Raw genomic sequence first — 57,081 nt, 5'->3', positions numbered from 1 at the left:
CGACTTCGCGCACCTTGGCATCGGCCAGCGCGCTGGCGCGGGCCGAGCGTTCGTCCTCGGTCAGCGTGCGCAGCACCACGCCGGAGCCGGCGTTGCGCGGCGGCGCCGGGCGTACTGGTGCGGGCGCGGGCGCAGCCGGCGCGGGCTTCGGCGCCTCGGCAGTCTGTGGCTCAGGGGTGCCGTCGATGCGGCGCTTGCCGCGCTTCTCGACCACGACCTGCTTGCTGCGGCCATGGCTGAAGCTCTGGCGCACAGTGCCCGTTTCGACGCGCGGCTTGAGCGATAGCGTCTTGCTCGGAACGCTCAGCTTCTTGTCGCCAGGGGTCTTGGTATCAACCATTCAGCAGTCCTAATCCTGATCTTGTTAGTGTTGTGCGTTCCCGCACAGTCCCATCGGGTCGTCGTTGTCTCTCAGAAATCCTGGCCGGGCTTTTCGGCAGTCTTGTCAGCGTCCGCCATCCGGTATCGGACCAGCATCTGGCTACGCGACAGGAATGACTTGCTCGCCGGGCCCGCGAGCAGGGCAGCATGTATCACATTTGACCGGGTTAGTGCCAAATCCAATTCTACCGATTTCAGTGTGGTGACGACGGGAATCTGCGGCTTGGCGCCGCGATTCCCGGCATTTTGACGCGCCAGCATGTCCAATTTGCGGATTCCGTCCGCGGCCCCGTCGCTGGCGTGGATCAGGACCTCGACCGTGCCTTCCCGAAGCGCGCTTTCGACCTTGCCGAAGCCGGCTACGACCTGGCCCGCCTTGGCGGCGATCCCAAGGGCTTCCGTCACGCTCCGAACCAGGAGCGCCTCAATATCGGCGGAAAGCGTCTGAGGGGTGCGCAGCTCGCGCTTGAAGGCTTTGCTAAATTGGTGACGCCGGACGGCTTCCGCAACCGCCTCGCGCGAGGCGGTGATCCACATGCCGCGCCCGGGCAGCTTGCGCTTGAGATCGGGAACTATCTGCCCGTCAGGCGATATGACGAAGCGGATCAGCTCGTCGATCGGCCGGACCTCGCGACTGACCGCGCACATGCGCATGGTCGCGGACCTTTCGGTCCGCGGTCCATGGTCAAGTTCGTGAGCAGTGTCTGCGAGCATCCGGGCGACATTCTCCTTCGTCCTTAAGCCGGCTGACCTTCGGTCGCCTCGGCCTCTTCAGCGGGCTTGGCGAGATCGGCCTCGGTGATCCAGCCGGCCTTGACGCGGGCCTGCATGATCATGGCTTCCGCCTCGTCGCGGGAGATGCCGAGGCCGTCGAGCGCACCGGCGAACTTGGTCTGCTCGCCGCCTTCCTTGCGCTCGGTCCAGCCGACCAGATCGTCGGTGGCGCAGCCGGCGAGGTCGTCGACCGTCTTGATGTCATTCTCGCCGAACTTCACCAGCATCTTCGAGGTCACGCCGGGGACGTCCTTGACAGCGTCCTCGACACCCAGCTCCTTGCGGCGGGCTTCGATCTCGGCTTCCTGCTGCTCGAGATATTCGCGGGCACGGCTCTGGAGCTCCTGCGCGGTCTCCTCGTCGAAGCCTTCGATGCTGGCGAGTTCCTTGAGGTCCACCATCGCGAGTTCCTCAACCGAGGTGAAGCCTTCGGACGCCAGGAGCTGGCCGACCACTTCGTCGACGTTGAGCGATTCCATGAAGACGCGGGTGGAGTTCTCGAAGTCGGCCTGACGGCGCTCCGATTCCTCCTGCTCGGTCAGGATGTCGATGTCCCAACCGGTGAGCTGCGAGGCCAGACGCACGTTCTGGCCGCGGCGGCCGATCGCCAGCGAGAGCTGGTTGTTGGTGTCAGGCACCACGACCTCGATGCGCTCGCGGTCTTCGTCGATGACGACCTTGGAGACTTCGGCCGGCGCCAGCGCGTTGACCACGAAGGTCGCGATGTCGGGCGACCACGGGATGATGTCGATCTTCTCGCCCTGCAATTCGTTCACCACGGCCTGCACGCGCGAGCCGCGCATACCGACGCAGGCGCCGACCGGGTCGACCGAGGAATCGCGGGAAATCACGCCGATTTTCGCGCGCGAGCCCGGATCGCGGGCGACCGCCTTGATCTCAACGATGCCGTCATAGATCTCAGGCACTTCCTGCGCGAACAGCTTCGCCATGAACTGCGGATGGGTGCGGGAGAGGAAGATCTGCGGGCCGCGCGTCTCGCGGCGGACGTCGAAGATATAGGCACGGACGCGGTCGCCGTTGCGGAAGACTTCGCGCGGCAGCATCTCGTCGCGGCGGATGATGGCTTCGCCACGGCCGAGATCGACGATCACGCTGCCATATTCGACGCGCTTGACGACGCCGTTGACGATGTCGCCGATGCGGTCCTTGAATTCCTGATACTGACGGTCGCGCTCGGCCTCGCGCACCTTCTGCACGATCACCTGCTTGGCCGACTGAGCGGCGATGCGGCCGTATTCCAGCGGCGGCAGGGTGTCGGCGATGGTGTCGCCGACCTGGGCGCCCGGATTGGCGCGCTGCGCATCGACCAGCGAGATCTGGTTGGAGTGGTTCTCGACCTTGTCGACCACCAGCATGTGGCGCGACAGCCGCAGCTCGCCCTTCTTCGGGTCGATCTCGGCATGAACGTCAGTCTCGCTGCCGTAACGGGCGCGCGCGGCCTTGGCGATGGCGTCCTCCATCGCGGCGATGACGATGCCGCGGTCGATCGATTTCTCGCGCGCAACGGCGTCGGCGATCTGGAGCAATTCAAGTCGATTGGCGCTGACTGCCATGGCTAGTCTCCTTCGTCAGGCTCGATCTCGCCACGCCGCGCGCGTTCGGCGGCCAGGCGATGCTTCTTGGTATTGGTCGGGGCCGGCTTCTTCTTCGGCTTGGTGTTCTTGGTGGTCTTTTCGCTGATCTTGGCGTGCGGTGCTTGCGGCGGTTCCAGGCCGAGATCCCGGCGCATCTGCCGCTCCTCGGCCTTGCCGCGGCGCATGGATTCGGCGATCAGCTCGTCGGTCAGCACCAGCCGTGCCTCGCCGATGTCTTCCATCGTCAGGAGCACGTCGGGATTATCGCCCGCCTTGACGTCATCGCGATGCAGATGCACGCGGTCGCCTTCCACAGCCCCGATCATGCCACGGAACCGCTTCCGCCCCTCATGGGCAACCGCCATCTCGATCTTGACGAGATGCCCGGAATAGCGCTCGAAATCGGAACGGCGCACAAGCGGACGATCGATCCCCGGCGATGAGATTTCCAGCCGGTAGGCGCGGTCGATGGGATCGGCGACGTCGAGCACGGGCGACAGCGCCCGCGAGATCGCCTCGCAATCCTCGAGCTGCATCGAGCCATCCGGCCGCTCGGCCATGATCTGCACGGTGCAGCCGGCCTCGCCAGAGATGCGGATCCGCACCAGGCGGTAACCCATGCCTTCCAGCACAGGCGTTGCGACCGCAGATACCCGTGCCGCCACGCCCGGCTCGACCACGAGCCTCGGCTCGGCCAGCAACTCGGCATCGGTGGAACCAGTGGTCGGTTCGGTCATCGCAGGGATCAAGGCGCTCGTTGATTAATGCTTGGGTTAAGGCTTGGTTAACAAAGCCCGCTTTGGAACTTTCCCGACAGCGCGTCGGGCCGCATCTTCCGCCGAGCCGCGCTCAGGTAATAAAAAAGAGCGGGTCCTTTCGGGCCCACTCTCACTACGCGGATCGTATGAGAAGATGAATTGGCGCTGATATAGCCCTTTCCGTCCTCCCGGACAAGGCCCATCGCGGGGGCAAGGAGGCTTTTTGGGCCCCCATTCGCGGTCCCCAGCGGCAACGCTTCTTTCATCAAGCAGGCCTAAATTCCCTGATTGTGGGGCGGCTTGGACCAAGGGCGCACCCGCGGCGTGCCCTGTACGAGTTTGCGTTTTCATGACCGTTGCCACGTCGCTCATTCCCGGACTGGACGATATCGTCAAACGCGGCGACCCCAGGCGTCGTGGCGAGATCGCGCGCGCCATCTCCGACCTGTTCTTCCAGGATCCCGAAAGGCTCCGTCCCGAGCTGATCGATCTCTTCGACAATCTCCTGACCGATCTCGTCCCCCATGCCGAGCTCGCCTCGCGGATCGATCTCGCCGAGCGCTTCTCGCGCCTGAACAATGCGCCTCCGCATCTGGTCAACCAGCTCGCGCACGAAAACGACATCATGGTGGCGGGCCCCGTGCTGCGCCGCTCGCCCGTGCTCGACGACGCCGCTCTGGTCGAGATCGCGCGGCTGAAGGGCCAGGGCCATCTGCTGGCGATGACCGAGCGTCCCGTTCTGTCTTCTGTCATCACCGACGTGCTGGTCGAGCGCGGCGATCGCGACGTGGTGCGTCGCGCCGCGGGCAATGCCGGCGCCGTGTTCTCGCCCGGCAGCTATTCCGAGCTGATCAAGCGCGCGGCGCAGGACGGCGTGCTCACGCTGAAGATTGGTCAGCGCAGCGATCTCTCGGGTGAGAATCTGAAGGAGCTGCTCGACGGCACGCTCGACGTCATCCGCCGACGTCTCTCCACCGTGGTCAATCCCGTGCGTCAGGTCGAGATCAAGCGGGCCATGGCGGCGATCGAGGAGGCCGCGCTGCCGCCGGGGCCACGCCGCGATTACTCGGGCGCGCAGCGCACCGTGCTCGCACTGCACCGCGAGGGTCATCTCGGTGAGAGCGCGCTGCTCGGCTTCGCCAAGGCGCACAAATACGAGGAATCGATCGCTTCGCTGTCGGCGATGTCCGGCGTCCGCCTCTCGATCCTCGACCGCCTGATCGCGGGCGACCGTTACGATCCGATCCTGGTGCTGGGCCGCATGCTGAATCTCGGCTGGCCCACGGTGCGCGCGCTGGTGCTGATGTGGTACGGGCCGCATCGCACGCCGGCCGATGCCGACATCGAGCAGGCTCGCGTGAACTTCACGCGCCTGATGCCCGCGACGGCCGAACGCGTCGTCAATTTCTGGCGCAACCGGCAAGCGATCTGAGTTTTCTTTGCTGGTCGTTCCGGGTTCGATGCTGCGCATCGCCCCGGAACGACAATCATTTCCGCCTGAACCGCAAGTACGCCGCCTTGCGGCCCTCACGCGCAGCCTTCCGGCCGTAGCGCGTCATGGTGTAGCCGGCCCATGGCTGGCGGAAATCGTCGGCGCGTTCGGCAAGCCAGACGAAATCGGAAGAGCGCGCCAGATGCGACAGCGTCCAGGCGCAATAATCGTCGATGTCGCAGACGAAGCGGAATTCGCCGCCGCTCTTCAGCACACGCGCCATCGCGGCGATCGTCCTGTCCTGGACGAAGCGCCGCTTCCAGTGCCGCCGCTTCGGCCAGGGATCGGGATGGATCAGGTCGATCCGCGACAGCGACGCCGGCGGCAGCCACGCCACGAGCTCGGCGGCATCGCCGGCGAACAGGCGGATGTTGCCGATATTGGCAGCCTCGATCTGCGCGAGGATTTTTGCCATGCCGTTGACATAGGGCTCGCAGCCGATGAAGCCGGTCGTCGTGAAGTGCTGTGCTTCCGCCGCAAGATGCTCGCCGCCGCCGAATCCGATCTCGAGCCGCACATCGTCTGCTGCGGGATCGAAGATCTCCGCAGCATTCGCCGGCGCCTCACTCTCAATGTCGAGCGCGAGATGCGGCAGCAGCTGATCGATCAGCTCGGCCTGGTGCTGCCGCAGCTTGTGGCCCTTGCGGCGTCCGAAGAAGGCGCGCTCGCTGTCGTCGCGATCTGGATCTGATTTGCGGTCGATCATCGCAGCGTCTGATACAGGCGATGCAGCAGCCGCGCGCGCGGCGCGAGCGAGGAGACGTAGAGCTGCTCATAATGAGTATGCGCGCCCTTGCCGTCGACGCCGAGGCCGTCGAGCGTTGCGGTGTGCGCGGCAGTGAAATTGCCGTCCGAGCCGCCGCCGGTGTGGGTGTCGATCAGCTCGAAGCCGATTTCGGTGGCGAGCGCCTTGGCATGCTCGTACAGCGAGGCGCCGGCATTGCTCTTCTCGTAAGGCGGACGATTGAGTTCGCCCGTGACCGTGACGGTGACGCCTTCGGTCTTCGAGGTCAGTCCGAGAATCTTGCCGACGAATTCTTCTGCGTCGGCAAAGCTCGGCACGCGCAGATCGACCTCGGCATAGGCCTCCTCCGGCGTGACGTTGGGGCGGGTGCCGCCGCGCGCCACGCCGACATTCACGGTGACGCCGCGATTCAGATCGTTCATGCCTTCGAGCGCCAGGATCACGTTGGCGAGCTCGCGGACGGCGCTGCGGCCGTCCTGAGGCCGCGTGCCGGCATGCGCAGGCACGCCCTTGATGAATACGCGGAAGCGTCCGACGCCTTTGCGCCCGGTGACGATCTTGCCGCCCTCGCGCGCTGGCTCCGTCACCAGCACGTATTTCGCCTTGCGTCCCTCCTTCTCAATCAGCGCACGCGAGGTGGGGCTGCCGATCTCCTCGTCGGAGGTGAAGACATGGGTGATGCCGAGCGGCGAGCGATTGCCATCGGCGCAAAGCGCGCGAAGGGCGTGATGGGCGATGTAGGCGCCGCCCTTCATGTCGTAGATGCCGGGACCGAACGCGCTGTCGCCTTCGACCTTGAACGGCAGGCGCTCGATGAAGCCCATGGGGTGAACGGTGTCGAGATGACTGAGGACCAGGATGCCCGGCTGGTCCTGTCCCCACGTCGAACGCGCGATGAGATGATCGCCGCAGCCATCGATGCCGGCGACGCGTTCGAGCGTGACAGGCAGATCGCGATGTTGCTCCGCGACCAGCGACATCAGTCTGTTGACCTGTTCGGGTGTGTCCGTCGGTGTCTCGATCTCCACCCAGCGGCGGATGCCATCGAGAATAGTTTGGGTATCGAACCAATTGGCGCTGGTCATGAACGCATCTGTGCCTTCGAACTGCATCATCGGAAAGGGCGCGCAACAAAACGCGGCCGCAAATGACGACATAGGCCAGATTTCGCGCAGTCTCAAATCGGATCGAGGCGGCGCCTCAGCGCTTGTCGGGGCCTTCGCGCGCGGCGATCTGCTCGACGAGATCGACGATCGAGCGACGCATCTTCGAATCAGTGATTCGGGTGAACGCCTTGGTCAGCGCGAGACCTTCGGAGGTCGCGAGGAAGTCGGAGACGTAAGAGGGCGAGGCGCCTTCGCTGAAGCCATCCGGCCCCGGCACGCCGCTCGGTCCGCCCTCGAACAGGAACGATACCGGCACCTGGAGAATCTCGGCGATCTGCTGGATGCGGCTCGCGCCGACGCGGTTGGTGCCCTTCTCGTACTTCTGAATCTGCTGGAAAGTCAGGCCCAAAGCTTCACCGAGCTTTTCCTGGCTCATGCCCAACATGATGCGGCGCATACGCACGCGACTGCCGACATATTTGTCAACAGGGTTGGGCGCTTTCGACATTTCCTCAGCCTCCAAACACCACCCTCAGCGCAATCAGCAAGTTGCCTCAGGTGCCAGCATCGTCAAAATCAAACCCTGTTATTGGGTCACATTGCGGAGAAATTTAGCAATGCACAGCTGTCTTTCGCAGCCCGTGCAGAATGGGGAACCCGCGTGCAGTCTGTCAACCGTGGGACTACGGTTGTCAAAGGATTCCGGCCCGGCCGGCGGCAACGGTGCGATCAGGGGTGCCGCTTCGCAACACGGCGGCGGAGCGCCAGAAATACCGCCAGCGCGACGAGCATCGCTGCCGGCGCATCGCCGACGCGCGCATAAACGGTCGGCGGGATCGCGGCGGGCAGGCTTGCATCCAAAATGCCTTCGATGCCGAGACCGAGGCTGGCAATCGTTCGTCCGACCGGATCGATCACCGCGGAGACGCCGGTATTGGCGGAGCGCACCAGCGGCAATCCGAGCTCGATCGCGCGCATGCGCGCTTGCTCGAGATGCTGATAAGGGCCGGTCGAGATGCCGAACCAGCCGTCATTGGTGAGATTCACGATCCAGCCTGGACGCTCGTTGCGTCCGGCAACTTCACCGGGAAAGATGGCCTCGTAGCAGATCAGAGGCAGCGCGCTCGGCGCGCCCGGTACCGAAAGGGCATGTCGCACGGTTCCGGGAATGAAGCCGCCGCGCACGCGCGTGAGTTGCTCGAAGCCGAGCTTCTCCATCAAATTCTGATAGGGCAGGAATTCGCCGAACGGCACGAGGTGCAGTTTGTCGTAGACCGAGAGCACGCTGCCGTCGTGATCGATCACATAGATCGAATTGTAGGCGCGTGTGATCGGCACGCCGCGCGGCAAATCGGGCGCGCGCACCGAACCCGTGATCAGCGTCGTGCCCTTCGGCAGCAGCTCGGCGATCTGCGCCATCGCGTCCGCTTCGCGGGTCAGGAAGAACGGAAAGGCGGATTCCGGCCAGATCAGGATGGTGGCATCGCGCACGCCGGTCGATTGCGGCCCGGAGGCGCGGTCCGACAGCGCGAGGTATTTCTTCATCACCTCCGCCTTGGCGGCGTAGTTGAATTTCGCGTCCTGCTGCAGGTCGGGCTGCATCAGCCGCAGCTTGGTGCCCGCGACCATCGTGGTCGGATGCAGCGACAGCCGGACTGCGCCGAAGATGGCCATGACGATCAGGAGCGCGATCGCAGCCGCCGGCACGCGCCATTGCAGGCGGCGATCGGGCGTGCGGTCGATCAGCGTCGCAGGGCTCGCAAAGATCGCAACCGTCAGGAACGTCATGCCCCACAGCCCGATTAGCGACGCCGTCTGCGCCAGCGGCAGCGGCTCGGACAGCGCGTAGCCGAACGCGTTCCAGGGAAAGCCGGTCAGCGCGTGACCGCGCAGCCATTCGCTGATGGTGAGGCTAGCCGCGAGAGCAAGCACGCGCGTGGCGTTCTTGGACCAGAGCAGGCGCGCGAGCGCAAAGCCGATCGCCGTGAAGATGGACAGATAGGCCGGCAGGCCCAGCACCGCGAACGGCGTCAGCCAGGCGAACACATCGGCGTCGACGAAGAAGGCGTAGCCGATCCAGTAGAGGCCGGGAACGAAATAGCCGAGCCCGAACCAGTAGCCGGTCAGCGCCGCAGCGGGCACGCCGCGATAGCGTCCCGCGCCGGCGCCGTCGATCAGCCAGACCAGCACCGGAAAAGTAATGAACAGTACCGGGAAGAGATTGAACGGCGCCAATGCCAGCACCGACAATGCGCCGGCCGCCATCGCGATGAGCGCACGCTTCCAGCCCCAGGTGAGGATGATGGCAAGCGCGATCTGCCGAAGTCGCTGGAGCGCGCTCACTGCTGGCCGGTCCCCTCGCTCGGCGGCGGGGTGGGCGTGTCGCCGGCCGGCGGCTGACTGCTATCCGGCGCAGCCTCGCGGCGGCGGCTCTCGCGCTGGGTGCGCGGGGCGGGGCGTTCCTTGCGTGTCGAGATGCGCAGCCGCTTGACGCGGCGCGGATCGGCATCGAGCACCTCGACCTCGTAATTGCCGGGGCCCGAGATCACCTCGCCGCGCACCGGCAGGCGCCCGACGAAGCTGACGAGATAGCCGCCGAGCGTCTCCACCTCTTCGCCGGCCTCGCCGGTGACGAAGTCCTCGCCGATCACGGTGCGGACGTCGTCGAGGCTGGCGCGGGCGTCGGCGATGAAAGCGTTGTCAGGCAGGCGCACAATCGACGGCGGCTCGTCGCTGTCGTGCTCGTCGTCGATCTCGCCGACGATCTGCTCGACGATGTCTTCCAGCGAAACGAGGCCATCGCTGCCGCCATATTCGTCGACGACCAGCGCCAGATGGATGCGCGTCGCCTGCATCTGCGCGAGCAAATCGATCGCCCGCATCGACGGCGGCACGTAGAGCAGCTTGCGGATGATGCGCGCATCCTCGAGCGGCAATGCGAGATCGACCGTCCGCAGGTCGAGCCCGGCCGGCAGCGGCTTCTTGCGCTTGGTCTTGGCGGCTTCCGACACGCGCGCACGCACGGTCATGAATGCGAGCAGGTCGCGGATGTGGACGATGCCGACGGGATCGTCGAGCGTCTCGTTGTAGACGACAAGGCGCGAATGCCCGGCACTCTCAAAGCGGTCCATCAGCTCGCCGAGCGGGATGTCGCGCTTCACCGCGATGATGTCGGCGCGATGCACCATGACGTCGGCGATGCGGCGCTCGTGCAGGCCGAGGATGTTGCGCAGCATGGTGCGCTCGACCGCGGAGAAGCCGGTGTCGTCGGGCGTAGTCGCGTCGAGCACGACCTGGAGGTCGTCGCGCACCGATCCGGCCTTCCAGCCGAACAGCGTGCGGATGGCGCGCAGCAACCAGCCTTCCGCGGTCGGGCGCAGAACTTCGCCGGGCGTCACCACGGCCGGCAGATTGGCCGTGTTGCGCGGATTGTCGTGAATAGGCTCTGAATCCGGCATCTCAGTGCGTCCCCGGGCGCTCGGCATAGGGATCGGGGATGCCGAGGTGAGCGAGGATCTGCGTCTCCAGCGCTTCCATTTCCTCGGCGTCGTCGTCGTTCTCGTGGTCGTAGCCGATCAAATGCAGGAAACCGTGCACGGCGAGATGGCTCAAATGATGGTCGAACGGCTTGTGTTCCTCGTCCGCCTCGCGCCGCATGGTCTCGTAGGCGATCGCGATGTCGCCGAGCATGCGCGGCGCATCGCCTTCCTTCCACTCGCCCTCAGGCTGGAGCGCGGGGAACGACAGCACGTTGGTCGGCTTGTCGATGCCGCGCCAGTTGCTGTTGAGGGTGCGGATGCCGGCGTCATCGGTCAGCATCACAGCCACTTCCGCGTCGGCGACGTCTTCATCGACGCCCTCGGCGGCGGCGGCAACTGCGCGCTGGATCACGGCTTCGGAATCGGGCTCGCGCTGCCAGCAATCGGCAACGACGAGGACCTCGGTCATGGGAAGGTTCGGATGTGACATTGTGTTTGTTCGGAACGATGAGGCGCTGTGTCCGCGCCCGCTTGGTCCGGCTGTTGTCCCGTCAGGATTTATCGGCTGCCGGCCGCTGCGGCGAGCCTTCGTAAGCGGCGACGATCCGCGCCACGAGCTCGTGGCGGATCACGTCCTCGGCCTTGAAATGAACTTGTGCGATGCCTTCGACGCCGCTCAAGAGCTTGGTCGCTTCCGCGAGACCCGAGGTCTGGCCGTTCGGCAGGTCGATCTGCGAGGGATCGCCGGTCACGATCATGCGGCTGTTCTCGCCCAAACGAGTGAGGAACATCTTCATCTGCATCGACGTGGTGTTCTGCGCCTCGTCCAGGATGATGGCGGCATTGGTCAGCGTGCGGCCGCGCATGAAGGCGAGCGGCGCGATCTCGATCTCGCCGGTCTGCAGCGCGCGTTCGACGATGCGCGCATCCATGAGGTCATAAAGCGCGTCGTAGATCGGGCGCAGATAAGGATCGACCTTCTCGCGGAGATCGCCGGGCAGGAAGCCGAGCCGCTCGCCGGCTTCCACCGCCGGACGCGACAGGATGATCTTGTCGACTTCCTTGCGCTCGAACAGCTGCGCGGCATGCGCCACCGCGAGCCAGGTCTTGCCGGTGCCGGCGGGGCCGATGCCGAACACCAGCTCGTGCCGCTTTAGCGCGCGGATGTAGGAATCCTGTGCAGGGGTGCGCGCGCGCACCGGACGCTTGCGCAAGTTGATGCTGTCGAAGGTCGCCTTGGCCGATTTGGCGTCGAATTCGAACAGCGACCCCTGCGCGATCACGGCGCGGATCGCGCCCTCGACCTCGCCCTGGTCGAGGTCCTGTCCCTTCACGGCTTGCGCGTAGAGCGTCTCCAGCACGCGGCGCGCGGCATCGCAGCCGTCGCGCGTGCCGCCGATGGTGATATGGTTGCCCTTGGAGTCGACGACGACACCGAGCCGCCGCTCGATCTGCGCGAGGTGCTGGCCATAAGGGCCCACCAGCGCGGATGCGGCGCGGTTGTCGTCGAAGTCGATGACGACCTGGGTCTCGGGCGGAACTTGCATGTCGCGGTCAAATTTGCGGCTGGGAGCGATAGAAGACGAATCCGATGCGCTTTTGGGCAAGGGTTCAGGCTCCAGTGGCTTGCGATAAAGCGGGCTCGCGCGCGCTGCGCGGTGTGGCGAGCTCGCCGAGGAAACTGTAGCGCTCGAGGCTGTCGATCCTGACCGGCAGGATCTGTCCGATGATGTCGGGCGAGGCCATCACATGCGCGGGCTGGAGGAAGGCGGTGCGGCCGACGATCTGGCCGTCCTTGCGCGCCGGACGTTCGAACAGCACGTCGACCGTTGAGCCAATCGCAGCCTTGTTGAAGGCCGCTTGCTGGCTGTCGATCAGTTCCTGGAGCCGCTCCAATCGCTGGTCCATCTCGGCGGGGGACACCGTCTCCTGCATATCCGCGGCCGGCGTTCCCGGCCGGGCGGAGTATTTGAACGAATATGCTGCAGCGTAGCCGATTTGCGTGACAAGCGCGAGAGTGGCGAGAAAATCTTGCTCGCTTTCGCCGGGGAAGCCGACGATAAAATCTGATGAAAAAGCAATGTCTTGGCGTGCGGTACGGAAACGGTCGATGACACGCCGATAATCATCGGCGGTATGTTTCCGGTTCATGGCAGCGAGAATCCGGTCGGAGCCCGATTGTACCGGCAGGTGCACGAACGGCATCAAGGCATCGAGATCGCGATGGGCCGCAATCAAACTGTCATCGACGTCGCGGGGATGGCTGGTCGAATAGCGCAGCCGTGCGATGCCGGGAATCGTCGCGAGATGCTCGAGCAGGCGGCCGAGCGGCCAGGTTTTCCCGTCAGGGCCCTCGCCATGATAGGCGTTGACGTTCTGGCCGATCAGCGTGAGCTCGCGCACGCCGTTGTCGGCAAGCCGCTTGACGTCGTCGACGATCTTCGCGACCGGTCGCGAAACTTCCGAGCCTCGCGTGTACGGCACGACGCAGAACGTACAAAACTTGTCGCAGCCTTCCTGCACCGTGACGAAGGCGGCGATGCCGCGCGCGCGGATCGCGTCGGGCTTGGGCTGGGCCAGGAAGCCGAACTTGTCCGCGGCCGGAAACTCGGTCTCGATCGCGCGGCCTTCATTGCCGGCGCGCTTCAAGAGATCCGGCAGGTGATGATAGCTCTGCGGCCCGACCACGACGTCGACGACAGGCGCACGGCGCACGATCTCCTCGCCCTCGGCCTGCGCCACGCAGCCGGCGACCGCGATCTGCATCGCGCGGCCAGAGCGCGCGGCCTCGTCCTTGGCGACGCGTAAGCGCCCGAGCTCGGAATAGACCTTTTCCGAGGCCTTCTCGCGGATATGGCAGGTGTTGAGGATGACGAGGTCGGCGTCCTCGGCGCTCGCCGTCTCCACGAATCCTTCCGGAGCCAGCGTGTCCACCATGCGCTGGGCATCGTAGACATTCATCTGGCAGCCATATGATTTGATGTGCAGCTTGCGCGGCGGCGTCATGGAACCCGAAAATTGAGGTGGAGGACGGCCCTCAGATATAGGCTGGAGGGCCGAAAATCCAGCGAAGGAGGCCATTTCGGCCGTCATTCCGGGGCGCGCGCCAGCGCGAACCCGGAATCTCGCGCCAAAACCTCTGGATTCCGCACTTCACGCGCGCCGCGCGTGCCCCGGAATGACCGGGAGGCGCGAAATCAGCCTGTCAGGGCGTCGGCCTCGACCCGCCGGACCAGCTCCGGCAGCTGGTGCATGTCGGCAAAGGTCAGGTCGGCCCCGGCCTGGCGCAGGATTTCGGCATGGCCGGCGCCGCAATGACTGCCACCGTAAAAGCCGAATACTTTCATCCCGGCCGCCCGTGCGCCGGTAATGCCGGCCAGACTGTCCTCGATGACGACGCAGCGTTCCGGCGGCACGCCCATTTCCTTGGCCGCGAACAGGAACAGATCCGGTGCGGGTTTGCCATTCGTCACTTGCGAGGACGAGAAGATGTTCGGCGCGAGGCGTTCATAGAGCCCCGTGCTCCCTAAGCTCACTTGCATGCGCGGATGCGAACCGCTCGAGGCAACGCAGATACGTTGCGTCAGGACGTCGAGCACGTCGTGGATGCCGCGGATCGCTTCGAGGTCGGCTTCGAAGGCGCGAAACAGCTCGTCCTGCAGATCGCCGTGATAGGCGTCGGGCAATTTACGGCCGAGCTCGGCTTCGATCTCGAGATTGGCCTGTTTTGTCGAGCGGCCGAGGAAGCGTTCGGACACCTGTGCCGACGTGATCGGATAACCGTGGCGGGTGAGCACATCAGCATGCGCGCGACAGGAGATCGCCTCGCTGTCCACGAGCACGCCGTCGCAATCGAAGATGATGAGATCGATGGACACTAGACTTACTTAAGACGTGGGCTTGTCGTCGTCGAGCGGGACGCAATAGAGCTCGAGCCGGTGATCGACCAGGCGATAGCCGAGCTTGCGGGCGATCTCCGCCTGCAGCTTCTCGATCTCTTCGGAGGTGAACTCGATCACCTTGCCGTCGCGCAGATTGATGAGGTGGTCGTGATGGCTGTCGCGCATCGTCTCGTAGCGCGCGCGGCCCTCGCGGAAATCATGGCGCTCGATGATGCCGGCATCCTCGAACAGTTTCACGGTGCGATACACCGTCGAGATCGAGATCTTGTCGTCGACGGCGACACAGCGCCGGTACAATTCCTCGACATCGGGATGATCGACCGCCTCGGCCAGCACGCGGGCGATGACACGGCGCTGCTCGGTCATGCGCATGCCGGTGGCGGCACAGCGCGCCTCGATGCCGGACGCCTTGGATGCGGAAGAAGGTTTCAGTGCGGTCATGATGTGTCTGCCTGGCGGGGCGCTTTCTGCCATCGATGTTACGACAAGTCACGTCGCATCAGAAGGGCGTTCAATTGTTCCCCGTTCGGCTGCTTATAGTAGCGTTCGCGGCGGCCCACCACCATGAATCCGGCCCCATCGTAGAGCCGCCGCGCCGGCTGGTTATTTTCCTCGACTTCGAGAAATATTGTGCGCACCCCGCGCCCGGCGAGGTGGCCGAGATGGGTCATCAGCAGTGTCCGCGAAAGACCGCGGCCGCGATGGGCCCGGTCGACTGCAATCGAGAGGATTTCCGCCTCGTCGGCGCCGATCCGCGACACCGCAAAGCCGATCGTGTTGCGGCCGAGGCGCAAGCGATGCACCAGCGTGTTGCGCTCGATCATCATGCTTTCGAATTCGCCTTCGCCCCAGCCGCGCGCAAACGACGCGCCGTGCAGCTGCGCGAGCCGCGCGGCGTCGCGCGCGGAGGCGGGCTCGACGGCGGCCGTGCCGCCGCGCCACCATTCCGACAACCAGCTCATCATGAGGTTGCGGCTTGTGCGAGCGGCGGCAATGCGGCCGGCTTTGCGTCGGGCGCCTTCAGATAGAACGGCCGCGCCGGATTCGTCTCGGGATCGGCCGCAGCGCCAAGCCACGCGATCCAGCCGATGTCGGGTGCGGGCTGCGCGTCCACCGCAACGGGCTGCGTTGCGTCCGTCGGCCAGCGCTCGGCGAGGATGCTTGCGGCATTGCCGACCAGATGCGGAGCGCCGAACTGCGAGGCCGCGATGGCCTCGGCGATCGGAGCGACGCCCGGCCGCACCAGCTGGCTGCCGTCGCCGGCGACGATCTGGAAATAAACGTGGTCATGCCGCGCGTCGATCGCCGAGATCACGGGCACCGTCTCGTTCCGGCTGACGATGGCCGCGGCATAGGCCGACAGCGTGGTCACTCCGACCGCCGGCTTGCCGGCGGCGAGCGCAAGCCCGCGTGCCGCCGAGATGCCGACGCGCAGGCCGGTGAAGCTGCCGGGCCCGGTCGTGACCGCGATGCGGTCGAGCGCAGTGAACGCGAGGCCTGCCGATTGCATCACGCGTGCGATCAGCGGCATCAGCGCCTCGGCATGACCGCGCTTCATGAGCAACGATTCTTGCGCGAGCAGCTCGCCGGCGTCGGTGTCGAGAACGGCAGCCGCGCACGCCTCCAGCGCGGTATCGATGGCAAGGATCAGCATGGCTGCAATCTAGTCGGTCCTGTACCGACAGAACCAGAACCAAGTTTGAGGATTGCACAACCGGCCAGCGGCGCGGCAAGTCGACCTCTCCCGTAATTCTACGTCTTCGGGAAAAGCATGCAATTCTCGGCCCTGATCGGCTCTCCCGATTTGATGCAATCGCATTATTTACAACCTAAAAGATGTGTAAGTGCTTGAAATTGTTTCAAATTAATAGTGCATTAGCAATCACGTGAGACCCTTCGGTTGCGGAAAAGCGAGTCAACGACGACTCGGGCGATGCATTTTTGGCAGATCGAGCCACGCGCGTTCCGGGCAATTGGAAGGATTTTATTAATGTCTTTTTGGCGAAGCGGCTCTTCAGCGCGCGAGGCTATGGCCCAGGTCACCGCACTTTCGAGATCGCAGGCAGTCATCGAATTCAACCTCGACGGCACCATCATCACCGCGAACCAGAATTTCCTGCACGCGATGGGCTACCGGCTCGACGAGATCGCAGGCAAGCACCACTCGATGTTCGTGACGCCGGAGGAGCGGGGCAGCGCGGCCTATCGCGAATTCTGGGCACGGCTCGCCCGCGGCGAATATCAGTCCGCGGAGTACAAGCGGCTCGGCAAGGGCGGCCGTGAGATCTGGATCCAGGCGTCCTACAATCCGATCATCGACGAGGGCGGCAAGCCGGTGAAGGTCGTCAAGTTCGCGACCGACATCACCGCGCGCAAGATCCGCAGCCTGGAAGATGCCGGCAAGATCTCCGCGATCGGCCGCGCGCAGGCGGTGATCGAATTCAATCTCGACGGCACCATCATCACCGCCAACGAGAACTTTCTGGCGACGGTCGGCTACCGGCTCGACGAGATCCAGGGCCGTCACCACAGCATGTTCGTCGGCGCCGGCGAGTGCGACAGCGCAGCCTATCGCGAGTTCTGGGCGAAGCTCGGCCGCGGCGAATTCCAGTCCGGCGAGTACAAACGCTTTGGCAAGGGTGGGAAGGAGGTCTGGATCCTCGCCTCCTACAATCCGATCCTCGATGACGCCGGCAAGCCGTTCAAGGTGGTGAAATTCGCCACCGACGTCAGCGCGCAGAAGCTGTCGAACGCGAATTTCGCCGGCCAGATCGAGGCGATCGGCAAGTCGCAGGCGGTGATCGAGTTCAGCATGGACGGCAAGATTCTGACCGCCAATGCGAACTTCCTCAGTGCGCTCGGCTATACGCTGTCCGAGATATCAGGCAAGCATCACAGCATGTTCGTCGGCGCCGACGAGCGCGACAGCGAAGCCTATCGCGCCTTCTGGGCCAGGCTCAACGCCGGCGAATTCCAGTCCGGCGAATATCAGCGCGTCGGCAAGGGCGGCCGCCAGGTCTTCATCCAGGCGTCCTACAATCCGATCCGCGACCTCAACGGCAATCCGTTCAAGGTCGTGAAATACGCCTCTGACACCACCGCGCAGGTGATCGCGCGCAAGCGCAGCGAGAAGGTGCGCGACATGATGGAATCGGTCGCCGCCGGCGCCGAGGAGCTCAACGCATCGGTGCGCGAGATCGCCGAAGCGATGACGCGCTCGCGCGAGACCGCATCGACCGCGGTCGATCGGGTCGAGGCGGCGGACCAGCAGGCGCATCGGCTGACGCAGGCGGCGGAATCGATGAGCACGATCGTGCAGCTCATCGGCAACATCACCGGCCAGATCAATCTGCTGGCGCTGAATGCCACCATCGAATCCGCCCGCGCCGGCGAGGCCGGTCGCGGCTTTGCGGTGGTCGCATCGGAAGTGAAGAACCTCGCCAATCAGGCCAAGCAGGCCGCCGACCGGATCGAGCAGGAGATCGGCAATCTCAATGGCATCTCGGTCGACGTCGTCGGCGCGCTGGAATCCATCAAGAGCGCGATCCAGGGCGTCAGCGAGTACGTGTCGTCAACGGCCGCGGCCGTCGAGGAGCAGAGCACGGTCACCAGCGAGATGTCGGCAAACATGCGCAGGGCGGCGGAAGAGGCCGCAAGCATCGGCCAGGCGGCGTAAGCGAGGTCTCTTACGAAGAGATCCCGTAGGGTGGGCAAAGGCGCTCTTGCGCCGTGCCCACCACCTTTATCTTATGGCAGAGAAGGTGGGCACGCTTCGCTTTGCCCACCCTACGGCACCCAGGATGCCGAGCTCACATCGGCCGGACTTCGACCACGTCGGGCACGAAGTGCTTGAGCAAATTCTGAATGCCGTGCTGAAGCGTCGCGGTCGATGACGGGCAGCCGGAGCAGGCGCCCTTCATGTTGAGATAGACGATGCCGTCCTTGAAGCCGCGGAAGGTGATGTCGCCGCCGTCATTGGCGACCGCCGGTCGCACGCGGGTCTCGATCAGGTCCTTGATCATGTCGACCGTCTCGGCATCGGCCTCGTCGAAGAACTCGTCCTCGTCGTCGAGATCGGCATCGCTGGTCACGGTGCCGTCGGCGAGCAGCGGCGCGCCGGACATGTAGTGCTCCATGATGGCACCGAGGATCGCGGGCTTGAGCTGCTGCCACTCACCGCTCGCCTTGGTCACGGTGATGAAATCCGATCCGTAGAACACGCCGGTGACGCCGGGCACGTCGAACAGCTTTTCGGCCAGCGGCGAGCGCGCGGCCGATTCGCGGCTCGAAAATTCCATTGGGCTGCCGTCGACGACGACGCGGCCGGGAATGAATTTCAGCGTGGCGGGATTGGGGGTGGCTTCGGTTTGAATGAACATGGCTTTCTCCAGACGTCGCCGGTTCAAGGCCGGCGCGTGCTCCATCCAGTAGCAGATGGCGACGGCGAACGCACGATCAAGGGGCGGGAAGGGCGTTTTGCTGTTATATCAGGGGGTTAGGTGCCTTCCTCCCCTCCCCCTCCAGGGGAGGGTAAGAGGCAGCGCCGCTACGACAGCGAATCCACGCTCTGGTCGCTCAGCGCGCCCGAGATGATCGTCACCGGCACCGGGAACGTGCCGAGCTCATGCGCGAGCAGCGCGACCAGCGGCCCGGGGCCTTCGGCGCCGGGATTGGCGGCGAGCACCAGCATGGCGATGTCGGGATCCTCGTCGATCACCGCGAGCAGCTGTTCCATCGCCGCGCCTTCGCGGATCACCCGCTCCGGCGTGATCGCGGCGATGCCATTGGCCCTGCCCGCGGCGCGGTCGAGCGCGGCTTCCGCCGCTTCATGCGCCTCGGCGCGCATGATCTCGGCCACCCCAAGCCATTCCTGGCTCTGCTGCTCAGGCTCGATGATGCGCAGCATCACCACGCCGCCGCCGGCGCGGATCGCCCAGCGGCTGGCATAGTAGACCGCCCGATCCCATTCGGCGGTGTCGTCGACGATGACGAGGCATTTGGGCTTGTGACCCGGCTCGAAGCAAAGTCGCTTGGTGGTCATGCATGTCCCGGAATGTGCAGGGACGGCATGCTGCCACACTCCCGCAAAGTTGGGGAGGGGAGAAGCGGCCGGCGCGGTGGCGCAGGCCGGGTTTCGCTAAGCCATCATCAGCGCCGGCGGATGAAGCCGACGATGTCCTTCGAGAGGTTCATGGTCTCTTCGGCGATAGCGCGGGCGCGGTCGGAACCATCGTTCAGGATGGTGTCGATATGGCCGGGGTCGGCGACGAGGCGCTTCATCTCGCCGGCGATCGGCGCGAGCTTGGTCACACAGAGCTCCGCCAGCGCATTCTTGAAGCTGGAGAACTGGCCGCCGCCGAAATCCCTGAGCACGTCGGCCTTGGGGCGGCCGGAGAGCGCGGCGAAGATGCCGACCAGATTGTCGGCCTCGGGGCGGGCCTCGAGGCCCTTCTCCTCGGTCGGTAGCGGCTCCGGATCGGTCTTGGCCTTGCGGATCTTCTGCGCGATGGTGTCGGCATCGTCGGTCAGATTGATGCGCGAATTGTCGGATGCATCCGACTTCGACATCTTCTTGGTGCCGTCGCGCAAGCTCATCACGCGCGTCGCCGGGCCCGTGATCAAGGGTTCCGGCAACGGGAAGAACAGGCCGTCATTGGTGCCCTGCGCGCGGATGGAATCGCCGAAATCGTTGTTGAACTTCTGCGCGATGTCGCGCGAGAGCTCGAGATGCTGCTTCTGGTCCTCGCCGACCGGAACGTGGGTGGCGCGGTAGAGCAGGATGTCGGCGGCCATCAGCACGGGATAGTCGAACAGACCGACCGAGGCGTTCTCGCGGTCCTTGCCCGCCTTCTCCTTGAACTGGGTCATGCGGCCGAGCCAGCCCATGCGCGCGACGCAGTTGAAGATCCAGGCGAGCTCGGCGTGGCCGGAGACCTGGCTCTGGTTGAACACGATGTGCTTCTTCGGATCGATGCCGCTGGCGATGAAGGCTGCGGTGACTTCGCGGGTGTTGCGCGCGAGCTCGGCCGGGCCGCCCCAGACGTCCACGCCTTGCGTGATCGCGTGCATGTCGACGACGCAATAGATGCAGTTGTGGGTTTCCTGCATCTTCACGAAATTGACGATCGCGCCGAGGTAATTGCCGAGGTGCAGATTACCGGTCGGCTGGACGCCCGAAAAGACCCGTTCAACGAATGGCATGGTAAGCCTTCCCATAGGTATTCGGCCGTCGTTTCCAACAGCGGCGCTGCCCCGTCAAGGGTAATTCGCGCCCCTCACGCGCGCTGGTCCTGCGGGGCGGGCCGCTTCAAGGCACTGGCCGCCTCGCGCCAGGAGGCCGCGCCGAGGATTTGCAGCAGCAGGCCGTAGACGGCAATCCCGGCGCCGATCTGCGCGCCCAGCACGATGAAGCGGATCAGACCGTGCGCTTCGGCCGGGATGAGATCCGCGGTCAGCCAGAGCAGGGCGCCCATGGCGGCCGCGGCGAGCACGATCCGCGGCAGCCGCTTTCGCGCGGCTGTATCGACCGAGAAGCCGAATTCGCTGGTGCCTTTCCGGAGCAGCGAAAGCGCGCTGCTCCAGGCGCCGGCCGCGATGCTCGCGGCGATCCCGCTCGCGCCGAAGAAATGGTCGAGCAGGACGGCGAGGGCGATTGCCACCACAAAGCCTTTGGCCGTGGCAATGAGCGGCGTCATCGTGTCGCTGCGGGCGAAGAAGGCCGGCGATAGCGCCTTGATCAGCACGTGGGCCGGCAGGCCCAGCGCCAGCCACATCAGCGCATGCGCGGTGGCGACGCTGTCCTCGGCGCCGAAGGCGCCATGCTCGAACAGCAGCCGCACGATCGGCTCGGCCAGCACGATCAGGCCGAGCGTCGCCGGCAGCGCCAGCCCCGTGGCAAGCTCCAGCGCGCGCGATTCCGCATGCGCCACCGCGTCGCGGTCGCCGCTCCCCACCGCGCGCGTCAGCTCCGGCACCAGCACGGTGCCCATGGCGACGCCGACGATGCCGAGCGGCAGCTCGATCAGGCGGTTGGCGAAATAGAGCCAGGATACGGCGGAGGGCGTCGCGGACGCGATGATCGCGCCGGCCACCATCAGCCATTGCGGGCCCGAGCTTGCGATCATGCCGGGGATCGCCTTGGCGAAAAAGCCGCGTATCTCCGTGTCGAAGCTGACGCGCAGCGGCGTCGCGAGGTTTGCACTTCGCTGCGACAGCAGCATCGCGAGTTGCAGCAGGCCTGCGACGCCGACCGTGGCCGCCAGCATCCACGCGGCGAGAGGTGCATCGGCATGCCAGACGAGCAGCATCGCGATCGCGGCGATCAGCGCGATGTTGAACAGCAGCGGCGAGAACGCCGTCAGCGCAAACCGCCCCTGCGCATTCAATAGCCCCATCAGCACCGTGACGGGGCCGGCGAAGGCGAGATAGGGCAGCATCAGCCGCGCGTTCTGGACCGCGAGATCGAGCGTCGCGCTGCCGAGAAAGCCCGGCGCGATGATCGTAATGATCAGCGGCATCACCAACGCGATGACGACCGAGACCGCGATCAGCACCACGCTGACCGTGCCGAGCACGCGGCCTGCGAAGGCGGAGGCGGCCTCTTCGCCGTCGCGCTCACGGACGCGCAGCCAGGCCGGGATCAGGGCCGCATTCAGCGCGCCCTCGCTGAGCAGGCGCCGCACAACGTTGACGAGCTGGAACGCGGCCAGGAACGCGTCCGCCACCGCCCCGGTGCCGAGCAGCGCCGCGATCAGGGAATCGCGGGCAAAGCCCAGCAGCCGCGAGGCCAGTGTTCCCGTCGAAACGGTCAGGAAGGAGCGGATCATCGGCTGTTATAATACCGTTGCTTGCCCGTGCAGGCCCGGTCGTGATAGGCCGCGAGCCGGATTTCAGGCCGACAGGAAGCGGATTTTGCCGGTAATCGCAATCCGCCAAACAGGATCAAGGTGAATGGCTGACGTGAAATATGACGTTCTCGGCATCGGCAACGCGCTGTTCGACGTGCTGGTCCGGACCGATGAGGCCTTTCTGGCCAAGCATGCGATGACCAAGGGCAGCATGTCCCTGATCGACGAGGCGCGTGCCGCCGCGATCTACGCAGACATGGGTCCGGCGACGGAAGTCTCGGGCGGATCTGCCGCCAACACTATTGTCGGCGTCGGCAGCCTGGGGGCCCGCGCGGCCTATGTCGGCAAGGTCAAGGACGACCAGATCGGCAAGCTCTATGTCCACGACATCCGCGCGGCCGGCGTCGCCTTCAACACGCCCGCCGCCAAGGACGGTCCCGCCACCGGCTGCTCCTACATCCTGGTGACCGGCGACGGCGAGCGCACCATGAACACCTATCTCGGCGCCGCGCAGGACCTCTCGCCCGCCGACATCGATCCGGCCGAGATCGCGTCTGCCGGCATCGTCTATCTCGAGGGCTATCTCTGGGACCCCAAGAACGCCAAGGACGCCTTCGTCAAGGCGGCCGGCATCGCACATGAGGCCAAGCGCAAGGTGGCGCTGACGCTGTCGGACTCGTTCTGCGTCGACCGTTATCGCGACGAGTTTCTGGGCTTGATGCGCAACGGTACCGTCGACATCGTGTTCGCCAACGAGTCCGAGCTGCACTCGCTCTACATGACCTCGGACTTCGACACCGCGCTGAAGCAGCTGCGCAATGACGTCAAGCTCGGCGTCGTCACCCGCAGCGAGAAGGGCTGCGTGGTGGTGACGCCGACGGACGCGGTCGCCGCTCCGGCTTCGCCGATCAAGCAGTTGGTCGACACCACCGGCGCCGGCGATCTGTTCGCGGCGGGCTTCCTCTACGGCCTCGCGCGCGATCTGTCCCACAAGCAGTGCGGCGAGCTCGGCGCGCTTGCCGCCGCCGAAGTGATCCAGCACATCGGCGCCCGCCCGCAAGTGTCGCTGAAGGAATTGGCGAAACAGCGCGGGCTGACGGTTTAGGAAAGTCGCGCCTCAACCTCTGCTGTCATCGCCCGGCTTGACCGGGCGATCCAGTATTCCGAGACATCAGTGGATCATCGAGGAGCCGCGGCGTACTGGATCCCCCGCTTTCGCGGGGGATGACAATCGTCGTGGGGGCAGGGCCGTACGCCAAGTCGCCTCACGCCGCCTTCTGTCCGCTCCCCGCATCGAGCCCGGCATAGATTCCACGTTCGAATCCTGTGAAGGCCTCGATGCACTTGGCGTCGATGAACGGCAACACCTGCATGAGGATCACGCCGGAAACATCGCGCGCCGGGTCGATCCAGAAATAGGTGTTGGCGAGACCAGCCCAGGCGAGGCTGCCGGCACTGCGGCCCTCCGGCGTTTTGGCTGTGTTGATCAGGAAGGACAGTCCCCACTTCTTCACGATGTCAGGGAAGAGATCGACATCGTTGGTGTACATGGGCGCAACCGTCGTCATCTTGCCAATGGTGAGGTCGCCGATGTGGTTCTGGCCCATCAGCGCGACCGTTTCGGGCTTCAACACCTGGTTTCCGTTGCCGCGGCCCTTGCTGAGGATCATCTGGGTGAACTTGATGTAGTCGCCGGCAGTGCCGTAAAGGCCGCCACCACCCATGCAAAATTCCGGATTCTGCTCGATCTCGAACGGGATCGGCGCCAGCGATCCATCCTCGCCGCGAGCATGGGTGGCGACCAGCCGCTTGCGCATGTTGTCGGTGATCTTGAAGCCGGTGTCGCTCATGCCGAGCGGGGTGAAGAGATTGTCGCGCAGATAGGCATCGAGCCGCTTGCCGCTGACGGCTTCCACGGCCTTGCCGACGAAGTCGATGTTGATGCCATATTCCCAGCGCGTGCCGGGATCAGACATGATCGGCGTCTTCAGCGCGATGTCCTGGCAGGAGAAGATGTTCGGGGTTCCGGTCTTCTCCAAATAGAGTGCGAGATCGCCATTCCACACATTGTAGGCAAAACCGGCGGTGTGGGTCATGAGCTGGCGCAGCGTGATCGGCCCCTTCGCCGGCCGCAGCTTCGGCTCGCCCGCGGCGTCGAAGCCTTCGAGCACCTGCGGCTTGGCGAGGTCGGGCAGCACCTCGCCGATCGGCTTATCGAGCGACAGCTTGCCTTGCTCGACCAGTTGCATCGCGCCCGCCGATGTCACCGCCTTCGTCATCGAGGCGATCCAGAACACGCTGTCCTCGGTCATCGCGTCGGGCTTCGACAAATCGCGTTTGCCGAACGCGCCATGATACAGCACGTCGCTGCCGCTCGCGGCGATGGCGACCACGCCGGGGATTTCCTTGGCGTCGCTTGTCTTACGCAGGATCTCGTCGATCTCGGCTTGGCTATGCATACGCGTTTCCTCCGGTTTGATTATTGTTGGAAGTGATCGATTGTCCTCCCTGAGGTCGCGTGCGGCAAGTCTCTCAACTTGCGCGCCGGTCGCGATGTCGTGACTTGACGGTGCGCTGTCGCCGCAGGACGACAACACGGGCTGAGGTGCAACACTCCGTCACAATCTGCGGTGGATGGCCGCAACTCGCCGTGACCTTGGATGGACGCAGGCGATATGTTTTCAGTGTTTGAAGCACTTGAAACATTTTGTGCGTTGCGGCGTTCAGCACATGGCCCGATCGGCGCCTGACGTTAGAACTTGATGCAATTTGCGGTCGTTCAAGACCGCGAGGGGGACCTCAAATGATTTCGACCTGGAGCGAATGGAAGCGCTATCCCCGTCCTGGACGAGGAGACAATCTGGAGGCGCCGATCTCGCCGGGCATTTACGAGGTCCGGATCGCCGGCACCGGCGCACTCTACTCGTTCGACGCGGTCGACAATCTCGCGCAGTCGCTGGCGCTGCTGCCGGTCGGCTCGAAGTCGTGGTTCGGCCGCCGCGACACCTCCGACGTTCCCGATCTCGAATACCGGACGTGTGCGACCTCATCGAAGGCCGATGCCAAGGCCGCCGCCGAGCGCATGATCGGCCGGCGCGAGACCTATATGAGCGGCGCGGCCTAAGGCCGCCCCCAGCTTAGCTCCCATCAGATGTGCGTTGCGGGACGGTGCATTGCGCGCCGTCTCTCCTTATATTCCGGGCCAATCGATGTCCCGAGGAGCAACGCCATGACCCCGACCGCCGCCGCACGCGCTCAACAATCTACCGCCACTCTGCGCGACCGGTTGAAGGACCCCTCGCTGCTGAAGGAAGCCTGCTACATCGACGGCGCTTGGGTCGGCATGCCGGTGTTCGCCGTCAACAATCCTGCGACCGGGGTCGAGATCGCCAAGGTCCCGCAGCTCGGTGCGGACGATACGACCAAGGCGGTCGAAGCCGCCGAGCGTGCGTTCCCGGCCTGGGCCAAGCACACCGCAAAACAGCGCTCCAACATTTTGCGCAAATGGTTCGAGCTGATCATCGCCAATCGCGAGGACCTTGCGCTGATCCTCACCTCCGAGCAGGGCAAGCCGCTGTCGGAAGCGCTCGGCGAGGTCGATATCGGCGCCGCCTATATCGAGTTCTTTGCCGAAGAGGCGCGCCGCGTCTATGGCGAGACCATCCCGACGCAGCGGCCGGATGCGCGACTGCTTGCGATCAAGCAGCCGATCGGCGTCTGCGGCGCCATCACACCGTGGAATTTCCCGAACTCCATGATCACGCGAAAGGTGTCGCCGGCGCTGGCCGCGGGCTGCACCGTGGTGCTCAAGCCTGCCAACGAGACGCCGCTGTCGGCGCTGGCGCTGGCCGTGCTCGCCGAAAAGGCCGGCATCCCCAAGGGCGTGCTCAACATCATCACCGGCGACGCGCCGCCGATCGGCAAGGTGCTGTGCGAGCATCCGGCGGTGCGCTTCGTCGGTTTCACCGGCTCGACCGCGGTCGGCAAGATCCTCTACCAGCAGGCCTCCGTCGGCGTGAAGCGGCTCGGCCTCGAGCTCGGCGGCAATGCGCCGTTCATCGTGTTCGACGATGCCGACATCGATGCTGCGGTCGAAGGCGCCATCGTCTCGAAATACCGCAACATGGGCCAGACCTGCGTCTGCGCCAATCGCATCTACGCCCAGGACAAGATCTACGACGAGTTCGTGCAAAAGCTTTCGAAGAAGGTCGCGGCGATGAAGATCGGCGACGGCACCGAGAGCGGCGTCACGCAGGGGCCCCTGATCAACATGAAGGCGGTCGACAAGGTCGAACGCCACATCGCGGATGCGGTGAAGCGCGGTGCCAAGGTCGTCACCGGCGGCAAGCGTAGCGAGCTCGGTCGTTCGTTCTTCGAGCCGACGGTGCTCGCCGACGTCAAGCCGGACTCGCTGGTGTCGCAGGAAGAGACGTTCGGCCCGCTTGCGCCGGTGATCCGCTTCAAGGACGAGGCGGACGTCATTGCGATGTGCAATGCCTCGCCGTTCGGTCTCGCCTCCTACTTCTACTCCCGCGATCTCGGCCGCGTCTGGCGCGTCGCCGAAGCGCTGGAGTCAGGCATGGTCGGCGTCAACACCGGTCTGATCACCACGGAAGTCGCGCCCTTCGGCGGCGTCAAGGAAAGCGGCCTTGGCCGCGAAGGCTCGCGTCACGGCATGGAAGAATATGTCGAGATCAAATACGTGATGATGGCCGGGGTGTGAGGGCGTAGCTGTCTCCACAACCGTCATGGCCGGGCTTGACCCGGCCATCCACGACTTATCGGGACAGGCCCGGGCATCACGAGCGTCATCAGCGTTGCAGCTCAGGGCGAGCTGATCCAGGGACTGTCCACGTCTGCGACGAGGCTCTTCGCCCAATCGATGAACACCCGCACTTGTGGAGCCAAATGCTCGCGTGCCGGAAACATGATCGATAGCGGGCGATGGACGGGCCGCAACTTCGGCAGGACCCGCACGAGCATTCCGTTGTTCAGATATTCCTTGACGACGCAGCCGGGCACCTGGATCAGCCCCATGCCGGCGAGAGCGCACGCAAGGAAAGCCTCCGTGTCGTTCACGAGGATGCCGGTTTCCAGGCGAAGCTCGCGCTCGCCGGTCCCCCGCGGAAGACGCCAGGGGATGGCGACATGGCCCCGGCCCGAAAAATAATTGACTGCGCGATGACCCCTGAGGTCCTCGACACTTTCCGGAGTGCCGAACCTGTCGAGGTAAACAGGTGACGCGCAGATCAACATGGCCATCTTGGCGAGAACGCGCCCGACGAGGCTGCTGACCGGCAGGTCGCCGATCCTCAGCACGCAATCGATACCTTCTGCGATCAGATCGACCGGCTGATCGCTGACACCGAGGATGAGATCGATGTCAGGGTATTTTGCCTGGAAGTCCGGAAGATTTGGGATGATCAGTGGTTTGGCGATCGCAACGGGGATATCGACCCGCAGGCGTCCCTTTGGCGCGTCGCCGGCGCCGCCAAACAGGTTACGCGCTTCCCCGACCTCGTTGAGGATTGCGACCGAGCGATCATAGAACAATCGCCCTTCACTCGTCAGGGAGGTCTGGCGCGTCGTTCGATGCAGCAGTCTTGCGCCGATCGACTTTTCCAGTTCGCTCACGGCGTTCGTCACGGTGGGACGGGTCGCGCGAAGGGCCTCGGCCGCCCGCGTAAAACTCCTGTTCTCCGCAACGGCCACGAAGACTTTCAATTGCTGCAGAAAGTCCATGCGTCTTCTCCATCGGGCGCGATCTCAACCGCACCCAGATTGTTATAAAATATCATAACAATAAAGTTCAAATTTCACCGCTTCCGACGAACAAAGGGCGGAGCTATCTCCGGGTCCGGCAATTGGCCGAGACGAAATCCGGAAAGGCAGGAGATGGCCCGCGTTGTTCGCTTTCACGAATATGGTGACGCCGACGTTCTCAAGATCGAGGACATCGAGGTCGCGGCTCCCGAAGTCGATGAAGTCCAGATCGTGGTGCGCGCGATCGGGCTCAATCGGGCCGAGGTCATGTTCCGGCGCAACGCTTACGTGCAGCAGGCGCAGTTTCCCAGCCGGCTGGGCTATGAGGCGGCGGGTATCGTCAAAGCGGTCGGCGCGTCGGTGAGTGATTTCCGTCCGGGCCAGTCGGTGAGCGTCATTCCGACCGAAGACATGGCGCGATGGGGCACGTACAGCGAAGTCATCAATATTCCGGCCCGCAATCTGGTGGTGCATCCGAAAAACCTCACCTTTGCGCAGGCCGCCGCATCGTGGATGAAATATGTCACCGCCTGGGGTGCGCTGATCGAGCAAGCGAATCTGAAGGCGGACGACTACGTCATCGTCACGGCGGCATCCAGCAGCGTCGGGACTGCGGCGTTTCAGATCGCGCGCGCGGTGGGAGCGACGATCATCGCGACGACGCGGAGCAGCGCGAAGCGTAAGGCGCTGCTGGATGCAGGTGCCCATCACGTCATCGCAACCGCCGAAGAGGATCTCGTCTCGCGGGTGATGGAGATCACGAGCGGCAAGGGAGCGCGCGTCGTATTCGATCCGATCGGTGGTCCCGCCATCGAGCAGTTGGCGCATGCGATGTCTCATCGTGGGATCTTGATCGAGTACGGCGCCTTGAGCCCGGATATGGGCGCGTTCCCCCAATTTGCCGTGCTCGGAAAGAGCCTCACAATCAAGGGCTATCTCTACAACGAGGTCGTCGATGACGACGACGTGCTGGCGCGCGCGAAGAGATACATCTCGGAAGGCCTTTCATCCGGGACGCTGAAGCCGGTGATCTCCCGAAGTTTCGAGTTCGATCAGATCCAGGAGGCAACGCGCTTCCTGGAGTCGAATGAGCAGATCGGAAAGATCGTCGTCACGGTCTGAGACCCGCAACACAGTTAGGGATGATGGAATGACGAACACGAACAACTGGCAGGCCGCCGGCCTGAACCGACGGAAAATCGGCGACTACATCGTCACTGCGATCGTCGACGGCGTCGTCAGCGTGCCGTTCGATCTCTTGTCCGGAATAGGACCTGACGAGGCGATGAGCATGACGGTGGCGACGGGACGTCATCCGTCATCCGCGATGACCGTCAGCGCCTATCTGATCGAGGGAAAAAGCCGGACCATATTGGTCGATGGCGGCGGCGGCGGCATCCACGGTTGGGGAGGGCGTTTGCATGCCTCGCTTGCCACGGCCAATGTGAACCCGCTCGCGATCGACCAGATCCTGTTGACCCATGCCCATCCGGATCATGTCGGAGGTCTCGTCGGGGCCTTGCCGTCGGCGCCCCAGTTTCCAAACGCCGAGATCGTGATGCACGACGCCGAATTCGCCTTCTGGTCGGATGATGCGAATCTCAATCAGGCCCCGGACGCGATGAAGCCGTTCTTTCAGGCCGCCCGAAGTGTATTCGAGGCCTATGGCGCGCGGCGTCGGACGGTCAGTGCAGGGCAAGTCGCGCCCGGCATCGTGATCGAACATCTCCCCGGCCACACCCCCGGACATAGCGGCTACCGGATCGATGGCGGCGATGCGTCCCTGCTGATCTGGGGCGACATCGTTCACTATCCGGATATTCAGGTGCCCAGGCCCGACGTGACGATCGCGTTCGACGCCGATCCGCAGGCGGCCGCAGAAACCCGAAAGAAAATGCTGGAAAGAGTCTCCGCGACCGGAGAGCTCGTCGCCGGAATGCACCTCAATTTCCCCGGGTTCGCGCGGCTGTCGAAGAAGGGACAGTCGTTCGAAATCCGTCATGAACCCTGGTCCGCGGAGCTCATCTGAGCCGAGAGGGTATGCGCGCAAAGGCTCGCGTCACGGCATGGAAGAATATGTCGAGTTCAAATATGTGATGATGGCGGGGGTCTAAAGCCCTCGCTCGATCAATTCCGGCTTCGACGCAGTTGACTCGGACTGTATCCGAGTTCGCGGCGCATCCATTTGGCCAGATGAGATTGATGGGAAAAGCCCGCCTCCAGGGCGATGTCGCTGAGCTTGCGATCGCCCTGGAGGAGGAGCAGGCGTGCATGCTCCACCCGCCGTCTCAGGATGTAGCGATGGATCGTGACGTCCATGGCCGCCTTGAACCAGGTCCGCAGATGTGAGCTGCTGACACCGGCCTCGCGGCAGAGAATGTCGATCGTGAGCGGCCGGTCGAGATTGGCATCGATATAGGCCAAAACCCTCTGGAGCTGCTCGTTCGACAGGCGCGCCGCCTGCGCCGGCGGATCATTCGTCAGGCTGAGCAGCTCCACCGCCAGGGCCATCCCAACATTTTCGGCAAACAGCGGACCGCTCGGCGAGCCCGCTTTCACGTCGCTTTCGAGCGCCTGTCCGAGCAGAATGATGCGGTCATTCCGCAGCATATGATGATGTGCGAGTCGGGCGGACGCCAATTGTCCGCTCCGGGATGCCGCATGATCGAGCATGCGCGGCGCGAGCCGGATCTGAAGCGATTTGTAGGGCGTTTCCGCGACGAAGCCGCCGATGGCGCCGGACGGAATCACATCGATATCGCCGGCCTGACGCAGAAACCTGTCTCCGGTCTCGAGGCAAAGTGAGCGCGTCGCAGGGCTGAGGTGGATGATGATCCGGTGATCGCCGATCGGCTCCAGCGCCACGGAATTCGGCTCGGTGCGCGTGGCCGCGGCGGTGCTGCCGGTCGATGTTGGCGCAGAACTCGATCTCGCACGCATGGCCGGCTCTTCGGGCTCCAAGGTCTTGGCAGAACGTGTCCGGTATTTGGCGCATCGTGCGCGATTTTCAACGGCAGGAGCGTCAAAGAACTCATCTGTCGTTTCGTGACACATGAGGAAGCAAAGTGAGTCATTACGTGATTGTCGGAGCTGGCCCGGTCGGGCGCGAAACCGCGCGCCTTCTGGCGGAGGAAGGGCACAGCGTCATCCTGACCAGCAGGAATGCCGGATCGCTCAGTGCCGGAGCTGTACGAACGGTTTCGTCGGATGCCACTGACGCCGCGCAGCTGGCGGCCCTGAGCAAGGGCGCCGACGCGATCTTCATGTGCGCCATGGCGGCCTATCATCGATGGCCGACCGACTTCTTTCCGATCATGGATGGAACGGTCAAGGCAGCCGAGCAGGTTGGCTCCCGGCTGCTCGTGGTCGGAAATGTCTATGGCTATGGCGCGCGGGCCGCGAGCCCTCTCACGCCGGACCTGGATCCGGACCCGACCAGTCGAAAGGGCACGACCCGGCACATCATGTGGCAGCGCGCCCTGCGATCGAGCGTTCCTGCGCTCGAGATTCGCGCCAGCGACTATCTCGGCGACGGTGCGGTCGCGTATTTTTCGCTGCTGGCGTTGCCGTCTCTCCTCAAGAGCGGGCCTGTGGCCTTCCTCGGCGATCCGGATGCGGCGCATGCCTGGTCCTTCACCAAGGACACCGCGAAGACGCTGGTTGCCGCGTCGCGCTTCACCGGACAATGGGGGCGCGCCTTTCACGTGCCTTCGCAATCCGCGTCGGTGCGCGAACTGGTGCACCGATTCGCGGCCGCGCTGAAGATTGACGTCCCGAATCTGTCACGGCTCACCTCGGCCGACCTGGAAAGCATCGGCTTCGACGAGGGGATCGAGATGTCCTATCTGTTCGAGAAGCCGCTCCTGCTCGATGCCGGCGACACCGAGAAATTGCTGGGGGTCACTGCAAGCAGTCTGGACACGATGGTCCACGACACCTTGTCGCAACTGGTGGGCATGGGTGCAAAGAGGAAGGAAGCGAAATGAGTGAACTGGTGACCATCCCGTCCAGAACGACATCGCGATCTGGAACGAGCGAGATGCGGCAACGCGCCGGATGCTGATCGAGGGGGGCTTCAGCGAGGCGCATGTTTATATGTCGAGATCGAAATACGCGATGATGGCAGGGCCTAACCCGCAGGAGGCGGCTCGAAAGCCGCCTCCTGCTCGTGCGTTTGCGCCATTACAGGGGGCTTGCCAGCGCAGGCCCTCACCGCCGCAGCACCGCAATCGTCCGGTTCGCGAACGTCAGTCGCTCCGCCATCACCGACACGAAATAGGTCAGCAGCTTGTGGCTGAGCGCGGGATCCTCCTCCTTGATCGCGTCGAACTGGTGCGTGTTCAGCACGTAGAGTACGCTGTCGACTTCGGCCTGGATGGTCGCGCTGCGCGGAGCGTGCGAGACGAGGCCCATTTCACCGATCGTGGTGTAGCGCCCCAAGCTGCGCACGCGCGTGGTGCGGTCGTCCTCGGCAGGCACCATGATGCCGACGCGGCCGTCGAGGATGAAATGCATGGAATCGGCGGGATCGCCGGCCTGCACGATGACCTCGCCCGCGCTGACCTCGATACGCTGGCAGCGGTGGATCAGCGCGTCAGCATCGTCCTCGCTGTCGAGAATCCCCGCGAACCAGTCGCGCAGGCTGGCCTCTTCCTGCGCCAGCCCCTGATGCTGCGCGATGATCTCGTTCTCGCACCATTCCAGCGCGTGATCGAGCTCGGGAATGATGGTGACGCCTTCGCCGATGAAATCGCTGGAGCGCAGCACCTTCTCGGCAGCGGCCGACAGATGCACCAGGATCAGCTCGACGCCGAGCTCGGCGGCGCTGCGCTTGATCTGGGCAAAGCTGTAGGCGGCGGAGGAGTCGACGCCGGTGACGAGTTTGAAGTCGAACAGCAGATAGCGGCACTCCGGGCGCTCCTGGAGCAGCCGCTTGACGTGCTGGTACAGCCGGTTGGCCGAGCCGAAGAAGAGATAGCTCTGCAGGTTCAGGCCCTGGATCTTGCCGCCATGGGCCTGCAGCACCTCCTGGTCGTCGCGCGAGCGGTCGAGCGAGGAGCGATACTCCGAGCCGTCGAAACTGTACTTGATCGATTCCACCCTTGCGGCGCTGAACGCAAAGGTCGCGCAGCCGATGATGATGCCGATCAAAATACCGGGGACGAAACCCCAGACCACGATGATCGCGATGATGGCGATCAGCGAGAGATATTCCAGCTTCGACAGCCGTTTGCGCGATTCGATGATCCATTTGTGCAGCTGGTCGGCGCCGAGATAGAGCAGCAAGCCGCCGAGCACGAATTTCGGGATGAAGCCGAGCAGATCGGGCGCGATCGCGAGCATCAGCAGCGACATCGCCGCGACCGTGAGGCCGGACAGCCGCCCGCGGCCGCCGCTCGAGAAGTTGAGCACCGAGCGGCTGACCGAGATGCAGCCGGCATAGCCGCCGAGCACGCCGGTCAGCATGTTGGCGGTGCCGGTGACGTTGAGCTCGCGCTCGAGATTGGCCTCGCGATGCACGGCCACCTCGATTCCCGTCGTGTTGAACAGCGTGCTCGACGCGGTCACGAAGATCACGGCGACGAGATTGCCGAGCAGGTCCGGCACGGCGAACCAGGGATAGTGGATCAGGCCATCGACGTGCCAGGGCACCATGAAGGCCGCCTGCGGCGGCGGCTGGAAGGTCCAGCCCAGCGCGCGGGCCTCATTGAGCGAGACGCCCGTGATCCAGAACGCCAGATGCGCGGTGAGCACGCCGCCGACCAGGATGATCGGCAGTCCGAACGGGCTGCGCGAGCGATGCCAGGTCAGGTACAGCACCAGCGCCATGGCGCAGGCGGCACCGAGTTCCGACAGCGCGATGCCGTTGGCAAGGCGCGTCAAGGTCGCGAACTGCACGGGGTGATCGGTGATGACCCGGATCGCGCCCATCACGATGAGCAGTCCGGTCGCGCCGAGGAAGCCGCCGACCACGGGATAGGGCACGTAGCGAATGGCGCGGCCCATCCGCGTCAGGCCCAGTCCGCACAGCACGACGCCAGTCAGCACCGTCGACAGACCGAGCGTGATCAGGACGGGCGAGAGCAACGGCGCGGCCGGATTGGCCGCCACCACCCGTTCGACCAGCGAGGCCGCCAGAATGCCCGTCACCGCGGCGGTCGAGCTGTCGGGGGCGGCAATGGCGAAGGACAGGGAGCTGCCGAGCGCCACGATGGCGGCCAGCACGGCGGAGCTGATGAAGGTCGCCGCGATGCCGTAGGACAGATAGGGCGAGAGCGGGCCGGCGAAGATCAGCAGCGAATAGGACAGCCCGAAGGTGACAGTCAGGACGCTGGCGGCACTGCCACCCAATATATCATTCAGCGCACGCTTGAGAGCCGGCTCGAGCCGCGGAGCCGGAGTGAAGGTAATTGCTGGATCGGTCACGCCCTGCCGCTCGCCCTTGAAGACATTCCGTTTTGAGACGTAGACGAGTACGGGCTTAGCGCAACAGGATTCTTGTAACTATGAAGTATCCGACAGTTTCGCGCGGCTCGATGCGGATGTGGGTCCACGGCATGTGAATGGCAGGTCACGCATCAGGATGGAGACGAAGCCCGCGCCACAAACTCAGTGTCGTCCCGGACAAGCACAGCTTCCGACAACGCGTAGCGTTGTCTGGAGCGGAGCGCCGATCCGGGACCCATACCCCCGGGGAGCAGTGTGACGAAGACTCTTGGTGATACCGCGACCGACTGCAATCGAAGGATCACGCGGTATGGGTCCCTGCTTTCGCACGGACGACAGCGGAGAAAGCAGCAGCCCGGCCTAAATCTTCAGGTCTTTCCCCGTCACCCGCCGATACGCTTCCAGATACCGCTTGCTGGTCGCATCCACGACGCTTGCCGGCAGCGGCGGTGGCGGGGCGTCGCCGTTCCAGCGGCCGGCGCGGCGCTCAACATCGAGATAGTCGCGCAAGGGCTGCTTGTCGAAGCTCGCCTGCGGCTGGCCGGGCTTGTAGGCATCGACCGCCCAGAACCGCGAGGAATCCGGCGTCATCACCTCGTCGATCAGGATGATGCGGCCGTCCTTGTCGCGGCCGAACTCGAATTTGGTGTCCGCAATGATGATGCCCTGCTCGCGCGCGAGCTCCTCGCCGAGCGTGTAGATCGCGCGCGTCATGCTCTCGAGCGTGTAGGCGACCTCGTCGCCGACGACCGCGCGCATCTTCGCGATCGTGATGTTCTCGTCATGGCCGCTTTCGGCCTTGGTCGCCGGGCTGAAGATCGAAGGCTCCAGCTTCTCGCTCTCGACGAGACCGGCCTTCAGCTTCTCGCCGGCGAGCGTGCCGCTGGCCGCATATTCCTTCCAGGCTGAGCCGGAGAGATAGCCGCGGATCACACATTCAATCGGAAACACGGTGGTGCGGCGCGACAGCATGGCGCGGCCGAGGATATCGGCGCGATGCGGTTTCAGCGCCGGCACGGCGGCGATGATCTCGTCGGTGTCGGCGCTGATCATGTGATGCGGCACCACGCCTTCGAGCTTGCCAAACCAGAACGCGCTGATCTGCGTCAGCACCGCGCCCTTCATCGGGATGGTCTCGCCCATCACGACGTCGAAGGCGCTGATGCGGTCGGTGGTGACGAGCAGCAGGCGGTCGTCGTCGACGGCGTAGATATCGCGCACCTTGCCGCGGCCGATCTTGGGCAGCGGCAGGTTGCTGGAGAGCATGGTGGTCATCGGCAAAGCTTTCGCACGGGACATCCGGCCGCGCCTGATGGCGAGGCCGGAAACCGGATTAGCCTATTCCGGCAGCGGAATGAACTCATGTTCCTGCGGAACCCCGGCGAAGCGGCCGGTTTTCCAGTCCTGCTTGGCCTGCTCGATCCGTTCCTTGCTGGAGGAGACGAAATTCCACCAGATGTGGCGCGGGCCTTCCAATGCGTCGCCGCCGAGAAACATCATCCGCGTCGCCTTGAGCGCCTTCACGGTGATGCGGTCGCCGGGGCGGAAGATCAGCAGCCGCGGCCCCTCATAGCGCTCGTTGGCGATCTCGACCTCGCCGTCGACGATATAGATCGCGCGCTCCTCATGATCGGGGTCGAGCGGAACGGTCGCGCCCGCCACCGCCGTGACCTCGGTATAGAACCAGGGCGACACCATCGTAACAGGCGAGGTGATGCCGAAGGCGGAGCCCGCGATCACCCGCGCGGTGAAATCGCGCTCGGAGATCATCGGCAGATCGCCGGCGGCGTAATGCTGGAACGAGGGTTCGATCTCCTCCGATCCGGCCGGCAGCGCGATCCAGCTTTGCAGGCCCAGCATCTTTTGGCCCGAGGCGCGCTGTGCATCTGGCGTACGCTCGGAATGGGCGATGCCGCGCCCGGCCGTCATCAGGTTCATCGCGCCCGGCGAGATCTCCTGGACGTTGCCCTCGCTGTCGCGGTGCATGATCGCGCCGTCGAACAGATAGGTGACGGTGGCAAGCCCGATATGCGGATGCGGCCGCACGTCCATGCCCTTGCCGGAGACGAACTGCACCGGGCCGAAATGATCGAAGAAGATGAAGGGCCCGACCATTTGCCGCTTGCCGTGCGGCAGCGCGCGCCGCACTTCAAATCCGTCGCCGAGATCGCGCGTGCGCGGTACGATGACGAGATCGAGCGCGTCGCAGGACATGGGATCGCCGAGCACGGGATCGTTCGAGGGTTGCCAGCTCATGGTGGACTCCTGTTCTTTGCTGGTATGATCGTAGCAGAACAATGATGGGAACGGGAGGAGACAGATGATTCCGCCGCTCAAGCCTGGTGCTGTTCTGCTTCAGGCCACAGGTCCCAGAATAGAGACGGAACGCCTGATCCTGCGGCCGTGGCGCGCCAGCGATATCGCGCCGAACGCGATGATGCTGACCGATCCCGGCACGGCGCGCTTCATCGCGCCGGACGGCAAGCCTGTGACCACCGAGATCGGCGGTTGGCGCAATGCCGCGGTGATGTCCGGGCATTGGGCGCTCTACGGCTTTGGCATGTTCGCGGTCGAGGAGAAGTCGAGCGGCAAATATGTCGGGCGCGTTGGTCCCTGGTGCCCGCCGGGCTGGCCTGCCTTCGAGGTCGGCTGGGGCATTGCCCGGGAATTTCGCGGCAAGGGTTACGCGGTGGAAGCGGCCCGCGCATCGATCGACTGGTCGTTCGACAGTTTTGAGATCGACGAGATCATGCACTGTATCGACAGTGAAAATGCACCATCGCAAGCTGTGGCCCGCAGCCTGGGTGCACGGAAGGATCGGCAGATCGATCTGTTCGGCAAGCCCGCCGACGCCTGGATCACGTCGCGGGCTTCATGGCGGCGAAATTGAATCGATCTCCGATCTGACCTAAGTTCGCGGCGCTGACGAAGCGGACCGACCGGATGCTGCTGACCAACCTTGAACTCGCCTTTCGCGCCGCCAGCGTCGCGCTGCTGCTGGTGCTGGCGGCGTCATTGGTCTCCGATTTCCGCAATGTGCTGGCAGGACGCCTCGGCGCGGCCTTCGCACTCGGCTCGGCCGCGCATGCGGCGAGCTATTCGGTCGGCGTTACGTCGCTGGTTGCGGCGTGGCACGCCCCGCTGATCGCGCTGTCGACCGGCAACATCGTGGTGTTCTGGCTGTTCACGCGCGCGCTGTTTGACGATGAGTTTCGCCTGCGCGGGTGGCACGGATTGGTCTGGGCGCTGGTTACTGCCTTCAGCTTTGTTGGATGCCTCTGGTTCGCTCCCGGCGGCAACGCGCGCTTCTCCATCATCGCGGTCGATCTGATCGTGCTCGGCTTCATCGCGCTGGCAGTCGCGCAGATGATCAAGTCGTGGCCGGCGGATCTGGTCGAACGCCGCCGCAATGTTCGTGTCTTCATCGTTTGCGCCGCCGCGCTCTATGGCGGGGTGAATGCGGTGCTTCAGATCCTCGTTGCCGGCAGCGCGGGCGATGTCGCCAACACGATCAATAGCGGCGTGCTCGCCTGCATCGTTGCGGGGATTGCCTATGCGATGATGCACGTCGACGGTGCCGATCTGTTCCCGGCCGCAGTGGAGGCCGCGCCAGCGGTTGTTTTCAGTCCGCAAGCCACGGATGACGCTGCCGACCAAAAGCTCATCGAAGCCCTGATGCGGCTCATGGCGGACGAGCGGATCTATCGCCAGGAGAACATCACAATCGGCGCGCTGGCGGGCCGGCTGAAGATTCCCGAATACCGGCTGCGCCGGCTGATCAACCAGCGCCTCGGCTACCGCAACTTCAATGTGTTCCTCAACAACCACCGCATCGAGGAAGCCAAGGCCGCGCTCGCCGATCCCGCCCAGGCCGAGGTTCCCGTCATCACCATCGCCATGGACGCCGGCTTCCAGTCGCTCGGCCCCTTCAACCGCGCCTTCAAGGCGGTCACCGGCGTGACGCCGACGGAATACCGGCGGCTGAAGGTGAATGCGGCGTGACGCGTTCTTCACCTCTCCCCGCTTGCGGGGAGAGGTCGGATCGCTCTTGCGATCCGGGTGAGGGGGTACAGGTCTCACTGCCATCCCGCTCGTGGAGAGAGGCCCCTCACCCCAACCCTCTCCCCGTAAGAACGGGGCGAGGGAGCGTACCACCGCCGCGGTGGCATTTTCGTATTGCTTTCAAATAATTGACTTATTCCAAAATCGACCAGCCCCGCCCATATTCAACCAGCCCATTTCCAAATCCGGCGAGCGCTTCTCCGCCCGCTCCGGCTTCCTCCCGCCACGTCCCTTTAGCCGGAGAGAAAGCCCGTGACCCGCCGCCGCAAGATCGTCCTCCTCACCACCACCATCGCCTGTGCCGGCCTCGCGCTCGGCGCCGCCCGGGCCCGCGACGTGCCGAAGGTCGCGACCGGCTTCGTCGCCGACATCCTGTGCTCGGAGACGTTCGTCTCCGGCCTCGACCCCTTCCGCAACTTCACCGAGACCAACGACGCGATGCCCGGGACCGGCCTGATCACCTGGGCGATGGATTTTCGGGTCGACCGCGCGCGCAAGGACGTCACGGTGACGCTGTTCGGCATCGGCCGCAGCCATGCCGTCTATCGCGAGGGGCTCGGCTGCACGCTCGAGCACGGCACTGGCCTCACCGACGTGGCGCCACCGCCGGACGAGAGGCAGCCCGCGCTATTGCCGGAGATCGCCGGCCCCGCTCTCGTGCCGCCGCAGAGCGAGGGCTTGGCCGTCGCACTCGACCGCGCCTTCACCGAGCCCGCGCAGCCGCCCTACCGCCGCACCCGCGCCGTCGTCGTGATGAAGGCGGGCCGCATCATCGCCGAGCGCTATACCGACGGCATCGGGCCGGAGACGCCGCTGCTCAGCTTCTCCATGACCAAATCGGTGATCTCGGCGCTGACAGGCATTCTCGTGCGCCAGGGCAAGCTGAAGCTCGACGGACCCGGACCGGTTGCCGCCTGGAAAAATCCCAATGATCCGCGCCATGCCATCACCGTCGATCAGCTGCTGCGCCACACGGCGGGCCTCGCGCTCGGCAGCTCGTTGCAGGCTTCGCTCGGCTCCGCCTTCGAGCCTGTCAACCGCATGAAGTTCGTCGAGAACGACATGGCCACTTACGCCGCGAGCATGCCGCTTGCCACCGCGCCTGGCACGGCGTGGAATTATCACGACGGCAACATGCTCATCCTCTCGCATCTGATCCGCAATGCCGCTGGCGGCAATCCCGCAGATGCGCTGCGCTTCGCGCGCCGCGAATTGTTCGCGCCGCTCGGCATGCGCCATGTCACCCTCCAGCTCGACGGCTCAGGCACCATCGAGGGCTCGAGCGAGATGCTGGCGTCGGCGCGCGACTGGGCGCGCTTCGGCCAGCTCTATCTCAATGACGGCGTCGCCGGCGGCAAGCGCATCTTGCCGGAGGGCTGGGTGAACTATTCGGCCACGGCCACACCGGGCGGATGGGTCGGCATCGGCGCGGGCTTCTGGACCAACCAGGGCGAGAGCTTTGGCGCCAACTTCCGCGTGGAGCATGGCTGGCCGCGCGATGCGTTCTTCGCCAAGGGCACGATCGGGCAGTACACCATCGTGATCCCGTCGGAGAAGCTGGTGATCGTGCGGATGGGCCGCTCGCCGAACTGGCCGCCGGAAGCGGACGGCGTGTTCGATCTCGTGCGCGATGTGGTGACCGCGACGCGCACCACCTCTTCCCCCTCTCCCCGCTTGCGGAGGGAGGGTTGGGGTGAGGGGGAGTCTCCGCAAGGGAGGTGAGAGTCGGATTGGTGGAGAGTCCCCCTCACCCGGAATCCGCGCGTCGCGCGCATTCCGGCCTCTCCCCGCAAGCGGGGAGAGGCGAAGAGACGGCTCCTACCTCCCCAGCTCCGTCGCCTTGGCCACGCGATCGAACCGCTCCAGCGTCATGATCGCATCGGCGAACTTCTCCGCCCGCGCGTTCAGCACCGGGCGCGCCAAGGTCAGAAACTTCTGCTGCATGGCCTTAGTGTCCGGGAAAGACGTTGGCTCGCCCGAGGGATCGGCATAGACCCGCTCATGCACGCCATCGTCCGTCGTGATGCTGACGCGTGCGCCGAACGGGTGGGTGCGGCCGACCTCGAGGCGGTCGTCCTGCACCACGTCGAACTTGTCGGCGAGCGCGTCGATGGCGGCATCGCCAAGGCGGTTATAGTCGTCCCAGCCGAATGAGCCCTGGTCGAGTGCGAGCGCGCCGGTGAAGAACATCGAGAACTGGCCGCCGACGATCGAGCGCGGGTGGCGCTTGGTCGCGGCATCGCCGGTGAGCGTAATGCCGTTGCGATGCAGGCCGATCTCGACGCGCTTGACCTGGTCGGGGGTCAGATTGTGCTCGCGCCGCATCGCGATCAGCGCGTCGATCGCGGCATGCGTGTAGCGGCAGCTCGGATACGGCTTCACGCCGATCTTCATGGTCTCGTAGGTCTTGCCGAGCTCGGCCACCGCCTTGTCCGGATGTGCATCGTCGGTGTAGCCGGCGAGCAGGCCATGCTTGCCCTCGACCGATTCCGTCGAGCCGACGAAATCGTTGCGCGCCAATGTTGCGGCAATCACGCCGTTCATCGCGGCGGCGCCGACCTGGTAGCGCTTGTTCCAGGCGCCGTTGACCAGAAATTGCAGCGAGCCCGCAGCCTGGCTGCCGGAGACGCCGAAGGCGGAGATGATCTGCTGCTCGGAGAGACCAAACAGCTTGCCGGCCGCCGCGGCCGCGCCATAGGTGCCCGCGGTCGCGGTCGGGTGGAAGCCGCGCGCATAATGCGAGGTCGGATCGAGCGCGTTGCCGAGCCGGCAGCAGACTTCATAGCCCGCCACGATCGCGGTCAGCACGTCGCGGCCCGAGGCGCCGACCATCTCGCCGACGGCGAAGGCGGCGGGAACCACCGGCGCGCTCGGATGCAGCGAGGAATCGGCGTGGGTGTCGTCGAAGTCGAGGGAATGGCCGAGCGCGCCGTTGAGGAGAGCCGCCACCGCCGGTGTCCAGGTCTTGGTGTCGCCGAACACGGTGGACTCGCCCTTGGTGTCGAGCGCGAGCGCTTCCAGCATCTTCAGGATCGAGGGGGTGGATTCCGCTTCGGACCTAGCCCGGATGGCGCTGCCGAGGAAGTCCAGCGTCAGCACCTTGGCGCGATCCAGCACCTCCGCCGGAATATCCTGGTATTTCAGATTGACGACATAGGCGGCGAGCGTTGCGGTTTCGTGGGCCATCGTGTTTCCTCGTTTTGGCGCGCAAGTTAGGCGGGCTGATTTGGCCTTTCAAGCGGCCTTGCGGCCGCGGGCATCAGCTATGCTTTGGCCCTACGGGGATCGGACCGGGACATTCGACAATGGCATTCTCAGGCAAGGTGTTCGAGCGGATCCGGTCGCGGCGGACGCAGCTGGGACTGGCGATCCGGGTCACCGTGGCCGCGACCGCGGCCTATGCGATCGCCACCGCGTTGCATCTCTTGCTGCCGCTCTGGGCTGTCCTGACCTCGCTGATCGTGACCCAGATGAGCGTCGGCCGTTCGCTGAAGGCGACGCGTGACTATGTGCTCGGCACCATCGGCGGCGCGATCTATGGCGGCGCCATCGCGATCCTGATCCCCTATTCGAGTGAGGCGGGCCTGCTTGGCCTGCTGGTGCTCTCGGTCGCTCCGCTCGCCTTCATCGCCGCGATCAATCCGAGTCTGAGCGCCGCGACGGTGACGGCCGTGATCGTGCTGCTGGTCCCGACCATGCATCACTCCGATCCCATGACCTCGGCGATCGACCGTGTCAGCGAGGTTGGCGTCGGTGCGGTCACCGGATTGCTCGTCTCGTTCGTGGTGCTGCCTTCGCGCGCGGTGCGGCAGATCCGTGCCGTGGCCGCACAATTGCTCGAGCTGATCGCCGATGCCTTCACCGAACTGCTCGCCGGCCTGACCCGCGGCCGCGACAACGATGCGCTGCACCGGATCCAGGACGGCATCGGCACCGCCATGGTCGGCATGAATGCCATTGGCGCCGAGGCCGAGCGCGAGCGCGCCGCGCGGCTGTCGAGCGGGCCCGACACGGGTCCCTTGCTGCGAACCGTGCTGCGGCTGCGCCACGACGTCGTGATGATCGGCCGCGCCACGGTGGTGCCATTGCCGGTCGAGGTGCAGATGCGGTTAGCTGCGCCCTTGACGGAGGTCTCGACGGTGATCGCGCGCTTCCTGCGCGCGGCCGCCGCGGCCCTGCGCGAGGGCGCCGGCGCGCCGGCGATCCATCCGGTCCACGTCGCGCTCCAGCACTACGCCGAGGCGGTCACCTCCGTCCGCCAGGACGGCCTGATCCGCGGCCAGCCCGGTGACACCGCCGAGCGCTTCTTCGCGCTCGGCTTCTCCTTGGAGCAGATGCACCAGAACCTGTGCGACCTCGATCGTGTCGTCGGCGAATGGTCGGAGGCAAGTGACAAGTCGGCGCGTGTGGCGGAGTAGGGCAATCGCATATGGAAGCGGCTTCCTGCGGCCATCCTTCGAGACGCCCGCTCAGGCCGTACAAATGCGCCCCGCACCTTGCGGGAGGGAACGTACTTCCATTGACGCGATTGCTCGAGCTCACCCGCTAGAGAGATCGAAAAACGCGAGCTGCGTTGCATCACGCCTCTCGATGCCGTCTGTCAGCGCCTTCAATGCAACGTCGAAACTCGGTTGCGGCTGTTCCAATTCCCACCCGCCGTCATGATCCCATTGGAAGCACCAGCCATAGCGCTCCCCAGGCTCGAGATGGAGCAGCAGGCAGCGGCTGAGTTGCGAGGGTTCGGCAATCGGAATCAGGTGCTTCAATGAAACACCGTACTCCTTGCGGAAATAGGCGCAGGCCTCCTCGAGCTCATCCTCGGAATAGGCGATGAAGTCGAGGACATTGCGCAGCTGCGTGGCGAGCTCGCCCGGCGCATAGAACCGCAGCTCGGAGGAGGATTCAGGCAGGCGAACCAGCAGCTCGGTCTCGCCGCGGGTCAGCAGGAAATTGCGATAGTCCTCGGGGAGCCGGACGCCAAGCGCCTGCTCGGCGGCGCTGATATCTGCGGCGCTGACCGGCGTAGCGGGTCGCCAGCGCCAGCCCTTGGCAGATGTCCCTTCCCTGCGCCGTGCTGCATATTCCGCATACTCGGGAAACAGCAAGATGACGTCGTAGCCGCCGAAGCGCGACCATTGATAGGCATCGTCGAAGGCCTCCTCCCTCCGTTCGGGAAAGAAGCCGCAGAGAAGCTCGGCACGCTGGCGAATGCGATCATGGCTCGGAGCGGTCCGGCACAAATGCTCGATGATCGCCAGCGAGGCGGCTGGATTGCTGGCGAGAAGATAGAGACTGCTCAGCAACTCCAGGATTTCTCCTTCGAGGTCCTGCTCGGAGATGGACCATGCATAATGGGCCTGCCGAGATGCCCGCCGCGCGTTGATCGCATCGCGCGCCTGCTCGGCATAGCGCAGGGTCTGCGCGAACTCCTCGCCTGCGGCCTTGCCGTGATCGGCGGCGAGCCAGAGATAGAGCGGCTCGTGCTCGGCCGGCGTGCCCCTGAGCGCTTCGATCTGCTTCGCCTGCTCGGCCAGCGGCGTGCTGAACGCGAGGATCATCAGCTCATCGAGCCCCTTCTGCCAATCCGGCTTGGCCTGCGGATCAGGTCCGAGGTCGCGTAGCGTGTAGTTGGTATGGCTGGTCTCGACATAGCCGGACGCGACGAGTTCGGCGACATGGCGGCGGAAAGCTGAGACGGCGTCGTCAATGTCGGAAAATTCCTCGCGCAGATACTGATCCGATTCCGGATCGTCCTGCCGGTTCATGCGAACGCCGATCACCATGGGATCGCCGCCCGGAATCAGCATCAGCTCGCGATCGTCGTCGCCGGGTGGACGGTGGAAGAACTTTGCCAGATGCATGCGACCTCCGAAGGCGCCGCCGGCATCGGGGCGCCATGTCTCAGTCGCGATCTCAGGGAAACCGGTTCACGCCATCACGGCTGGCGCCTGGTCAGGCCTTTGCTCTGCATGCGCCAGAGCAGCAGATCGATGCGGTCCTGGCCGAAGAACGGCTCGTTCTCGAACACGAAGGTCGGCACGCCCCAATGGCCTGACGCCGCATGGTCCTTCTCGTTCTCCGCGATCACGTGCTCGTAGCGATCCGGATCGGTCGTGATCGCTTGATCCATCGCGGCGAGGTCGAAGCCGGCCTTTTCGGCCGCGCGCGCGAGGTGGTCGCCCTCGTTCCAGCCCGCCACCGCGCCGTCCCACAGCACGCGCGCGATCGCATCGGTGAAGGCGAGCGAGCGGCCCTCGAGCTGCGCCATCGCGCCCAGCCGGGTCAGCCGGTGGATGTAGGGCTGCTCGGCCGCCACATCGAACGTCACCTTGTCCTGCACGATCGGATCTGGCCTCGGAAAGCGGAACGGAATGCCCTCGTGCTGCGCCACGCGCGTGCTGTCGAGCACCACATAGCGAATGAAGTTCGGGCTGGCCTTCTTGAAGAAGCCGGGCACGCGCACCGCGAGCGGATAAACCGGCCGCAGGTTGACCGCGAGATCATAGTCCGCGACCAGCTTCAGCGTCTTCGGCAGCGCCAGATAGCTGAAGGGACTGCGGTAGGAGTAGAAGAGGTCGACGGACAGCGTCATCGCGCCGGCTCCACGACGTCTCCCATCATGCTGCGGGCCACGAGCTTGTGGAACGGTACGATCAGCGTGAGGTAGGTACGCCCGAGCAGATTGTTGGTCCGCACCAACGTGGTCAATGTCACCCGTCGGTCCGCCGCGTCGCCGGCGACGTCAACCACGACGCGGAAATCGAGATGGTAGTCGTCAAACCCTGCGATCAGCCGCTCCGGCGTTTCGCTCAGCACTGGAAACAGGCCGATCATCCCGTGCGGCGCCGGAGCGCCCTGGCCCGATGTCTTCAGTCCGAGGGGTTTCACCAAGATGTTGCGCAAGCGCGTCAGCGCATCGATCCAGCGCGGCCCATGCAGCACCATTCGGGTGCAGGCCTCGCGGGCGCTCAATTGCGTCGCGCCGACCTCGACACGAAAGGCGTCGATGAACTGCGCGCCTGATAGCACCGCGCCGGCGTCGACACTCGGGGGGACTTCGCGAACCGATCCTGTCATCCCACCAGTCTGCGCGTCAGCATCCGGAATCGCAAGATCAAGAGTCCGGCATAGACGAACGTTCCGACCGAGAATCCGACCCAGACGCCAATCGCGCCGAGGCCGGCGTTGAAGGCCAGCACCCAGCCGACGGGAAAGGCGATACACCAATAGCCGATTGCCGCGAACACCAGCGTCATCCTGGTGTCATTGATGCCGCGTAGCGCGCCGCCCATGATGGTCTGGAGACCGTCGGCGATGAAGAAGGTCGCGCCGACCACCAGCAGCGTTGCCGTCAGCTCGATGGTCGGCGCGCTGGCCTCGCTGTTGCCGAAGAACAGCCGTCCCACCTGATACCGGCCGATGATGATGGCGACCGTCAGGGCGGAGACCAGGACGGTCCCGAGCACGGCTGCGACGAAGCCCGCGCGCTTGACCGCGAGCGGCTCGTTGCGGCCGAAGGCGTGGCCGACCCGCACCGTCGCGGCCATGCCGATGCCGAGCGGCACCATGAACAGCACGGCGGTGACCTGGAGCGCGATCTGGTGCGCGGCGATCGCGGCGGTCGAGATCAAGCCCATCAGCAATGCCGCCGACGAGAACAGGCCATATTCCAGCAGCAGCGAGAACGAGATCGGCGCGCCGATGACGATGAGCTGGCGCATCAAGGGCCAGTCGATCCGCCAGAGATGGGCGAGCGGATGATAGTCCGCGAACGGCCTGCGCAGGCCGGCGATGGCGAGCGCGGCGATGAAGGTGCCGAGATTGACCAGTGTGGTCGCAAGCCCCGCACCGAACAGGCCGAGCTCGGGCAGGCCGAACAGGCCGTGGATCAGGCAATAGACCAGCGCGGCATTGACCGGGATGGCCGCAATGGTGATCCACAGCGGCGCCTGCGGCCGGTTCACCGCGCTCATCATGCTGCGCAGCGCGATGAAGCCGAGCGCTGGCGCGATGCCCCAGGCAAGGCCGTTGAGATAGCGCTGGGCGAGCGCGGCCGATTGCGGCGCCTGGCCGAGCGCGAGCAGGATCTGCTCGCCATAGAGTGGCGAGGCCATCATCGGCAGCGAGATCAGCAGCGCGACCCACAGCCCGACGCGCAAGGAGCGGCGGATGCGCCTGACATCGCCGGCGCCAAAGGCCTGCGCGGCGAGCGGCGACACCGCGGACATCAGGCCGAGCCCGAAGGTGAAGCTGACGAAATAGACCGTGTGCGCCAGCGCGGCTGCTGCGACCGCATTCTCACCCAGATGGCCGATCATCGCGAGATCGGTCGTGATCATCGCGATCTGCCCGAGCTGTGTCAGCATCAGCGGCACGGCCAGCCGCAGCGTCTCGACGAATTCCTGCGCGAGATGGTTCTGCGGCACGCCGGCTTGCGGCTGCGAATGATGTTGCACGGTGTCGAGCATGGCGGCTGCAATAGCACAGCCAGGCGTCGAAAACATGGCTCTCGTGTCCCGGACGCGATGCAGCGCGCAGCGCTGCTCCGCAGAGCCGCGACCCAGGAGTCACGCGTGCAGCTCTTAGCCGCATGGGCCCCGGCTCAGCAGCGCATCACTGACGTGCTGCGCTGCATCCGGGGCACGAGACTTGTGTGCGGGTTGCGTGCTTCTTTTCCGTCTCCCCTTGTGGGAGAGGGTGGCTCGCCGCAGAGCGGCGAGACGGGTGAGGGGTCTCTATCCGCTAGCTCAGATCGTAGGGTGGGCAAAGGCGCATTTTGCGCCGTGCCCACGACCTATCAATGATTTCGAGAGAAACCGTGGGCACGCTTCGCTTTGCCCACCCTACGATACTGTCGTCGCGGAGAGTTCTCCCAGAAAAGGAAGAACGAGCCCTCAGCCCTTCCGCTCCGGCACGCGCTTGATCTTGGCACCCAGCGCGTTCAGCCGTTCCTCGATGCGCTCGTAGCCGCGCTCGATCTGGTCGGCGTTGTTGATGGTGGAGGTGCCCTCGGCGCAGACAGCCGCAAGCAGCATCGCCATGCCGGCGCGGATGTCGGGCGAGCTCAGCGTTGCGCCGTGCAGGCGGCTTGGGCCGGCGATGATGGCGCGATGCGGATCGCAGAGCACGATACGCGCGCCCATTCCGATCAGCTTGTCGACGAAGAACATCCTGGATTCGAACATCTTCTCGAACATCAGGATCACGCCCTCGCATTGCGTGGCGGTGACGATCGCGATCGACATCAGATCGGCCGGGAAGGCGGGCCAGGGCTGGTCTTCGAGCTTCGGCACGTGGCCGCCGAAATCGTCCTGGATCTTCAATGTCTGGTTCGACGGCACGATGAGATCGTCGCCCTCGACGCGGCAGACGATGCCGAGCCGCTCGAAGCCCATGCGGATCGAGCGCAGATGCTCGACGCCGGCGCGGGTGATGCGCAAGGGCGAGCGCGTCACGGCGGCAAGCCCGATCAGCGAGCCGACCTCGATATGATCCGGCTGGATCCGGTAGGTCGTCCCGCCCAGCGTCGCCGGACCATGGATGGTCATGGTGTTGGTGCCGATGCCCTCGATCTTGGCGCCGAGCGCGACGAGGAAATTGGCGAGGTCCTGCACATGCGGCTCGGACGCCGCGTTGCGCAAATAGGTGATGCCGTCGGCGGCGACCGCCGCGACCAGCGCGTTCTCGGTCGCGGTGACGCTGGGCTCGTCCAGGAACACGTCCGCACCCGTCAGCTTCGGCGCGCGGAATTCCAGCCGGTCGGTCGCGGTGACCTTTGCGCCGAGCTGCTCCAGCGCCAGCACATGCGTGTCCAGCCGGCGCCGGCCGATGACGTCGCCGCCGGGGGGCGGCAGCATCAATTCGCCGCAGCGCGCCAGCAGGGGACCGGCGAGCAGGATCGAGGCGCGAATGCGCACGCAGAGTTCAGGGTCGAGATCGGCGGCGCGGATGCTCTTGGCGTGGATGTGAAGTGTGTTGCGTTCGGTCCACTCCGCCGACGCGCCGACCGAGCGGACCAGCTCGACCAGCGTCTCGGTGTCGCGGATCCGCGGCACGTTCTGAAGCGTCACCGGATGCTCGGTGAGCAGGGCGGCCGCGATGATCGGCAGCGCCGAGTTCTTGTTGCCGGACGGCTCGATCGAGCCCGAGAGCCGGTGACCGCCCTCGACGATGTACTGGATGGGCGCCACTTGGTTCTGTCCTGTTGGGTGGGCGGGCTGTTTCGGGCGGAAACTACAGAGAATTGAGCGCGGGAGCAATTGTGGCGGGCGGTGTTGCCAGCCCCGATGTCGCTCGCGGCCATCCTTCGAGACGCCCGCTGTCGCGGGCTGCTCAGGATGAGGGTCGGAGGTTGTGGCGGGCGGGCCTCAGAACAAGCCGATGATGTTCCCAACCACATAGAGGATCGCGATCAGGATCAGCGCGCCGATCATGACAAAGGAGATTTCGATCGCAATGGCGCCGGTGCCGAGGACGGCGGCGACGCCGGCAAGGAGCCGTTCCTCGCGGAAGATCAGCGCGAGCACCGAGAGCAAAATGGCGAGCAGGCCGAGCGAGATCGCGGTGGCCGAAGCAGTTTCGCTCCAGCTCCGTCCAGCGGATTGTTCGATTCTGGGCGCCTGATATTCCACGCCCTTCACGCGCGCGATCAGGCGGTTCTTGATGCGATGTCCGGTGTCGACGATGACCTGGTCCGCCGGCGGCGGTGGAAACACCATCGGCACCACCCAATGTGGCAACACCGCCGCCATCAGCGCCAGCACGCCGACAATGCTGCCGATGATGCCGAGCCGGCGGGAGGATGTGGCGGAACTGGTGGGTGCAGAGGCGGTCATGGCACGACGCTTCCCGGCCGGGATGGGCCAATGGATCTACGCCCCTTCGTCGCGATGGCAGCTGGTGAGGTTCAGGGGGGCCACGGCGTCATGGCCGGGCTTGACCCGGCCATCCACACCTTTGCCCAGAGCACGAAGAACGTGGATGCCCGGGACAAGCCCGGGCATGACGACCTTTCGTGAAAGCCGCGGCGCGCTAGATATCGATCGTCGCGCTGAGCGAGTGTTCCTGGATGAAATCGCGGCGGGGTTCGACCACGTCGCCCATCAGCTTGGTGAAGATGTCGTCGGCTTCGTCGACCTCCTTGACCTTCACCTGCAGCAGCGAGCGCACCTCGGTGTCGAGTGTGGTCTCCCAGAGCTGCTCCGGGTTCATCTCGCCGAGACCTTTGTAGCGCTGCAGCGTGATGCCCTTGCGGCCTGCGTCGGTGACCGCCTCGAACAGATCGACCGGGCCGTGCACCACATGCTCGCTGTCCTTGCGCCGCAGCTTGCCGGAGCGGGCGTAGACGTCCTGGAGCTTGGTCGTGTACTCGTCCAGCTTGCGCGCCTCGACCGAGCCGAGCAGCGCGTCGTCGATGACGGCCGCTTCCTTGACGCCGCGCACGGTGCGCTCGAACAGGAAGCCCTGGCCCTCGACGAATTGCCCGACCCAGCCGCGCTCGACCTCCTCGGCCTGGCTGTCCAGCCGGGTCGCGATGTACTGCGCCGCGGCCGTGGCGTTCTCGGGGTTGCCGTAGACCGACTTGTTCAGCACGCCGGTGATGGCGGCCTGCTCGACCACCTTGCGGTTATAGCGGCTGTGCAGGTTGCGCAGGATGCTGCGGACCACACGGGCGTCGTCGACCAGCGCGCGCAAATCGCGCCCCGAGCGGTCGCCGCCGGTGCCGGGGATGTACACGCAATCATCGAGACCGGCGTCGATCAGATAATCTTCCAGCGCCCGCTCGTCCTTCAGATACTGCTCGGACTTGCCGCGCGAGACCTTATAGAGCGGCGGCTGGGCGATATAGAGATAGCCGCCGTCGATGATGTCGCGCATCTGCCGGTAGAAGAAGGTCAAGAGCAGCGTGCGGATGTGGGCGCCGTCGACGTCGGCGTCCGTCATCACGATGATCTTGTGATAGCGCAGCTTCTCGACCGAGAACTCGTCGCTGATGCCGGTGCCGAGCGCGGTGATCAGCGTGCCGATCTGCTCGCTCGACAGCATCTTGTCGGGGCGGACGCGCTCGACGTTCAAGATCTTGCCGCGGAGCGGCAAGACGGCCTGGAATTCGCGGTTGCGGCCCTGCTTGGCGCTGCCGCCTGCCGAGTCACCCTCGACGATGAACAGTTCGGACTTGGCCGGATCCTTTTCCTGGCAGTCGGCGAGCTTGCCGGGCAGCGAGGAGACCGAGAGCGGGCTCTTGCGCGTCAGCTCGCGCGCCTTTCGCGCAGCCTCGCGCGCGGCGGCGGCCTGGATCACCTTGCCGACGATCATCTTGGCCTCGGACGGGTGCTCCTCGAACCAGGCCTGGAGCGCCTCGTTGAGGACGTTCTCGACCACGGGGCGCACTTCCGAGGACACCAGCTTGTCCTTGGTCTGCGACGAGAATTTCGGATCGGGCACCTTCACCGACAGCACGGCCGTGAGGCCTTCGCGGCAATCGTCGCCGGTCAGCGCGATCTTTTCCTTTTTCGCATTGGCCTCGGCATAGCCGTTGACCTGGCGCGTCAGCGCGCCGCGGAAGCCGGCGAGATGGGTGCCGCCGTCACGCTGCGGGATGTTATTGGTGAAGCACAGCACGTTCTCGTGGTAGCTGTCGTTCCACCACAAGGCGGCCTCGACGCCGATGCCGTTGGCTTCGGAGCGCACCATGATCGGCGCCGGCACCAAGGCCTTCTTGTTGCGATCGAGATATTTGACGAATTCCTCGACGCCCCCGGAATAATGCATCTCCTCGCGCTTCTCGACCGCGTGACGCATGTCGGAGAGGATGATGTTGACGCCGGAATTGAGGAAGGCGAGCTCGCGCAGGCGATGCTCGAGCGTGGCGAAATCATATTCGACGTTCTTGAACGTCTCGGTCGAGGCGAGGAACGTCACCTCGGTGCCGCGCCGGCCCGGCGCGTCGCCGACCACCTTCAGCGGTGCGACCGCATCGCCATGGGCGAACTCGATGTAGTGCTCCTTGTCGTCGCGCCAGATCCGCAGGCCGAGCTTGCTCGACAGCGCGTTGACGACGGAGACGCCGACGCCGTGCAGGCCGCCGGAAACCTTGTACGAGTTCTGGTCGAACTTACCGCCGGCGTGCAGCTGGGTCATGATGACCTCGGCCGCCGAGATGCCTTCGCCCTTGTGGATGTCGACGGGAATGCCGCGGCCATCGTCGCGCACGGTGACGGAATTGTCCGCATTGAGGACGACGTCGACGCGCGTGGCATGGCCCGCGAGCGCTTCGTCGATCGCGTTGTCGACGACCTCATAGACCATGTGGTGCAGGCCCGAGCCGTCGTCGGTGTCGCCGATATACATGCCCGGACGCTTGCGGACGGCATCGAGACCCTTGAGCACGCGGATCGATTCCGCGCCGTAATCGCTCGCGTTGGAGGGCTCGTTTTCGGCAGCGGGCTGCCGAGCAGGTTCTGTCATGAGAGGCCTTCGAGATGTCGCCCGAATCAGCTGCGCAAAAGGCGCTGATTTGGTGGTTATTTGTGCCATGAAAGAGGGCCTGCGCCTAGCGCAAAGTATCTTCCGGCAACCCTTTGGGAAGATGGGTGTTTTTGGCCGATTTTCAAGGCTTGCGAGGGTCGATTCTGGGCGCTGCAAAAAGCGCGAATCGAGGGCCTGTTCCGAGCCCTTCGAAGGCGGTGTTTTCACGGGATCGGTGAGGCCGTCCGGAGGTCCTTCCGGCTAACGGTTCGGAGTGGCGAAAGATGCCCTAATACAGCTGGAGCGGTGACCACAGCTCGCCATCGGGCCCGACCGTGACGTCCCAGGCATCACCGGCCACCAGATCGATCGTCGTGTCGCGATCGGGACGGCCCTCGATCTTCAACGCGTAGGGGTATTTGCCGGGCGGCAGATTGAACAGCGGCGCCTGAGGGCGTTCCTTGCCGGCACGGGCGGGGAGGGTGATGGCCCGGTTGTCGAGAACGAAGACGACGTCCTTGCTGCCGAGATTGGTGAACATCAGCGCCGCACGGCCCGCCTCGGGCATGACGCGCGCCTTCGTTGCGGCGTCCCGGTTCCGCTGCACGAGACGGATCGAGGTGCCGGTGTCCGTGCGGTCAAGCTCCAGCATGGCCGGGCCGAGCGGGGAGGCGAAGGCGAGGTGCACGCGATCGGCGGTGACCACCGCGCCATCGTGCTGCTCCTGCCAGCCGCGCTTGCCGAGCTCGATGCGGTAGAAGGCGAGCACGTCGCCGAGATTCGCGGGGATGCGGGTGATCAGCCTGGTGCGCAGCGGGGCGTCGACGTCGAGCATCGTGGTGGTGAGGATCTCGCGATAGCTGTAGCGGGTCGGCGCCGGCAGAACGGCATCGGGGTCCGGCGTGAGCGCAGTGGAGAACAGCTGCGGCAGATGCGGCACCCACGCGCTGGCGCTGGCCGCCAGCACGCAGCTTGCGAGGAAAGCGAGGCCGCACACGAACGCCCGCCATCGTGCCGGGATTTTCGTCCCGAGCCTTACCGTCCGCATCTTGCTCTCCAAGGATATCAAGGATATCGCGCTTGATGTCATCGCGCGATTTGCAGCGGCTGCGACACCGTCGGCGCGGCCTCACAGAGCTAGTCGCCGCGGAAAACGGCCGGGTTCAATACCAGGGCCTATCGCCGGGCCGAGACTCGTCCGCTCTCGACGTCAAAGACCTCGCCGCCCGCGCCGATCTCGGCGAAGGCGGCGGGATCGGCGCCGGTCAGCCACACCTGCGCGCCGAGCTTGCGCAGCTCGTCGAACAGCGCCGCGCGCCTGCCAGGATCGAGATGGGCGACGACCTCGTCGAGCAGCAGCAGCGGCACGATGCCGGTCATCTCGGCGACTAGGCTCGCATGCGCCAGCACGAGGCCGATCAGCAGGGCCTTCTGCTCGCCGGTGGAGGCATCGCGCGCCGGCATGCTCTTGGGCGCATAGACCACCTGGAGATCGGTCAGGTGCGGGCCGTCGGTGGTGCGACCGGCGATGGCATCGCGCGGCCGGTTGTCGCGCAGGATCTGGCGGTAGCGGTCTTCGACCGACGTCGCGGTCTCCTCGAGCAGCGCGTTCTCCATCCAGCCGTCGAGCGCGATCTGCGCCGACGGAAATGCGGAGGCCTGCGCGCGCGCATTCAACATGCCGGTGAGCCGCGCCGCGGTCTGGCCGCGCGTGGCGGCAACCGCGACCGCAAGCTCGGCGGTCTCGCGCTCGATCGCGTCACACCAATGGTCGTCGTAATTGCGCGTCTCGAGCAGGCGGTTGCGCGAGCGCAGCGAGCGTTCCAGCGCGTTGATGCGGCTGGAATGCTCGTTGTCGATGGCGAGCACCAGGCGGTCGAAGAAGCGCCGCCGCTCGGACGCTGCGCCCATGAACAGCCCGTCCATCGCCGGCGTCAGCCACACCATGCGGATATGGTCGCCGAAGGCTGCCGCTGAACCCACCGGCTCGCGGTCGATGCGGCAGCGCCGGCTCACGGTGGCATCGGCGCGCGGCGGCTCGATGCCGGTGCCGAGCGTCGCCAGGCCTAGGGCGCCCTCGACCTGCGCCGACACCGCCCAGGAGCCGTCGCCCTGGTTGTCGGCGACATCCTCCAGCGTGGCGCGCCGCAGGCCCCGCCCGGGCGACAGGAACGAGATCGCCTCGATGCAATTGGTCTTGCCCGCCCCGTTCGGCCCGACCAGCGCCACCATGTCAGCCGCCGTCTCGAGCCCCGCCGCCCGATAATTGCGAAAATGCGTCAGCGTCAGGCGATGAATGCGGGAGGGGGTCATCTTAGCTCGTCATTGCCGGGCTTGACCCGGCAATCCATCGCCCGCGTCAGTGTTCCACCGGGCTTGCTGGCGAGGATGTACACCCAATAGGTCATCTTGTTTGATGGATGGCCGGGTCGAGCCCGGCCATGACGAGAGAGGAAATATCCTCACACCCGCATCGGCATCAGCACGTACAGCGCGCTCTTGTCGTCCTTGTCTTGCACCAGGGTCGGCGAGCCGGGATCGGCGAGCTTCAGCGTTGCGACGTCGCCTTCGATCTGGGCGGCGATGTCGAGCAGATAGCGGGAATTGAAGCCGATATCGAGGGCGTCGGAGGCGTATTCGACCTCGAGCTCTTCGGTCGCGCTGCCCGAGTCAGGATTGGTCACCGACAGCACCAGCTTGCCCGCAGACAGCGACAGCTTGACCGCGCGGCCGCGCTCGCTGGAAATCGTCGAGACGCGGTCGACCGCGTTCTCGAAATCCTTCTTGTCGACGACGAGCTCCTTGTCGTTGCCCTGCGGGATCACGCGGCCATAGTCGGGGAAGGTGCCGTCGATCAGCTTCGAGGTCAGCACGACGTTGCCGATGGTGAAACGGATCTTGGCCTGCGACAGCTCGATCGTCATCTCGGCCTCGGTGTCCTCGATCAGGCGCTGTACCTCGCCGACCGTCTTGCGCGGCACGATCACACCGGGCATGCCCTCGGCGCCCTTGGGCTGCACCAGGTCGAGTTGGGCGAGGCGGTGGCCGTCGGTGGCGACGCCGCGCAAGGTCGCAGCCTTCGCGGTGCCTGCGGCGTGCAGGTAGATGCCGTTGAGGTAGTAGCGCGTCTCTTCGGTCGAGATCGCGAACTGGGTGCGGTCGATCAGCCGCTTGACGTCCTTGGCGGCCAGCGAGAACGAATGCGACATGTCGCCGGCGGCCAGATCCGGGAAATCATTCTCCGGCAGGGTTTGCAGCGTGAACCGCGAGCGGCCGGCGCGGATCGCCAGCACGGCGCGGTCGCCGTCGGCCTCCAGCACGATCTGGGACCCGTCGGGCAGCTTGCGCACGATGTCGTAGAACATGTGCGCCGGCACCGTGGTGGACCCGGCGGTCGCGGTTTCCGCTGCCAGCGTTTCCGTCACCTCGAGGTCGAGGTCGGTCGCCTTCAGCGACAATTTCGCATTCTCGGCCCGGACCAGCACGTTGCCGAGGATCGGGATCGTGTTGCGGCGTTCGACCACGCGGTGGACATGGCCCAGCGATTTCAGGAGTTGCGCGCGTTCGACCGTAACCTTCATTGCACTACTCGCCCGATCCCCAAGGAAAACACCAACGTTGGAAAGCCGGGCGGCAGGACGCGCGCCACGGCACCGAAGACCCCGGAAAGCCGGATCATCCAGCCGATATGACCAAAGCCGTCAGGGTCGCGCAAGGTGGCGCGGATGGCCCCCGGATTCAAGGGATTGGGGAGCCAGTTCCGCACGATTCCCACGATTTACCGCCCCAAACGAAAACCGCCGCCCAGGCATGGCCGGGGCGGCGGGAGAATGGCAGGAGGCCTAGGCGTTTATTCCTGAAGCTGGCGCTTCAGCGACTCCACTTCCTCCGACAGCGCGGTGTCCTTGGAGACCAGGGCCTCGATCTTGCGCACGGCGTGCAGCACCGTGGTGTGGTCGCGCCCGCCGAAGCGGCGGCCGATCTCGGGCAGCGAGCGCAGGGTCAGCGTCTTGGCGAGATACATCGCCACCTGGCGCGGGCGCACCACGTTGGCGGTGCGGCGCGAGGAGAGGAGGTCGGATCGGCTGACATTATACTGCCGCGCCACCACGCGCTGGATGTCCTCGATCTTGATCCGCTTCGGCTCCTGCGGCCGGACCAGGTCGCGCACCTCGCGCTCGGCCATCTCCAGCGTCACCGGCTGGTTGTTGAGCTTGGAGTGAGCCAGGAGGCGGTTGATCGCGCCTTCGAGATCGCGGCCGTTATGGGTGATGGTGCGCGCCAGATAATGCAGCACCTCTTCGGGCACGTCGAAGGTCGCATGATGGGCGCGGGCCGCGGCGACGCGCGACTTGAGGATGCCGTGGCGCAGCTCCTCGCCGAGCGAGCCCATCTCGACCACGAGACCACCGGCAAGCCGCGAGCGGACGCGATCATCCAGGCTTTCGAGGTCGGACGGCGGACGATCCGCCGCGATCACGACCTGGCGGCCGGCATCGATCAGCGCGTTCAGCGTGTGACAGAACTCGGCCTGCGTCGACTTGCCCTGCAGGAACTGGAGGTCGTCGATGACGAGCACGTCGATGCCGCGCAGCGCTTCCTTGAAGGCCAGCGCCGTCTGCGTCTTCAGCGCAGCGACGAAGCCGTACATGAATTTTTCCGCGGTGAGATACAGCACCTTGCGCTCGTTGCCGGAATTGCCGGCCCAGGTCACGGCCTGCAACAGATGCGTCTTGCCGAGGCCGACGCCGGCATGGATGTAGAGCGGGTTGAACATCACGGGGTCGCCACGGCGACCTTCGGCGACCTGACGCGCGGCGGCATGCGCCAGCGTGTTGGAGCGGCCGACGACGAAGCTCGCAAAGGTCAGGCGCGGATCGAGCGGCGAGCCGCCGAGCGCATCATGATTGGCCGAGACCGGCGCGGTCGCAGTCGAGCGCAGTTCCGGCGCAGGCGCGCGGCGCGTTTCGACCGGCGCGGGCGCTTCCTTCGGCGCCACGACCGGGCGTACCGCGGAGCGGACGGTGAGATCGATGCGATGCACTTCGGGCATCTCGGCCTGCCAGCACGACAGCACGCGCTCGGCATAATGAGCCTGGATCCAGCTCTTCAGGAAGCGGGTCGGAACCGACAGCCGCACGCTCTCCTCCTGCACGCCTTCCAAATCCATGCGCGCAAACCAGCTCGTATAGACGTCTTCGCCAACGTTCGTGCGCAGCCGGTTCTTCACGCGCGACCAGCGATCCTGTTCCGATGTGTTCAT

51 protein-coding genes (1 of these 51 only partly in view) are annotated in these 57,081 nt (G+C 65.1%); 13 read left to right on the top strand and 38 right to left on the bottom strand.

What is annotated here, in order from left to right; translation table 11 throughout:
- The 4 genes from infB to rimP form a co-directional block, all read right to left on the bottom strand.
- Window positions 1-340, bottom strand: partial view of a translation initiation factor IF-2 gene (infB, locus tag WN72_RS00255; protein WP_027563916.1) — the 5' end (the start) only. 2,366 nt of this gene lie to the left of the window's left edge; 340 of the gene's 2,706 nt are visible here — the first part of the coding sequence; it begins with the start codon at window positions 338-340; its stop codon lies beyond the left edge, outside the window.
- A 71-nt stretch (window positions 341-411) separates the two neighbouring features.
- Window positions 412-1,095, bottom strand: coding sequence for an RNA-binding protein (locus WN72_RS00250; protein WP_092211770.1), 684 nt, complete (start codon window positions 1,093-1,095; stop codon window positions 412-414).
- Between the two features lie 23 nt (window positions 1,096-1,118).
- Window positions 1,119-2,729 carry a transcription termination factor NusA gene (nusA, locus tag WN72_RS00245; protein ID WP_092211772.1) on the bottom strand — a complete coding sequence of 537 codons (1,611 nt, stop codon included), beginning with the start codon at window positions 2,727-2,729 and terminating at the stop codon, window positions 1,119-1,121.
- 2 nt (window positions 2,730-2,731) lie between these two features.
- Window positions 2,732-3,487 (bottom strand): ribosome maturation factor RimP, encoded by a 756-nt coding sequence (rimP, locus tag WN72_RS00240; protein WP_027563919.1) that lies wholly within the window; start codon window positions 3,485-3,487, stop codon window positions 2,732-2,734.
- 370 nt (window positions 3,488-3,857) lie between these two features.
- On the opposite strand from rimP, the gene WN72_RS00235 reads away from it, so the two are divergent.
- Entirely contained in the window at window positions 3,858-4,940 is a 1,083-nt protein-coding gene (locus WN72_RS00235; protein WP_092211774.1) for a DUF2336 domain-containing protein, read from the top strand.
- A 55-nt stretch (window positions 4,941-4,995) separates the two neighbouring features.
- On the opposite strand, the gene trmB is transcribed toward WN72_RS00235, so the two are convergent.
- From trmB to tsaB, 12 genes are all read right to left on the bottom strand, one after another.
- Window positions 4,996-5,706 carry a tRNA (guanosine(46)-N7)-methyltransferase TrmB gene (trmB, locus tag WN72_RS00230; protein ID WP_092211776.1) on the bottom strand — a complete coding sequence of 237 codons (711 nt, stop codon included), beginning with the start codon at window positions 5,704-5,706 and terminating at the stop codon, window positions 4,996-4,998.
- A complete protein-coding gene (locus WN72_RS00225; RefSeq protein WP_092211778.1) occupies window positions 5,703-6,860 on the bottom strand; it encodes a M20 family metallopeptidase in 1,158 nt (385 codons plus the stop codon). Before WN72_RS00225 ends, trmB begins: the two co-directional genes overlap by 4 nt.
- 85 nt (window positions 6,861-6,945) lie before the next feature.
- The gene (locus WN72_RS00220) at window positions 6,946-7,359 is read right to left on the bottom strand and encodes a helix-turn-helix domain-containing protein (RefSeq protein ID WP_018319423.1); all 414 of its coding nucleotides are present in this window, start codon (window positions 7,357-7,359) and stop codon (window positions 6,946-6,948) included.
- 221 nt (window positions 7,360-7,580) lie between these two features.
- Entirely contained in the window at window positions 7,581-9,194 is a 1,614-nt protein-coding gene (gene lnt / locus WN72_RS00215) for an apolipoprotein N-acyltransferase (protein ID WP_027563923.1), read from the bottom strand.
- Entirely contained in the window at window positions 9,191-10,309 is a 1,119-nt protein-coding gene (locus WN72_RS00210; protein ID WP_027563924.1) for a hemolysin family protein, read from the bottom strand. Before WN72_RS00210 ends, lnt begins: the two co-directional genes overlap by 4 nt.
- Before the next feature lies 1 nt (window position 10,310).
- Window positions 10,311-10,799 (bottom strand): rRNA maturation RNase YbeY, encoded by a 489-nt coding sequence (gene ybeY, locus WN72_RS00205; protein WP_430640349.1) that lies wholly within the window; start codon window positions 10,797-10,799, stop codon window positions 10,311-10,313.
- Window positions 10,800-10,881: 82 nt separating this feature from the next.
- On the bottom strand, window positions 10,882-11,877 hold the full coding sequence (locus tag WN72_RS00200) for a PhoH family protein (RefSeq protein WP_092211783.1): 996 nt from the start codon (window positions 11,875-11,877) through the stop codon (window positions 10,882-10,884).
- A 64-nt stretch (window positions 11,878-11,941) separates the two neighbouring features.
- Window positions 11,942-13,336, bottom strand: a complete 1,395-nt coding sequence (gene miaB / locus WN72_RS00195; protein WP_092211785.1) for a tRNA (N6-isopentenyl adenosine(37)-C2)-methylthiotransferase MiaB — start codon at window positions 13,334-13,336, stop codon at window positions 11,942-11,944.
- A gap of 191 nt (window positions 13,337-13,527) precedes the next feature.
- Window positions 13,528-14,208, bottom strand: coding sequence for an HAD family hydrolase (locus WN72_RS00190; protein WP_092211787.1), 681 nt, complete (start codon window positions 14,206-14,208; stop codon window positions 13,528-13,530).
- Between the two features lie 9 nt (window positions 14,209-14,217).
- A complete protein-coding gene (locus tag WN72_RS00185) occupies window positions 14,218-14,673 on the bottom strand; it encodes a Fur family transcriptional regulator (RefSeq protein WP_027563929.1) in 456 nt (151 codons plus the stop codon).
- Window positions 14,674-14,711: 38 nt separating this feature from the next.
- The gene (rimI, locus tag WN72_RS00180) at window positions 14,712-15,197 is read right to left on the bottom strand and encodes a ribosomal protein S18-alanine N-acetyltransferase (RefSeq protein WP_092211789.1); all 486 of its coding nucleotides are present in this window, start codon (window positions 15,195-15,197) and stop codon (window positions 14,712-14,714) included.
- Window positions 15,194-15,886, bottom strand: a complete 693-nt coding sequence (tsaB, locus tag WN72_RS00175; protein ID WP_092211791.1) for a tRNA (adenosine(37)-N6)-threonylcarbamoyltransferase complex dimerization subunit type 1 TsaB — start codon at window positions 15,884-15,886, stop codon at window positions 15,194-15,196. The genes rimI and tsaB overlap by 4 nt, the downstream gene beginning before the upstream one ends.
- A 375-nt stretch (window positions 15,887-16,261) precedes the next feature.
- Here tsaB and WN72_RS00170 point away from each other — a divergent pair, with 375 nt between their 5' ends.
- Entirely contained in the window at window positions 16,262-17,908 is a 1,647-nt protein-coding gene (locus WN72_RS00170; RefSeq protein WP_092211793.1) for a methyl-accepting chemotaxis protein, read from the top strand.
- 133 nt (window positions 17,909-18,041) lie between these two features.
- Here the strand turns inward: WN72_RS00170 and WN72_RS00165 are convergent, their stop codons facing one another.
- The 4 genes from WN72_RS00165 to murJ form a co-directional block, all read right to left on the bottom strand.
- Window positions 18,042-18,611 (bottom strand): NifU family protein, encoded by a 570-nt coding sequence (locus WN72_RS00165; RefSeq protein ID WP_027563933.1) that lies wholly within the window; start codon window positions 18,609-18,611, stop codon window positions 18,042-18,044.
- Between the two features lie 167 nt (window positions 18,612-18,778).
- Window positions 18,779-19,273, bottom strand: a complete 495-nt coding sequence (locus WN72_RS00160; RefSeq protein WP_167380561.1) for a universal stress protein — start codon at window positions 19,271-19,273, stop codon at window positions 18,779-18,781.
- A 107-nt stretch (window positions 19,274-19,380) separates the two neighbouring features.
- Window positions 19,381-20,433 carry a tryptophan--tRNA ligase gene (gene trpS, locus WN72_RS00155; protein WP_027563935.1) on the bottom strand — a complete coding sequence of 351 codons (1,053 nt, stop codon included), beginning with the start codon at window positions 20,431-20,433 and terminating at the stop codon, window positions 19,381-19,383.
- 74 nt (window positions 20,434-20,507) lie between these two features.
- A complete protein-coding gene (gene murJ, locus WN72_RS00150; RefSeq protein ID WP_092211797.1) occupies window positions 20,508-22,058 on the bottom strand; it encodes a murein biosynthesis integral membrane protein MurJ in 1,551 nt (516 codons plus the stop codon).
- A 124-nt stretch (window positions 22,059-22,182) separates the two neighbouring features.
- Here murJ and WN72_RS00145 point away from each other — a divergent pair, with 124 nt between their 5' ends.
- On the top strand, window positions 22,183-23,184 hold the full coding sequence (locus WN72_RS00145; RefSeq protein ID WP_092211799.1) for an adenosine kinase: 1,002 nt from the start codon (window positions 22,183-22,185) through the stop codon (window positions 23,182-23,184).
- A 160-nt stretch (window positions 23,185-23,344) separates the two neighbouring features.
- Here WN72_RS00145 and WN72_RS00140 read toward each other — a convergent pair whose 3' ends face one another.
- Window positions 23,345-24,538, bottom strand: a complete 1,194-nt coding sequence (locus WN72_RS00140; RefSeq protein ID WP_092211801.1) for a serine hydrolase domain-containing protein — start codon at window positions 24,536-24,538, stop codon at window positions 23,345-23,347.
- Window positions 24,539-24,882: 344 nt separating this feature from the next.
- Between WN72_RS00140 and WN72_RS00135 the strand changes: the two genes are divergently transcribed.
- Both WN72_RS00135 and WN72_RS00130 read left to right on the top strand, forming a co-directional pair.
- Entirely contained in the window at window positions 24,883-25,203 is a 321-nt protein-coding gene (locus tag WN72_RS00135; RefSeq protein ID WP_027563939.1) for a hypothetical protein, read from the top strand.
- A 105-nt stretch (window positions 25,204-25,308) separates the two neighbouring features.
- Window positions 25,309-26,802 (top strand): NAD-dependent succinate-semialdehyde dehydrogenase, encoded by a 1,494-nt coding sequence (locus WN72_RS00130; RefSeq protein WP_092211803.1) that lies wholly within the window; start codon window positions 25,309-25,311, stop codon window positions 26,800-26,802.
- Window positions 26,803-26,903: 101 nt separating this feature from the next.
- On the opposite strand, the gene WN72_RS00125 is transcribed toward WN72_RS00130, so the two are convergent.
- Entirely contained in the window at window positions 26,904-27,821 is a 918-nt protein-coding gene (locus WN72_RS00125; RefSeq protein ID WP_092211805.1) for a LysR family transcriptional regulator, read from the bottom strand.
- A gap of 153 nt (window positions 27,822-27,974) precedes the next feature.
- On the opposite strand from WN72_RS00125, the gene WN72_RS00120 reads away from it, so the two are divergent.
- A complete protein-coding gene (locus WN72_RS00120; protein WP_092211807.1) occupies window positions 27,975-28,964 on the top strand; it encodes a zinc-dependent alcohol dehydrogenase family protein in 990 nt (329 codons plus the stop codon).
- Window positions 28,965-29,133: 169 nt separating this feature from the next.
- Window positions 29,134-29,871, top strand: a complete 738-nt coding sequence (locus tag WN72_RS00115; protein ID WP_244553640.1) for an MBL fold metallo-hydrolase — start codon at window positions 29,134-29,136, stop codon at window positions 29,869-29,871.
- Window positions 29,872-29,969: 98 nt separating this feature from the next.
- On the opposite strand, the gene WN72_RS00110 is transcribed toward WN72_RS00115, so the two are convergent.
- Window positions 29,970-30,896, bottom strand: coding sequence for a helix-turn-helix transcriptional regulator (locus WN72_RS00110; RefSeq protein WP_092211812.1), 927 nt, complete (start codon window positions 30,894-30,896; stop codon window positions 29,970-29,972).
- Between the two features lie 11 nt (window positions 30,897-30,907).
- Between WN72_RS00110 and WN72_RS00105 the strand changes: the two genes are divergently transcribed.
- Window positions 30,908-31,828 carry an NAD(P)H-binding protein gene (locus WN72_RS00105; RefSeq protein WP_092211814.1) on the top strand — a complete coding sequence of 307 codons (921 nt, stop codon included), beginning with the start codon at window positions 30,908-30,910 and terminating at the stop codon, window positions 31,826-31,828.
- Between the two features lie 223 nt (window positions 31,829-32,051).
- Here the strand turns inward: WN72_RS00105 and WN72_RS00100 are convergent, their stop codons facing one another.
- From WN72_RS00100 to WN72_RS00090, 3 genes are all read right to left on the bottom strand, one after another.
- The gene (locus WN72_RS00100) at window positions 32,052-34,268 is read right to left on the bottom strand and encodes a SulP family inorganic anion transporter (RefSeq protein WP_092211816.1); all 2,217 of its coding nucleotides are present in this window, start codon (window positions 34,266-34,268) and stop codon (window positions 32,052-32,054) included.
- Between the two features lie 381 nt (window positions 34,269-34,649).
- Window positions 34,650-35,564, bottom strand: coding sequence for a phosphoribosylaminoimidazolesuccinocarboxamide synthase (locus WN72_RS00095; protein ID WP_092211817.1), 915 nt, complete (start codon window positions 35,562-35,564; stop codon window positions 34,650-34,652).
- Between the two features lie 63 nt (window positions 35,565-35,627).
- Window positions 35,628-36,545, bottom strand: a complete 918-nt coding sequence (locus WN72_RS00090) for a pirin family protein (protein ID WP_027563947.1) — start codon at window positions 36,543-36,545, stop codon at window positions 35,628-35,630.
- Window positions 36,546-36,609: 64 nt separating this feature from the next.
- Here WN72_RS00090 and WN72_RS00085 point away from each other — a divergent pair, with 64 nt between their 5' ends.
- From WN72_RS00085 to WN72_RS00075, 3 genes are all read left to right on the top strand, one after another.
- The gene (locus WN72_RS00085) at window positions 36,610-37,179 is read left to right on the top strand and encodes a GNAT family N-acetyltransferase (protein WP_027563948.1); all 570 of its coding nucleotides are present in this window, start codon (window positions 36,610-36,612) and stop codon (window positions 37,177-37,179) included.
- Between the two features lie 53 nt (window positions 37,180-37,232).
- Window positions 37,233-38,291, top strand: coding sequence for an AraC family transcriptional regulator (locus WN72_RS00080; protein ID WP_092211818.1), 1,059 nt, complete (start codon window positions 37,233-37,235; stop codon window positions 38,289-38,291).
- Between the two features lie 312 nt (window positions 38,292-38,603).
- On the top strand, window positions 38,604-40,073 hold the full coding sequence (locus WN72_RS00075) for a serine hydrolase domain-containing protein (protein WP_092211820.1): 1,470 nt from the start codon (window positions 38,604-38,606) through the stop codon (window positions 40,071-40,073).
- A gap of 96 nt (window positions 40,074-40,169) precedes the next feature.
- Here WN72_RS00075 and WN72_RS00070 read toward each other — a convergent pair whose 3' ends face one another.
- A complete protein-coding gene (locus tag WN72_RS00070; RefSeq protein WP_092211821.1) occupies window positions 40,170-41,537 on the bottom strand; it encodes an MmgE/PrpD family protein in 1,368 nt (455 codons plus the stop codon).
- Window positions 41,538-41,656: 119 nt separating this feature from the next.
- Between WN72_RS00070 and WN72_RS00065 the strand changes: the two genes are divergently transcribed.
- Window positions 41,657-42,769 (top strand): FUSC family protein, encoded by a 1,113-nt coding sequence (locus WN72_RS00065; protein WP_092211823.1) that lies wholly within the window; start codon window positions 41,657-41,659, stop codon window positions 42,767-42,769.
- A gap of 120 nt (window positions 42,770-42,889) precedes the next feature.
- Here the strand turns inward: WN72_RS00065 and WN72_RS00060 are convergent, their stop codons facing one another.
- The 6 genes from WN72_RS00060 to WN72_RS00035 all read right to left on the bottom strand — a co-directional run bounded on the left by WN72_RS00060 (window position 42,890) and on the right by WN72_RS00035 (window position 49,186).
- A complete protein-coding gene (locus tag WN72_RS00060; RefSeq protein ID WP_092211825.1) occupies window positions 42,890-44,212 on the bottom strand; it encodes an SMI1/KNR4 family protein in 1,323 nt (440 codons plus the stop codon).
- 74 nt (window positions 44,213-44,286) lie between these two features.
- Window positions 44,287-44,943, bottom strand: a complete 657-nt coding sequence (locus WN72_RS00055; RefSeq protein WP_092211827.1) for a 2-hydroxychromene-2-carboxylate isomerase — start codon at window positions 44,941-44,943, stop codon at window positions 44,287-44,289.
- On the bottom strand, window positions 44,940-45,428 hold the full coding sequence (locus WN72_RS00050) for a DUF2867 domain-containing protein (RefSeq protein ID WP_092211829.1): 489 nt from the start codon (window positions 45,426-45,428) through the stop codon (window positions 44,940-44,942). The genes WN72_RS00055 and WN72_RS00050 overlap by 4 nt, the downstream gene beginning before the upstream one ends.
- A complete protein-coding gene (locus tag WN72_RS00045) occupies window positions 45,425-46,819 on the bottom strand; it encodes an MATE family efflux transporter (RefSeq protein WP_092211831.1) in 1,395 nt (464 codons plus the stop codon). The genes WN72_RS00050 and WN72_RS00045 overlap by 4 nt, the downstream gene beginning before the upstream one ends.
- A gap of 426 nt (window positions 46,820-47,245) precedes the next feature.
- Entirely contained in the window at window positions 47,246-48,541 is a 1,296-nt protein-coding gene (gene murA, locus WN72_RS00040) for a UDP-N-acetylglucosamine 1-carboxyvinyltransferase (RefSeq protein ID WP_092211833.1), read from the bottom strand.
- A 177-nt stretch (window positions 48,542-48,718) separates the two neighbouring features.
- The gene (locus tag WN72_RS00035) at window positions 48,719-49,186 is read right to left on the bottom strand and encodes a hypothetical protein (protein WP_092211835.1); all 468 of its coding nucleotides are present in this window, start codon (window positions 49,184-49,186) and stop codon (window positions 48,719-48,721) included.
- A 30-nt stretch (window positions 49,187-49,216) separates the two neighbouring features.
- Here WN72_RS00035 and WN72_RS00030 point away from each other — a divergent pair, with 30 nt between their 5' ends.
- A complete protein-coding gene (locus tag WN72_RS00030) occupies window positions 49,217-49,369 on the top strand; it encodes a hypothetical protein (RefSeq protein WP_167380549.1) in 153 nt (50 codons plus the stop codon).
- A 13-nt stretch (window positions 49,370-49,382) separates the two neighbouring features.
- Here the strand turns inward: WN72_RS00030 and gyrB are convergent, their stop codons facing one another.
- The 5 genes from gyrB to dnaA form a co-directional block, all read right to left on the bottom strand.
- The gene (gene gyrB / locus WN72_RS00025; RefSeq protein ID WP_027563957.1) at window positions 49,383-51,818 is read right to left on the bottom strand and encodes a DNA topoisomerase (ATP-hydrolyzing) subunit B; all 2,436 of its coding nucleotides are present in this window, start codon (window positions 51,816-51,818) and stop codon (window positions 49,383-49,385) included.
- A gap of 289 nt (window positions 51,819-52,107) precedes the next feature.
- On the bottom strand, window positions 52,108-52,866 hold the full coding sequence (locus WN72_RS00020; RefSeq protein WP_092212374.1) for a hypothetical protein: 759 nt from the start codon (window positions 52,864-52,866) through the stop codon (window positions 52,108-52,110).
- A gap of 128 nt (window positions 52,867-52,994) precedes the next feature.
- Window positions 52,995-54,131 carry a DNA replication/repair protein RecF gene (gene recF / locus WN72_RS00015; RefSeq protein ID WP_027563959.1) on the bottom strand — a complete coding sequence of 379 codons (1,137 nt, stop codon included), beginning with the start codon at window positions 54,129-54,131 and terminating at the stop codon, window positions 52,995-52,997.
- Between the two features lie 149 nt (window positions 54,132-54,280).
- Window positions 54,281-55,399 (bottom strand): DNA polymerase III subunit beta, encoded by a 1,119-nt coding sequence (gene dnaN / locus WN72_RS00010; protein ID WP_092211837.1) that lies wholly within the window; start codon window positions 55,397-55,399, stop codon window positions 54,281-54,283.
- A gap of 269 nt (window positions 55,400-55,668) precedes the next feature.
- Complete coding sequence (dnaA, locus tag WN72_RS00005; protein ID WP_027563962.1) at window positions 55,669-57,081, bottom strand: chromosomal replication initiator protein DnaA; 1,413 nt, start codon at window positions 57,079-57,081, stop codon at window positions 55,669-55,671.

The organism is Bradyrhizobium arachidis (assembly GCF_015291705.1).
GTDB classification, from domain to species: Bacteria; Pseudomonadota; Alphaproteobacteria; order Rhizobiales; family Xanthobacteraceae; genus Bradyrhizobium; species Bradyrhizobium arachidis.
Note: the sequence above shows the minus strand (reverse complement) of the source record. Positions and strands in the feature narration are given on the sequence as shown.

Excerpts from the sequence above, each read along its gene's own strand:
- WN72_RS00030 (WP_167380549.1), top strand. The coding sequence starts at position 49,217 with ATGGATCTACGCCCCTTCGTCGCGATGGCAGCTGGTGAGGTTCAGGGG.
- WN72_RS00065 (WP_092211823.1), top strand. The coding sequence starts at position 41,657 with ATGGCATTCTCAGGCAAGGTGTTCGAGCGGATCCGGTCGCGGCGGACG.
- WN72_RS00125 (WP_092211805.1), bottom strand. The coding sequence starts at position 27,821 with ATGGACTTTCTGCAGCAATTGAAAGTCTTCGTGGCCGTTGCGGAGAAC.
- murJ (WP_092211797.1), bottom strand. The coding sequence starts at position 22,058 with ATGATCCGCTCCTTCCTGACCGTTTCGACGGGAACACTGGCCTCGCGG.
- WN72_RS00110 (WP_092211812.1), bottom strand. The coding sequence starts at position 30,896 with ATGTGTCACGAAACGACAGATGAGTTCTTTGACGCTCCTGCCGTTGAA.
- WN72_RS00130 (WP_092211803.1), top strand. The coding sequence starts at position 25,309 with ATGACCCCGACCGCCGCCGCACGCGCTCAACAATCTACCGCCACTCTG.
- WN72_RS00045 (WP_092211831.1), bottom strand. The coding sequence starts at position 46,819 with ATGCTCGACACCGTGCAACATCATTCGCAGCCGCAAGCCGGCGTGCCG.
- WN72_RS00220 (WP_018319423.1), bottom strand. The coding sequence starts at position 7,359 with ATGTCGAAAGCGCCCAACCCTGTTGACAAATATGTCGGCAGTCGCGTG.
- WN72_RS00135 (WP_027563939.1), top strand. The coding sequence starts at position 24,883 with ATGATTTCGACCTGGAGCGAATGGAAGCGCTATCCCCGTCCTGGACGA.
- dnaN (WP_092211837.1), bottom strand. The coding sequence starts at position 55,399 with ATGAAGGTTACGGTCGAACGCGCGCAACTCCTGAAATCGCTGGGCCAT.
- WN72_RS00225 (WP_092211778.1), bottom strand. The coding sequence starts at position 6,860 with ATGATGCAGTTCGAAGGCACAGATGCGTTCATGACCAGCGCCAATTGG.
- WN72_RS00165 (WP_027563933.1), bottom strand. The coding sequence starts at position 18,611 with ATGTTCATTCAAACCGAAGCCACCCCCAATCCCGCCACGCTGAAATTC.
- WN72_RS00140 (WP_092211801.1), bottom strand. The coding sequence starts at position 24,538 with ATGCATAGCCAAGCCGAGATCGACGAGATCCTGCGTAAGACAAGCGAC.
- WN72_RS00060 (WP_092211825.1), bottom strand. The coding sequence starts at position 44,212 with ATGCATCTGGCAAAGTTCTTCCACCGTCCACCCGGCGACGACGATCGC.
- WN72_RS00160 (WP_167380561.1), bottom strand. The coding sequence starts at position 19,273 with ATGACCACCAAGCGACTTTGCTTCGAGCCGGGTCACAAGCCCAAATGC.
- WN72_RS00170 (WP_092211793.1), top strand. The coding sequence starts at position 16,262 with ATGGCCCAGGTCACCGCACTTTCGAGATCGCAGGCAGTCATCGAATTC.
- WN72_RS00210 (WP_027563924.1), bottom strand. The coding sequence starts at position 10,309 with ATGCCGGATTCAGAGCCTATTCACGACAATCCGCGCAACACGGCCAAT.
- ybeY (WP_430640349.1), bottom strand. The coding sequence starts at position 10,799 with ATGACCGAGGTCCTCGTCGTTGCCGATTGCTGGCAGCGCGAGCCCGAT.
- WN72_RS00090 (WP_027563947.1), bottom strand. The coding sequence starts at position 36,545 with ATGAGCTGGCAACCCTCGAACGATCCCGTGCTCGGCGATCCCATGTCC.
- WN72_RS00145 (WP_092211799.1), top strand. The coding sequence starts at position 22,183 with ATGGCTGACGTGAAATATGACGTTCTCGGCATCGGCAACGCGCTGTTC.
- gyrB (WP_027563957.1), bottom strand. The coding sequence starts at position 51,818 with ATGACAGAACCTGCTCGGCAGCCCGCTGCCGAAAACGAGCCCTCCAAC.
- rimI (WP_092211789.1), bottom strand. The coding sequence starts at position 15,197 with ATGATGAGCTGGTTGTCGGAATGGTGGCGCGGCGGCACGGCCGCCGTC.
- WN72_RS00085 (WP_027563948.1), top strand. The coding sequence starts at position 36,610 with ATGATTCCGCCGCTCAAGCCTGGTGCTGTTCTGCTTCAGGCCACAGGT.
- dnaA (WP_027563962.1), bottom strand. The coding sequence starts at position 57,081 with ATGAACACATCGGAACAGGATCGCTGGTCGCGCGTGAAGAACCGGCTG.
- WN72_RS00250 (WP_092211770.1), bottom strand. The coding sequence starts at position 1,095 with ATGCTCGCAGACACTGCTCACGAACTTGACCATGGACCGCGGACCGAA.
- trmB (WP_092211776.1), bottom strand. The coding sequence starts at position 5,706 with ATGATCGACCGCAAATCAGATCCAGATCGCGACGACAGCGAGCGCGCC.
- WN72_RS00235 (WP_092211774.1), top strand. The coding sequence starts at position 3,858 with ATGACCGTTGCCACGTCGCTCATTCCCGGACTGGACGATATCGTCAAA.
- WN72_RS00095 (WP_092211817.1), bottom strand. The coding sequence starts at position 35,564 with ATGACCACCATGCTCTCCAGCAACCTGCCGCTGCCCAAGATCGGCCGC.
- WN72_RS00080 (WP_092211818.1), top strand. The coding sequence starts at position 37,233 with ATGCTGCTGACCAACCTTGAACTCGCCTTTCGCGCCGCCAGCGTCGCG.
- recF (WP_027563959.1), bottom strand. The coding sequence starts at position 54,131 with ATGACCCCCTCCCGCATTCATCGCCTGACGCTGACGCATTTTCGCAAT.
- rimP (WP_027563919.1), bottom strand. The coding sequence starts at position 3,487 with ATGACCGAACCGACCACTGGTTCCACCGATGCCGAGTTGCTGGCCGAG.
- WN72_RS00115 (WP_244553640.1), top strand. The coding sequence starts at position 29,134 with ATGACGGTGGCGACGGGACGTCATCCGTCATCCGCGATGACCGTCAGC.
- trpS (WP_027563935.1), bottom strand. The coding sequence starts at position 20,433 with ATGCCATTCGTTGAACGGGTCTTTTCGGGCGTCCAGCCGACCGGTAAT.
- WN72_RS00055 (WP_092211827.1), bottom strand. The coding sequence starts at position 44,943 with ATGACGCTGTCCGTCGACCTCTTCTACTCCTACCGCAGTCCCTTCAGC.
- miaB (WP_092211785.1), bottom strand. The coding sequence starts at position 13,336 with ATGACGCCGCCGCGCAAGCTGCACATCAAATCATATGGCTGCCAGATG.
- WN72_RS00120 (WP_092211807.1), top strand. The coding sequence starts at position 27,975 with ATGGCCCGCGTTGTTCGCTTTCACGAATATGGTGACGCCGACGTTCTC.
- WN72_RS00200 (WP_092211783.1), bottom strand. The coding sequence starts at position 11,877 with ATGCAAGTTCCGCCCGAGACCCAGGTCGTCATCGACTTCGACGACAAC.
- WN72_RS00070 (WP_092211821.1), bottom strand. The coding sequence starts at position 41,537 with ATGGCCCACGAAACCGCAACGCTCGCCGCCTATGTCGTCAATCTGAAA.
- WN72_RS00020 (WP_092212374.1), bottom strand. The coding sequence starts at position 52,866 with ATGCGGACGGTAAGGCTCGGGACGAAAATCCCGGCACGATGGCGGGCG.
- nusA (WP_092211772.1), bottom strand. The coding sequence starts at position 2,729 with ATGGCAGTCAGCGCCAATCGACTTGAATTGCTCCAGATCGCCGACGCC.
- WN72_RS00035 (WP_092211835.1), bottom strand. The coding sequence starts at position 49,186 with ATGACCGCCTCTGCACCCACCAGTTCCGCCACATCCTCCCGCCGGCTC.
- tsaB (WP_092211791.1), bottom strand. The coding sequence starts at position 15,886 with ATGCTGATCCTTGCCATCGATACCGCGCTGGAGGCGTGCGCGGCTGCC.
- WN72_RS00185 (WP_027563929.1), bottom strand. The coding sequence starts at position 14,673 with ATGACCGCACTGAAACCTTCTTCCGCATCCAAGGCGTCCGGCATCGAG.
- WN72_RS00050 (WP_092211829.1), bottom strand. The coding sequence starts at position 45,428 with ATGACAGGATCGGTTCGCGAAGTCCCCCCGAGTGTCGACGCCGGCGCG.